The organism is Streptomyces sp. NRRL F-5650, from assembly GCF_000721365.1.
In the GTDB taxonomy this organism is placed as follows: domain Bacteria; phylum Actinomycetota; class Actinomycetes; order Streptomycetales; family Streptomycetaceae; genus Streptomyces; species Streptomyces ardesiacus.
The window spans coordinates 1-55885 of the sequence record NZ_JOGV01000043.1 but is presented as its reverse complement, the minus strand read 5'-3'; the positions used below and the strand labels follow the sequence as shown (position 1 = coordinate 55885).

The following is a 55885-nucleotide window of genomic DNA, read 5'->3' as shown; positions in this document are numbered from 1 at the left end:
CGTGCGCACCCAGCCGCCCTGGTGGGGGCCGTTGACGCCGGTGTCCTTCTGCTCCAGGACGACCCTCTCCTCGTACGGGCCGAAGAAGTCGCGGGAGCGGAAGGCGCCCTGCCAGCCGGTCTCCACGGAGCCGGCGGGGGCGAGGATCCAGTACCAGCCGTCGTGCCGGTAGAGCTTGGGGCCCTCCAGGGTGAACCAGCCGGGGAGCCGGTCGGCGTCGACGATCACCGTGCCCTCGTCGAGGAGTCCGGTGCCGTCGGGGCGCATGCGGTGGCCGGTGAGGCGGTTCTTGACGCCCGAGCGGGAGCGGGCCCAGGCGTGCACGAGGTACGCCTCGCCACTCTCCTCGTCCCACAGGGGGCAGGGGTCGATCAGGCCCCGGCCGGCCTTGACCAGGTGCGGAGCGGTCCACGGGCCCCGGATGCCGGGGGCGTTGACCTGGAAGACGCCCTGGTCCGGGTCGCCCCAGAAGATCCAGAAGCGGCCCGCGTGGTGGCGCAGGGACGGGGCCCAGACGCCGCAGTCGTGCCGGGGCCCGGCGAACTCGTGCTCCGGCTCCAGGCGGTCCAGGGCGTGTCCGACCAGGGTCCAGTCGACCAGGTTGCGGGAGTGCAGCAGGGGCAGGCCGGGGACGCGGCCGAAGCTGGAGGCGGTCAGGTAGAAGTCGTCGCCGACGCGGACGACGTCCGGGTCGGACCAGTCCGCGTTCAGGACGGGGTTGGTGTACGTCCCCGCGCTCTCCCCGGCGGTCACGGGCTCACCGCCTTGCGGACCAGGGCGGCGGCGCCGTCGGCGTCGAGGCGGCCGTCGGCGACGACGGTGACGATCCGGCGGACCAGGGTGTCGCCCGGGGCGACGGCCACCCGCTCGTCGTGGGCCAGTGAGGAACCGACCCCCGGGTACTCCTCGGTGCGCACGAACCACGGGTCGCGCCGGGTCGCCTCCGTGGCACCGGCGAACACCAGCGACCAGGTGTCCCCGGTCAGGGCGAGCCAGTCCGCCCTGCCGCCGTGCACGTCGCCCTCGCCCTCCCGGTCGGCGGTGAAGACCCTGGGCGCCGCGCTCTCCTTGCGGGCGCGCCAGAAGAAGCCGCCGTAGGCCGCGCCGGGGCGCCCGTTGGTGGCGGGGCTGCCGATCGTGAGCGGGTCCGGGGTGGTGTTGGTGAGGGAGAAGGTGAAGTCCAGCGCCCAGGCGCCGGCGGTGAGTTCGGCGGCCGCGACGGTGCGGCGCTCGCGCAGCAGCTCCCGGCCGGCGGCGACCCACCGCAGCTCCTCGACGAAGCCGTCGGGGTCGCGGAGCTGGAAGGCGGTGTGCCGCTGGGCGCCGTGGTTGTCCAGCTCGGTCGGCCCGCGGTCGCGGACGTAGGTGCGCCCGCCCCAGAAGTTGTGGCCCTCGACGTCGGGAACGGCGACACCGACGCCGAGGTGATGGAGGTGGTCGGCCGGGCTGAACTCGGTCACCGTGGTGCCGGCCAGGGTGGTGACGGGGTGCAGGCAGGGGCGCGGGGAGAGCCGGCGGGGCAGCTCGGGCCGGGTGACGTAGCGGGCCACGGGGCGGCCCGCCACGCGCAGCACCGCGGAGTCGTTGCCGGTCATCGGGTGCTCACCTCGTGCCGCGGGTGCTCGGTGCGCGGGGCCCAGGGCGCGCCGAGTTCGGAGTAGAGGGAGAGGGTGTCGGCGGCGGCGGCCACGAGCGCGCCGATGCCGGGGACCACGCGGCGGCCCTCGCCGGGGACGTGGTGCCAGGCGGCGGCGGGCAGCGGCTCGGGGTCGGGGGCCCGGCGGATCGCCTCGACGACCCGCATGAAGGCGCCCGTCTCGTCCGGCGGCACCAGCAGCGGGGCGCCGGTGGTGAGGTGGTCGACCAGGTTCTCCAGCAGGTCGGTGCGGCCGTGGTGGAGCTCCTCGGGGCCGTGGCCGCCGCGCTGGAGCAGGACGCGGTCCTGCTTGTACCAGAAGGTGACGCGGCCGCTGGAGCCGTGCACCAGGACGTACGGCTCGTCGGCCCGCTCGGCGCACAGGGTCGCGGCGACGGTGACGCGGTGCCCGCGCGCGGTGCCGATCCGCACGCAGGAGGTGTCGTCGGCCTCGATGTCGTTGGCGTGGCTCAGCTCGGTCTCGATGCCGGTGACGTCCTCGGCCCGGGCGGTGCCGCCGAGCGCGAGGGCGGTGGCGACGGCGTGCGCCAGCGGGTTGGTGAGGGCGCCGTCGATCACGTCGGCGCCGTTCAGCCGCCGCTTGCCGGACCAGGGCGCCCGGCGGAAGTATGCCTCGTCGCGCACCCAGGCGCCGGCCGCGCCGATGCCCACGACCTCGCCGATGGCACCCCGGGCGACCAGTTCCCGGATGGCGGGCACGGCGTGCGAGCCCAGTGACTGGAACCCGATCTGGCAGGCGACCCCGGCTTCCGCGACCCCGTCGGCCATCCGCCGGAACTCGGCGTACGACGGCGCCGGGGGCTTCTCCAGGAGCAGGTGCACACCCCGCCGGGCGGCGGTCAGGGCGAGGTCGGTGTGGGTGGGGATCGGTGTGCAGATCACGGCGATCCGGGCGCCGGTGGAGTCGAGCAGGGCGCCGAAGTCGGCGGACTGCTCGGGGAGTTCTCCCTGGGCCTCCTCCTCCGTCAGCGGGGTCGGTTCGCAGATGCCGGCCAGCCGGACCAGTCCGGCCCGCTCCAGGCGGCGGATGTTGGCGAGGTGCCAGCGGCCGTGGCCGCGGGCGCCGGCGAGGACGACGGGCAGCGGCGCGCTCATCCCTTCACCGCCCCCGCGCTGAAGCCGGTGATCAGCCACTTCTGGATGAAGGCGAAGACGATCACCACGGGGACGGCGGCGACGATGCCGCCGGCGGCGAGCGCGCCGAGGTCGACGCTGTCCGCGCTCATCAGGGAGTTGAGGCCGACCGGGATGGTCTGCTTGTGCTGGTTGTTGAGGAACATCAGGGCGAACAGGAAGTGGTTCCAGGAGTGCACGAAGGCGAAGGAACCCACCGCGATCAGCCCCGGCCGCAGCAGCGGCAGGACGACGATCCGGAAGGCCCGGAAGCGTCCGCAGCCGTCGACCCAGGCGGCCTCCTCCAGGGAGTACGGCACGTTCTTGATGAAGTTGCTGATCAGGATGATCGACAGCGGCAGTTGGAAGACCGTCTCGGCGATGATGACGCTGCCCAGCGAGTTGATCATCTGGAGCCCGGCGAAGATCTCGAACAGCGGCACCAGCAGCAGCGCGCCGGGCACGAACTGGGAGCAGAGCAGGGCGAGCATGAAGCCCCGCTTGATCCTGAAGTCGAACCGGGCGAGGGCGTAGCCGCCGGCCAGGGCGACGAGCGTGGTCATCACCAGGGTGGCGAGCCCGACGTACACGCTGTTCTCGAAGTAGGTGCCGAAGCCGCGGTCGGTCCACACCTTCTCGAAGTGGTCGGTGGTCATCGGCCAGGGCACGAGCGAGCTGGAGCCGGCCGGGCGCACCGCGAAGAGCAGGATCCAGTAGAACGGGATCAGGGTGAAGACCAGGTAGATCCCGAGCGGCAGGTAGATCTGCCAGCGGGGCACCTCGTCCCAGGCGGGGCGGCGCTTCTTCGCCGGCCGCGGCGGTTCGTGGTCGGTCCGCGCGGGGGCGGGGGCGACCGCGGGGGCCTCTTCGGTGATCACTTGTTCTCGCCTCCGAACTTGCTCAGCCGCAGGTAGACGATCGAGCAGAAGAGCAGGATCACGAACGCGACCGTGGTGAGGGCCGACGCGTAGCCGAAGTCGTGGGCGTCGACGCTGGTGTTGGCGATGTACAGGGGCAACGTCGTGGTCTCGCCGGCGGGTCCGCCGCCGGTCAGGGTGTAGAGCAGGTCGACGTTGTTGAACTCCCACACCGCGCGCAGCAGTGTGGACAGGATGATGGCGTCCTTCAGGTGCGGCAGCGTGATGTGCCAGAACTGCTTGAGGCGGCTGGCCCCGTCGACCTCGGCGGCCTCGTACAGGTCCTTCGAGACGGACTGGAGGTCGGCGAGGATGAGGATCGCGAAGAAGGGCACGCCGCGCCAGAGGTCGGCGACCACCGCCGCGGAGAACACGGTGGAGGTGTCGGAGAGCCAACTGGTGCCGTACGAGCCGATGCCCATGTCGGCGAGGTAGCGGGTGATGCCGGTCTGGGAGTTGTAGAGCAGCACCCAGATCGCGGAGGTGAGGACGCCGGAGACCGCCCAGGGGGAGAAGACCAGGGCCCGCCCGATGCCCCGGCCCACGAAGGTCTGGTTGACGATGAGCGCCAGCGCCAGGCCGAACAGCAGTTGCAGTCCGACCTCGACGAAGACCCACTTGGCGCTGAAGACCAGCGTGTCCCAGAAGACGGCGTCGTCGGTGAAGATCTTGACGAAGTTGTCGAAGCCCGCGAAGCCGTTCCGCCACGGCTTGGTGGGGTTGTAGTCCTGCAGGCTGTAGTAGAAGACGCTGATGACCGGGTAGGCGATGAAGCCCAGCATCAGCAGGGCGGCCGGTCCGATCAGCAGGTAGGGGAGCCTGCGCGGCGTGGCCGAGGCACGGCGCCGCCTCGGTGGCGCGGGCGGTTTCGCCACGGCTGCGGCTTGGGCCATGACAGTTCTCCGTTCTAGTACGTCTATGTCGTGCGGGGTGTGCGCGGAGCCGGTGGGAAGCGCTTTCTCCATGGGCAGGGGCCTGCCGGGTCCCGCCGTCGGCGGGCTCAGCCGGCGTAGGGGTCCCGCACGGTGCCCGGGCGGGCCAGGAACTCGAAGTCGCAGCCGGTGTCGGCCTGGGTGATCTGTTCGTTGTAGAGCGCGCCGTAGCCCCGTTCGTAGCGGGCGGGCGGCGGGGTCCATGCGGCCCGGCGGCGCTCCAGCTCCTCGTCGTCCACGTCGAGCCGCAGGGTGCGCGCCTCGACGTCGAGGGTGATGGAGTCGCCGGTGCGCACGAGGGCGAGCGGTCCGCCGACGTACGACTCGGGGGCCACGTGCAGCACGCAGGCGCCGTAACTGGTCCCGCTCATCCGGGCGTCGGAGATCCGGACCATGTCCCGCACGCCCTGCTTGAGCAGGTGGTCGGGGATGGGCAGCATGCCGTACTCCGGCATGCCCGGGCCGCCCTTGGGACCGGCGTTGCGCAGCACCAGCACGCTGTCGGCGGTGATGCCCAGCTCCGGGTCGTTGATGGTGCGCTGCATGGTCCTGTAGTCGTCGAAGACGACGGCGGGACCGGTGTGCTTGAGCAGGTGCGGCTCGGCGGCGATGTGCTTGATGACCGCGCCGTCGGGGCAGAGGTTGCCGCGCAGTACGGCGACCCCGCCCTCGCCGGCGACCGGGTTGTCGCGGGGCCTGATGACGTCGTCGTGGTGGACGAGGGCGCCGTCGAGCTGCTCCCGCAGGGTGTCGTGGGAGACGGTGGGCCGGTCCAGGTGGAGCAGGTCGGTGATGCGGGAGAGGAAGCCGGGCAGTCCGCCGGCGAAGTGGAAGTCCTCCATCAGGTACGTCCGTCCGCCGGGGCGGACGTTGGCCAGGACGGGAACGGTGCGGGCGATGCGGTCGAAGTCGTCCAGGGTGAGGGTGACCCCGGCCCGGCCCGCCATGGCGATCAGGTGGATCACGGCGTTGGTGGAGCCGCCGAGGCCGAGCACGGTGGTGACGGCGTCCTCGAAGGCGTCGGCGGTGAGGATGTCGCTCAGCTTCCGGTCCCGGTGGACCAGTTCGACGACGCGCAGTCCGGCCGCGGCGGCCATCCGGTCGTGCCCGGAGTCGACGGCCGGGATGCTGGAGGCGCCCGGGACGGTGACACCGAGGGCCTCGGCGGCGGCGGTCAGCGTGGAGGCGGTGCCCATCGTCATGCAGTGGCCCGGGGAGCGCGCCAGCCCGCTCTCCAGTTCCTGCATCTCGCAGTCCCCGATGAGGCCGGCCCGCTTGTCGTCCCAGTACTTCCACATGTCGGTGCCCGAGCCGAGGGTCTCGCCGCGCCAGTGCCCGGGGAGCATGGGCCCGGCGGGCACGAAGACGGCGGGCAGGTCGACGCTGGCGGCGCCCATGAGCAGGGCGGGCGTGGACTTGTCGCAGCCGCCCATCAGGACGGCGCCGTCGACCGGGTAGGAGCGCAGCAGTTCCTCGGTCTCCATGGCGAGGAGGTTGCGGTAGAGCATCGGGGTCGGCTTCTGGAAGGTCTCGCTGAGCGTGGAGACCGGGAACTCCAGCGGGAAGCCGCCCGCCTGCCAGACTCCCCGCTTGACCGCCTGGGCGCGGTCGCGCAGGTGGACGTGGCAGGGGTTGATGTCGGACCAGGTGTTGAGGATCGCGATGACGGGCTTGCCGAGGTGTTCCTCGGGCAGGTAGCCGAGCTGGCGGGTGCGGGCGCGGTGGCTGAAGGAGCGCAGGCCGTCGGTGCCGTACCACTGGTGGCTGCGCAGTTCCTCCGGGGACTTCCTGCCGGTCATATCGACCACCCCGCGGCGATGGCGGCCACCTCGGCACGCTCGCCCTCGGGCAGCGGCTTGCTCGGCGGACGCACCTCCCGGCGGCACAGGCCGAGGGAGGCGAGGGCCTCCTTGACCACCGTGACGTTGTTGGCGGAGCCGTTGGCGGCGCGCAGTTCCTCGAAGCGGCGGATCTGCTCCCACACCTTCATGGCGGCCGGGTAGTCCCCGGACCGAAGCGCTTCGATCATGTTCAGCGAGACGGCCGGGGCGACGTTCACCAGGCCCGAGGTGAAGCCGGTGGCGCCCGCGCTGAAGTACGAGGGCGCGTACGGCTCGGCGAGGCCCGCGACCCAGACGAAGCGGTCGAGACCGGCGTCGCGGGCGAACGCGGCGAACTTGGCGGCGTCGGGGACGGCGTACTTCACGCCGATCACGTTGGGGCAGGCGTCGGCGAGGTCGGCGAGACGGGCGCCGGTGAGCTGGGCGTTGCGGATGTAGGGCACGACGCCCAGTTCCGGCACGGCCTCGGCGATGGCGCGGTGGTAGTCGACCCAGCCGCCCTGCGAGACGTAGGGGTGGACGGGCTGGTGGACCATCACCATGGAGGCGCCGAGGTCCCGGGCGTGGCGGGCGGAGGCGACGGCGGTCGGCACGTCGTGGCCGACGCCGACCAGGATGTCGGCGCGCTCGCCGGTCTCCTCGATCGTCAGCTCGGTGACGAGGCGCCGCTCGGCCGGGGAGAGGGCGTAGAACTCGCCGGTGTTGCCGTTGGGGGTGAGGGTCGTGACGCCACCGTCGAGGAGACGACGCAGCAGGGCCCGGTAGGTGGCGGGGTCGACGGTGCCGTCCTCGGCGAACGGGGTCACCGGGATCGCCACCACGTCGGCCAGGGCCGCCCGCTGGGTCTCGAACGTCGCTGTCATGCCTGACCGTCCTCTTCCTGGGCCGCGGTCCCCGCCTCGGGGAAGGCCCGCTCGACGAACGACGCGATGTGTGCGTGGAGGGCGCGGGCCGCGCCGTCCGCGTCACCGGCGAGGGCGAGGCGCAGGATCTCCTGGTGCTCGCCGGCCTCCCGTTGCCAGGAGGGGTCCGAGGCCCAGGCGACCGCGGAGACGAGGGCCGCCTGGTCGCGGACCTCATCGAGCATCCGGCCGAGCAGCGGGTTGCCGCACGGCACGTACAGCGCGCGGTGGAACTCGCGGTTGGCCAGCGACCGTTCGGCGGTGTCCGTCGCCTGGTCGGCGCGCGTCAGCGCGTCCCGGGCGGCGTCCAGGGAGGCGCCGCGGCGCACGGCACGCCTGAGCGCCTCGGGCTCCAGCAGGAGCCGGACGTCGTAGACCTCGCGCGCCATGTCCGCATCCACCATGCGCACGGTGACGCCCTTGTACTGGCTCATCACGACCAGTCCGGTGCCGGCCAGTGTCTTGAGCGCCTCGCGCACCGGTGTCTTGGACACCCCGAACTGTGCGGCGAGGTCGGTCTCGACCAGGGCCTGGCCGGGCGTCAGCCGGCCGGTGAGGATGCGGCGTTTGATCTCCTCCAGCACGTACTGCGTGCGGGAGGGGATCGGCGTGGGCACAGAGGTCATGCGCGCCTCTCGGAATCTCGCGTCGGATGCGCGGACAGATCTCTGACATCAGATCTCGCGTATCGCGTCTCATATATGACGTACGGAGTACGACGCGTTGAAGGTAAGAGGGGCGCGCGGCGGCGTCAATGCTTCTGACAAAGGAAGTTCGGGCGGGTGCCGGCCTCGGCTACGCGGGGCGGCTCCAGCCCGGGTCGCGCCCGCTCAGCCCGACCGCACGCTCCAGCAGCGGCGCGTCGGCCGGCACGGCGACGACCGGTCCGAACATGCCCCGCTCCCCGCCGGACTCCTCGGCGGCCCCCGCGAGCAGCTCGTACGCCGTCTGCAGCGCGGCCGGGTCGGGCGCGTACTCCTGGCCGGTCGCGCGGGCCAGGTCCCAGCCGTGGACGACCAGTTCGTCGGCGACGACGGCGCCCGCGACCGCGCCGGGCAGGTCGATGCCGCCGGCCCGGGTCTCGCCGGTCCAGGCGCCGGGCTCGCGCCACGCCCGGGCGAGTTCCCCGAGCGCGGCGGCGAGTTCCTCGCGCCAGCCCGGCCCGATGTCCGGCACGGACGCCTCCGGGCTGGTGTCCGTGGTGGGCCCCAGGTCCTTGCGCGCGGCGTCGCGGAAGGCGACCGCGAGGCCGGTCAGGTGGCCGAGCAGGTTGCGCACCGCGAGGCCGGGGCACGGCGTCGGGTCGGCGAGCCGCTCGTCGCGCACCCCGTCGGCGAGGCGGGCGAGGACCTGGGTCTGCGGCCCCAGGTCGAGGGTGGTGGTTTCGTGGGTCATCGGTCGCTCCTCGGGCACGTGGCCATGGCCGTCCTGTCGGGAGGCTGACCGGTCCCGGCCGCGAAACTCATCGGTGCCCGGGCCCGCGCGTAGGGCATCTGCCCGATGCGGGCCGGGGTGCCTCAGTCCCACGATGACCTGGCATGACGACAAGAACGCCGGACACCGGTGCGACGCAGCGGACCCCCTGGCCCCTGGCCCGCGTCCTGCGCGACCGCAACGCCGGCCTGTATCTCACCGGGGTGGTGGTGTCCGGTTTCGGCAGCTCGGCGCTGGGCCTGGCGGCGGGCGTGTGGGTGAAGGACCTCACCGGCTCGGACGGCCTGGCGGCCCTGTGCCTGCTCGCGCTCTGGGCGCCGACGCTGGCCGGACCCGCGCTCGGCACGGTCGCGGACCGGGTCCGGCGCAAGCCCCTGCTGATCGCCGCGAACCTGCTGCCGGCCGGCCTCCTGCTCACCCTCTTCGCGGTCGACTCGCCGGGCGCCCTGTGGCTGCTGTTCGCGGTGCTGTTCCTGTACGGCGTCGCGGGCGTGGTCCAGGACGCGGCCGAGTCGGCACTCGTGGCCGCCGCCGTCGACCCGGGCCTGCTCGGCGACTTCAACGGGCTGCGCACGACCGCCAACGAGGGCATGAAGCTCGTGGCGCCGCTCGCCGGTGCGGGACTCTGCGCGGCGTACGGCGGCGCGAGCGTGGCGGCGCTGGACGCGGTGACGTTCGTGCTGGCCGCGGGCCTGTACGCGGCCCTGCGCGTGCGGGAGGCGCCGCCACAGCGGCCCGCGGCGAACTGGCGGCGGCAGACGGCCGAGGGCGCCCGGTACCTGTGGGGGCACCCGGGGCTGCGCCCGCTGGTCCTCGCGGGCGGGGTGACCATGCTGTGCGCGGGCGTCGGCGGCGCCACGCTGTACGCCGTCGTGGACGCCCTGGGCCGCTCCCCCGCCTACGCCGGTGTGCTGTACGCCGTCCAGGGGGCCGGTTCGGTGGCGGTCGGGGTCCTGTCCGGGCCCGCCCTGCGCCGTCTGGGCGCGCGGCGGTTCGGGGCGGCCGGGATCGCGCTGTTCGCGGTGGCGGTGGCGGTGCGCGCGGTCCCGTCCGACACGGTGGTCTGGGCGTCGAGCGTGGCGGTCGGCCTGGGCCTGCCGACGGTCCTGATCGCCGCCCTGACGTCCGTGCAGCGCGAGACGCCCGGGCCGCTGCTCGGCCGGGTCTCGGCGACGGCCGGCACCCTGGTCTTCGCGCCGAACGTCCTCGGCCTGGCCGCGGGCGCGGCCCTGGTGGAGACGGCCGACCTGTGGCTGCTGCTCCCGGCCGTGGGCGCGGTCCTCCTGGCGACGGCGCTGGCGCTGGCGTCCGCGCGGCGGCCGGGCGGACGGCGGACGCCGTCACCCGCGTAGGGCCAGCCACTCCTGGAGTTCGACGAGGTTCCCCTCGGGGTCCCGCAGGTGGGCGACGCGCATGCGGTCCGTCATGGGGGCCGGGCCGTGGACGAGCTCGGTCCCCCGCGCGGTGATCTGTTCGCAGTAACGGTCCACGTCGTCGACGCGCAGGACGACGAGGGACCGGTGGCCGGCGGGTTCGTCGGCGAGTCCGCCCAGGACCTGGGCCATCTGTGCGCGGTCCTGCAACGCGATCCCCGCGGTGCCGCCGTCGGGGGTGAACTTGGCGTAGGGACCGTCCTCCGCCTCGAACTGCGGCTTCAGTCCCAGGACGTCCCGGTAGTAGCGGTAGCAGCCGGGGAAGTCCGTCACGAGGAGGCGTACCTGGGCGAGTTCCGTGGACATGCCCGCACCCTACGCGAGGGCCGCGAGCCCCGCCCGCACCGCCTCCAGATCCCCGTCCGACGCCAACCCCGTGTGATACAGCCGCAGTTCCGTCGCCCCCAGCTCCCGCGCGCGGGCCGCGTCGGCCGCGAGGGTGCCGGGGCTGCCGCCCATGCCGGAGACCACGGTGAGGTTGGCGGCGAGGACGGTCCCGGCCCGGCCCTGCTCGGCGAAGGGCATCAGCAGGCCCGCGCCGCCCGTGCAGGGCACGACGACGCCGTCCGCGACGGAGAGGATGTGCGCGGGGTCGACGCCGGCGTTGGCGCCGCAGTGGTGGGAGACCGGGTCGGCGTGCAGCAGGACCTGGAACCCGTCGGGGGCCGCGGCGCGGACCGCGGCGACCGCCGCCTCCTGGAGGGTGCGGGCCCGGTCGTCCCGCCACGCGCGGGTGGCGTTCGCCCTCGCCCCGCCGAGGAGCTTCCCGACGCCCGCCCAGCCCCCGTCCGAGGGGGCCGCGCCCCGCCACACCGGCTCCAGCGCGGTGCGTACGGCGGCGGCCAGTTCGTCGGCGTCGAGGCCCTGGGTGCCGTATCCCGCCCGGCAGTCCGGGCAGAAGCACAGCGACATCAGGTACTGCCCGGCGTCCCCGAGGGGCACCCCGCCGGTCTTGTCGTGGGCGTGCAGGTGGGCGAGGCCGTACCAGCCGAGGGACTCCAGCTCCGTGCCGCGCGCCCCCGGTCGTACCGCCGCCTCGGCGGCCAGGCCGGTCAGGTACGCGCGCGTGGCGGGCTGCGCGATGCAGGGGGCCCAGGGGTAGCGGTCGCCGTAGGCGTTGACGACGGAGGTGTCCGGGTGCTCGGCGCCCAGGCGGGAGTTGTGGGCGAGGACGACCCAGGTGTGCACCTCCAGGCCCGCGTCCGCGAGGGCGGCGGCGGCCTCGCCGTACGCGTCGCCGGGCGCCCAGTCGCCGGAGGCGTGGGGGCGCGGCGCGCGGCCCTCCCAGCGGGCGGGGTCCGGCGGGTAGAGGACGGCGGCGTACTCGGCGGTGACGACGCGGTGGCGCGGGTGGCGCGGGGTGAGGGCGCGGGTGGAGTGGTAGGCGGCGGCGAGGGTCGCCTGCGCCACGCCGAGGTCCGCGATCCGCGCGGGGGCCTGCGGGTCGCCGTTGACGTCCCAGGGGTAGACGAACGCCGACGCCCTCACCGGCCGGCTCCTTCCGCGAGCAGGTCCTGGCCGCGCTCGATGATCCGCGCGAGCTGCTTCACGTGCTCCTCGGCCGGCTCCTGCAACGGGGTGCGCACCTCCCCCACGTCCAGGCCGCGCAGCCGTACGCCCGCCTTGACCAGGGCGACGGCGTATCCGCGGCCCTGGGCGCGCAGTTCGACGAACGGCCGGTAGAAGCCGTCCAGCAGGCGGTGCACGGTGGTGTCGTCGCCCTCGCGCAGGGCCCGGTGGAAGGCGACGGCGATCTCGGGGGCGAAGCAGAACACCGCGGAGGAGTAGAGGGGGACACCCAGCGCGCGGTAGGAGAGCTGGGTCTGTTCGGCGGTCGGGAGTCCGTTGAAGTACAGGAACTCCTCGCCGGGCAGCTCCGTGCGCACCGCGCTGACGATGCGCTGCATCAGGTCGAGGTCGCCGAGCCCGTCCTTGAGGCCGACGACGCCGTCCGTGCGGGCCAGTTCGACCACGCTCCGGGGGGTGAACACGGCGTTGTCGCGCTGGTAGACGATCACGGGCAGCCCGGTCGCGGCGGCCACCTCGCGGTAGTGCCGCACCAGCCCCTCCTGCCCGGCGTGGACCAGGTAGGGCGGCATGGCGAGCAGTCCGTCCGCCCCGGCCTCCTCGGCGAGGCGGGCGTAGCGCACCGCGAGGGCGGTGCCGTAGCCCGCGCCCGCGAGGACGGGGACCCGGCCCGCGCTCTCCTCGACGGCGGCGCGGACCGTGGCCGCGAACTCCTCGGGCGTCAGGGCGTGGAACTCGCCGGTGCCGCAGCAGGCGAACACGGCGGCGGCCCCGGCCTCGATCCCGCGGCGCACGTGGGTGCGGAAGGCGTCGAGACCGAGTCCGCCGTCGGGGGCGTACGCCGTGACGGGGAAGAACAACGGGCCGCTGGGCACGGTGAGCCGGGCGGCGAGAGGGGCTGAGGTCACGGGCGCTCCCCATTCCAGGTGCGTGGCCGAGTCACGAGCATCGTCACACTCATGACCTTCGTCTATATTTCTGAACGCGACCACGCTAAGCCGCTCTCCGAAGACCGTCAAGCAGGCGCCCTCTTGACGCGTGACCACCCGTTCCTTAGCGTGTCCACGCATATGAACGCCGGGCACACACGGGCACACGTCGGCCCTTGCGCCCGCCCGCGCCGCAGCAGACCGACCTAGGAGTCCCGAGGATGCCCGCTTCCCGCACCGTCCTGCTCACCGGCGCCGCCGGCGGTCTCGGCACCCTGATGCGGGAACTGCTCCCCCACCACGGTCACGAACTGCGCCTGCTCGACCTGCGCCCGGTCGAGGGCGAGCCGGACGCGATCGTCGCCGACCTCGCCGACCGGGACGCGCTGCGCGAGGCGGTCCGGGGCGTCGACGCGATCATCCACCTCGCGGGCATCTCCCTGGAAGCCCCCTTCGAGAAGATCCTCGCGGCCAACATCGAGGGCACCTACAACCTGTACGAGGCCGCCCGCGAGGAGGGCGTCGGCCGCATCGTCTTCGCCTCCTCCAACCACGCCGTCGGCTACACCCCGCGCCCGCAGGGCGACGACCCCCTCATCCCCACCGACACGCCGCGCCGCCCGGACACCTTCTACGGCCTGTCCAAGTGCTTCGGCGAGGACCTGGCCCAGCTCTACTGGGACAAGCACGGCATCGAGACCGTCTCCGTGCGCATCGGCTCCTGCTTCCCGGAGCCGACCAGCGTGCGCATGCTCTCGGTGTGGATGAGCCCCGCCGACGGCGCCCGCCTCTTCCACGCGGCCCTGACCGCCGAGAACGTGGGCCACACCGTCGTCCACGGCTCCTCCGCCAACACCCGCCTGTGGTGGGACCTGACCTCCGCGCAGGCGCTCGGTTACGAACCGCAGGACGACTCCGAGCCGTACGCCGAGAAGCTTCTCGCCGAGCAGGGCGACCTCGACCCGGACAACCCCGCGCACGCGTGCCTGGGCGGCCCCTTCGTGACCGACCCCCCGATCTGGCCGTACTGACCGGAAGACGACCCCGGCAGAGGCGGACGGGCACCGAGCGGGCCCGTCCGCCTCCGCATGCGGGCATCCGCACTGCCCGTTCTCACCCCGCTCCGCGCTGCGCCCCAGGTCCGAGACGGGCACCCGGCACCGCAAACGGGCACACCCGGGCAGTATCGGGTCCGCAACAGACCTGGTCAGCGCCGCATGACGCCTGTAGAACTTCCCCCAAGGGCCGCACGGGCCCGAACGGGCAACCACACGGCGACGAGGCGGTGAGGCAGGTGTTCGGCATGGGCACGAGGACGGCGGAAGAACGCCGGCACGAGATCGTGCGGGTCGCCCGCGCCACCGGCTCGGTCGACGTCACCGCGCTCGCCGCCGAACTGGGCGTCGCCAAGGAGACCGTACGACGGGACCTGCGCACCCTGGAGGACCACGGCCTGGTCCGCCGCACCCACGGCGGCGCCTACCCGGTGGAGAGCGCCGGGTTCGAGACCACGCTCGCCGTCCGCGCCACCAGTCACGTGCCCGAGAAACGCCGGATCGCGTCCGCCGCCGCCGAACTGCTCGGCGACGCGGAGACGGTCTTCATCGACGAGGGCTTCACCCCCCAGCTCATCGCCGAGGCCCTGCCCCGCGACCGGCCGCTGACCGTGGTCACCGCCTCCCTGCCGGTGGCCGGCGCGCTGGCCGAGGCGGGCGACACCTCCGTCCTGCTGCTCGGCGGCCGGGTCCGCTCGGGCACCCTGGCCACCGTCGACCACTGGACGACGAAGATGCTGGCCGGTTTCGTCGTCGACCTGGCCTACATCGGCGCCAACGGCATCTCCCGAGAGCACGGTCTCACCACCCCCGACCCGGCGGTCAGCGAGGTCAAGGCGCAGGCCGTACGGGCCGCCCGCCGCACGGTGTTCGTCGGCGCGCACACCAAGTTCGGGGCGGTCAGCTTCTGCCGGTTCGCGGAGGTCGGCGCCCTGGAGGCCGTCGTCACCAGCACGCTGCTGCCCTCGGCCGAGGCCCACCGCTACTCCCTGCTCGGGCCCCAGGTCATCCGCGTCTGAGCCCAAACCCCCACCGGTCCCCGCACAGCACACCCACACCTGTCACCACCCGTTAACTCCTCACACCTCCCCACACATCCCCATACCTCCCCATACCTCCCCATACGTTCAGGAGCGATCCATGCGAACCCAGAGCCGACGGAGGCCGCGAGCCACGCTCGCCATGGCCGCCGCAGGGACGCTGCTCGCCCCGCTGCTCTCCGGCTGCTGGGTCGGGGCGGGCGGCGCCGGATCCGGCGGCAACGCCATCAACGTCCTCATGGTGAACAACCCGCAGATGGTCGAGTTGCAGAAGCTCACCGCGGCCCACTTCACCAAGGACACCGGCATCAAGGTGAACTTCACCGTCCTGCCCGAGAACGACGTCCGCGACAAGATCAGCCAGGACTTCGCCAACCAGGCCGGCCAGTACGACGTGGCGACCCTCTCCAACTACGAGATACCGATCTACGCCCGCAACGACTGGCTGCACGAGATGGACTCCTACGTCGCCGAGGACCCGGGGTACGACGAGGACGACGTCCTCGGCCCCATGCGCGAGTCCCTGACCGGCGACGACGGCAAGCTCTACGGGCAGCCCTTCTACGGCGAGTCGTCCTTCCTGATGTACCGCAAGGACCTGTTCGCCAAGGCCGGCCTGACCATGCCCGAGCACCCCACCTGGTCCCAGGTGGCCGGCTTCGCCGAGAAGCTCGACGGGGCCGAGCCCGGCATGAAGGGCATCTGCCTGCGCGGACTGCCCGGCTGGGGCGAGCTGATGGCTCCGCTGACGACGGTCGTGAACACCTTCGGCGGCACCTGGTTCGACCAGGACTGGCAGGCCCGGCTCGACTCCCCCGAGTGGGAGAAGGCCACCAAGTTCTACGTCGACCTCGTGCGCGAGCACGGCGAGTCCGGCGCCGCCCAGTCCGGCTTCGCCGAGTGCCTGAACAACATGACCCAGGGCAAGGTCGCCATGTGGTACGACGCCACCTCCGCGGCCGGTTCCCTGGACGCCGCCGGCTCCCCGGTCAAGGGCAAGGTCGGCTACGCGCCCGCCCCCGTGGAGAAGACGGACTCCTCGGGCTGGCTCTACACCTGGGCCTGGGGCATCCAGAAGGCCTCCCGCAACTCCGACAAGGCGTGGCAGTTCGTCTCCTGGGCGTCGGGCAAGGAGTACGAGCAACTGGTCGGCGACCGGATCGGCTGGTCCAACGTCCCGGCCGGCAAGCGCGCCTCGACGTACGAGAACCCGGACTACGTCAAGGAGGCCGCCGCCTTCCAGGAGATGACCAGGAAGGCCATCGAGGGCGCGAAGCCCAAGGACCCGGGCGTGCAGCCGCGGCCCGCGCCCGGCATCCAGTTCGTCGGCATCCCCGAGTTCACCGACCTCGGCACCAAGGTCTCGCAGGAGATCAGCGCGGCCATCGCCGGACGCCAGTCCGTCGAGGAGGCCCTGAAGAAGTCCCAGCAGCTCGCCGAGCAGATCTCCGAGGAGTACGAGGGACGATGACCGCCACGACCACGGCCCCCTCGGCCGCCACCGACCACACCCGCCCCGCCGTCCGCCCGCCGTCCGGCCGGCTGCGCGCCTGGGCCACCCGCGCCCCGCTCCTGCCCGCCCTGATCTTCATGATCGTGGTCACCCAACTGCCCTTCGTGGCGACCCTGGTGATCTCCTTCTTCGACTGGAACGCCCTCTACCCCGACGCCCGCAGCTTCGCCGGCTTCGCCAACTACGGCGACGTCCTCGGCGACGCGGCCCTGCGCAAGTCGGTGTGGACGACGATCCTGCTGACCGTCGCGGTCGTCCTGGCCAGCCTGGTCCTCGGACTGGCCCTCGCCCTGCTCCTCGACCGGAGGTTCAAGGGCCGCGGCGTGGTCCGCACCCTCCTGATCGCCCCGTTCCTGGTGGTCCCGGTGGCCGCCGCCCTGCTGTGGAAGCACGTCCTCTACAACCCCGAATACGGCCTGCTCAACGGCCTGTTGCACTACGTCGGGGGACCGCAGCCGGACTGGATCTCCAACACCCCGCTGCTCGCGGTCGAGGCCGCCCTGGTGTGGCAGTGGACCCCGTTCATGATGCTCATCCTGCTGGCGGGCCTGCAGAGCCGGGACCAGCAGCAGATCGAGGCCGCCCGGGTGGACGGCGCGGGCGACTGGCAGATCTTCGTCCACCTCACCCTGCCCCACCTGCGCCGCTACCTGGAACTCGGCGCCCTGCTCGGCTCGATCTACATCGTCCAGAACTTCGACGCGGTCTTCACGCTCACGTCCGGCGGCCTGGGCACCGCCAACCTGCCCTACACCGTCTACCAGAGCTTCTACCAGGCCCACGAGAACGGCCTCGCCTCGGCCGCGGGCGTCCTGGTCGTCATCGGCTCGATCGTCATCGCCACCTTCGCGCTGCGCGTGGTGTCGTCCCTGTTCCGCGAGGAGGTCGGCCGCGCATGACCGCCACCGCCGTACGCCCCGTCGTCACCGACACCAAGCCCGCCCGCACCCGCCGCAGGTCCGGCGCCGGCCTCGGCCTGGTGGCCTGGCTGGCCGGCATCGTCTTCTTCCTGCCCATCGCCTGGATGGCGCTGACCTCCTTCCACTCGGAGTCGGACGCCGCCACCAACCCGCCGTCCTTCGCGGCCTCGCTGACGCTGGACGGCTACCGCGAGTTCTTCGGCGCGGGCGGCGGCGCCAGCCCCTGGCCCGCCCTCGCCAACTCGGCGGTGGCGTCGATCGCCTCGACCCTCTTCGTCCTGGTCCTGGCCCTGCCCGCCGCCTACGCCCTGTCCATCCGCCCGGTGAAGAAGTGGACGGACGTCCTGTTCTTCTTCCTGTCCACCAAGATGCTGCCGGTGGTGGCGGGCCTGCTGCCGATCTACCTGTTCGCCAAGAACACCGACATGCTGGACAACATCTGGCTGCTGGTCATCCTCTACACGTCGATGAACCTGCCGATCGCCGTCTGGATGATGCAGTCCTTCCTCGCCGAGGTCCCGGTCGCCATCATCGAGGCGGCCCGCGTGGACGGCGCGAAACTCCCCACCGTCCTGGTCCGGGTCGTGGCCCCCATCGCCCTCCCGGGCATCGCCGCCACGTCGCTCATCTGCTTCATCTTCAGTTGGAACGAACTGCTCTTCGCCCGGGTGCTGACGGGCGTGGTCGCCGAGACCGCCCCCGTCTTCCTGACCGGCTTCATCACCAGCCAGGGCCTGTTCCTGGCCAAGGTGTGCGCCGCGTCGCTCGTCATCTCCCTGCCGGTGCTCGCCGCGGGGTTCGCCGCCCAGGACAAACTGGTCCAGGGCCTGTCGTTGGGAGCCGTGAAATGAAGGCCGCCGTCATCGAGTCCGTGGGCCGCGCCGTCGTCACCGAGGTCCCCGACCCGACCCCGGGCCCGCGCGAGGTCGTCGTGGAGGTCGCCGCCTGCGGCCTGTGCGGCACCGACCTGCACATCCTCCAGGGCGAGTTCGCGCCCAAGCTGCCGATCGTGCCGGGCCACGAGTTCGCCGGCGAGGTGGTCGGCGTCGGCGCCCAGGTCACCGAGGTGGCCGTCGGCGACCAGGTCGCGGTCGACCCCTCCCTGTACTGCTACGAGTGCCGCTACTGCCGCACGGGCCACAACAACCTCTGCGAGCGCTGGGCGGCCATCGGCGTCACGACGGCGGGCGGCGCGGCCCAGTACGCGGTGGCGCCGGTCGCGAACTGCGTGAAGCTCCCCGAGCACGTCCGCACCCAGGACGCGGCCCTGATCGAGCCGCTCTCCTGCGCCGTCCGCGGCTACGACGTCCTCCAGTCCCGCCTCGGCGCCCACGTGCTGATCTACGGCTCCGGCACGATGGGCCTGATGATGCTGGAGCTGGCCAAGCGCACCGGCGCCGCCAGCGTCGACATGGTGGACGTCAACCCGGCCCGCCTGGAGACGGCGCGCGGCCTCGGCGTCTCGGCGTCGGCGGCGACCCCGGACGAACTGGACCGGCCCCAGGGCTGGGACCTGGTCATCGACGCCACGGGCAACGCGGCGGCGATCCAGGACGGCCTGGACCGGGTCGCCAAGGCCGGGACGTTCCTCCAGTTCGGCGTCGCCGACTACGCCACGCGCGTCCAGATCGACCCGTACCGCATCTACAACCAGGAGATCACCATCACCGGCTCGATGGCGGTCCTGCACAGCTACGAGCGCGCGGCGGAGCTGTTCGCGAACGGCGTCCTGGACCCGGACGTCTTCATCAGCGACCGGATCGAACTGGCCCGCTACCCGCAGGCCCTGGAGCAGTTCGCGGCGGGCGTGGGCCGCAAGATCGTGGTCGTGCCGTAGCGAACGGGCCCGTCCGGCGCTTGAGGACGAGGCCGTCCGGGGCCGAAGCGGTGGTCCGGGGGCGCGGCTCCCGGGGACGGGAAGGGAAGGGGCGGCGGGGGCGAAAACCTTGAGGACGCCGCCCCCAGCCGCCCCCTACCCGATTGGCCCCCGGGTAAGGGAACGGTAAAACGCCCTCGCTCGTTCACCCGGCATGACAGCTATGACCCCCGGCTCGAACATCCCCCTCTCCGCCGCCCGCGTGACGGTGGACGTCGCCGCGCCCGTGCGGCTCGACGTATCGGGCCTGCTGCTCACCGCCGACGGCAAGGTGCGCTCCGACGACGACTTCATCTTCTACAACCAGCCCACCGGCCAGGGCGTGACCTACCGCTCCGGCGGCGGCACCGCCCCGGACGCGATCACGGTCGACACCGCCGCCGTACCGCCGGGCATCGAGAAGATCGTCGTCACCGCCAGCCCGGACGCCGCCGGCCAGACGTTCCAGGGCATCGAGCCGACCGCCACCGTCCGCAACGCGGACGACGGCTCCGTCCTCGCCACCTTCACGCCCCCGCAGCTCGGCACCGAGACCGCCCTGGTGATCGTCGAGGTCTACCGGCGCAACGGCGCCTGGAAGGCCCGCGCGGTCGGCCAGGGCTACGCCAACGGCCTGGCCGGCATCGCCACCGACTTCGGCGTCACGGTGGAGGAGCCCGCGCCCGCCGCTCCCCCGGCCCAGCCGGCGGCCCCGCAGCGGTCCCGCGCGGCCACGCCCCCGCCCCCGCCCGCCGCTGCTCCCACGATGCCCGCCGCGCCGCCCGCGCCCCCCGCCGCGCCGCCGGCCCCCGCCCCGGGCAGCGGCAAGATCAACCTCGACAAGGGCCGGGTCAGCCTCCAGAAGAACCAGACGGTGTCCCTCGTCAAGGGCGGCCGGCCGATGCTCTCCCAGGTCAAGATGGGCCTCGGCTGGGAGCCCGCGTTCCGCGGCAAGGACATCGACCTGGACGCGTCCGTCATCGCCTACGGCCCGCAGCGCAACCACATCGACAGCTGCTACTTCGGCAAGCTCTCGATCCTGAACGGCGCGATCAAGCACTCCGGCGACAACCTGACCGGTGAGGGCGGCGGTGACGACGAGGTGATCGTGGTCGACCTCGGCCGGCTCCCGCAGGAGGTCTCCGGCCTGGTCTTCACGGTGAACTCGTTCTCGGGCCAGAAGTTCACCGAGGTCGCCAAGGCCTACTGCCGCCTCCTCGACGCCGCCACGGGCGAGGAGCTGGTCCGCTTCGACCTCACCAGCGCCGAGCCGCAGACCGGCGTGATGATGGCGAAGCTGATCCGCCAGTACTCCGGCGAGTGGGAGATGACCGCCGTGGGCGACTTCGTCAAGTCCCGCACGGTCCGCGGCATGGTGAAGCCGGCGGCCCAGGCGCTGTAGACGACCGAGGGGGCGTCCGGCCCCGGACGCCCCCCAGACCATGACCTAGACCCGCCCCAGGCCCTCCATGAGCAGCGACAGGTACCGCCGCACGGCCGACCCGTCCACCTCGTCCGCCGCCTCGGCCGCCGTCACCACCCCGTGCAGCAGCCGCAGGACCTCGACCGGCTCGACGTCCGGCCGCAGCGTGCCGGCCTCCTGAGCGGCCCGCACCAGCCGGGTCGCCGCACCGCGCACACAGTCGCCGCACGCGGGCCCGCCGCCGGTGACGGCCGTACCGAGCAGCGCCTTCAGCCCGCGCACCTGGAGCATCCCGACGGCCAGTTCGTCGAGCCACGCCACCAGCGCCGCGCCCGGCGCCCGCGCGGCGGCGATCACGTCGGCGCGGGCCGCGATCGCCTCCAGGCGCTCCAGGTAGGCGGCCTCCAGCAGCGCCTGCCGCGTCGGGAAGTGCCGGTACAGGGTGCCGGTCCCCACCCCGGCGCGACGGGCGATGTCGTCCAGGGAGGCGCCCTCACCGTGCTCGGCGAACGCCTCCGCCGCCACCCCCAGCAGCCGCTCACGGTTCCGACGAGCGTCCGCCCGCATGGGCCTGACCTGCGCCACAGCCCCTCCCTGCACAACCGGGCAACCTGCTGGCACCCTACCGCGCGTGCTCGGCGCGCCGCTCCCACGGCCAGTCGGCGTCCCGGCCCGCCTCCAGCAGCGGAACCATCCGGAACGCGGCGTCGGAGAGCCCGCCGAAGGTGTGCCGGTTCGCCCGGCCCGACGGACCGTGGCCCGCCCGGTACCCGGCGAGGTTCCAGGTGTAGACCGGCACGTGCGCCGGGACCTGCTCGGTCGGGTCGCCGTGCCGACTGTGCGCGTACTGCTCGTCGGTGACGATCAGCACCCGGTCGTGCCGCCGGTAGTGGCGCCGTACCGCCTCGGTGGTGTCGGTGCCGCCGAGGTCGCCGAAGCGCTCCAGGATCTTCAGCACCGACTCGCCCTTGCGGTACGTCACGGGCTTGCTGGACGTGCCGAACTCGACCAGGTCCGCGTCGGCCGCCCGCAGGGCCACCGCCGTGCCGAAGACGGCCGCCGCGTCGGCCCGGGTCAGCTCGGAGCGGTCCGACATCCGCGAGTAGAACATCGAGCCGGACCGGTCCACGAGGACCAGCGTCCGGCCGCCCAGCGCGGGCACGTTGGCCAGCGAGTGGCCGAGTGCCTGCTCCAGCGGGTACGACCAGCGCAGCGACGGGGCGTGCCGGTAGGCGGCGAGGTAGCGGAAGGGGAACTGCCGCGAGCGCGCCACCTCGGCCGGGTCGCCGATCCGCGCCGCGACCCGGGCCGCGACCTCGTCCGAGACACCGGCCTCGTCGAAGTTCCGCAGGTTGCGGACCAGCGCCATCGTCCCCATGGACGGGATCACCGCTTCCCAGGCGGCCTTGTCCATGGGGCCCTGGAGCCACCCGGCCAGCATCTCCCACGTGATGCCCGCCCCCGCGAGCCGCTCGGCACCGTCGGGCGCCGTGACCACCGCTCGCCGGTCCCGGACGGGCAGCGCCATCAGCTCGCGGTGCGCGGTCAGGACGCGGTCCGAGGCGGGCGGCACCGCGGTGCCGGGGTTGTGCCGGCGGTCGAGGGCGTACTGGAACAGCTCGCCCTGCCACGGCTTGTCGGGGTCGGGCGCCGCGTGCACCAGGTTGAGGACGTCGCCGAAGCGGTAGCCCTTGGACGCGGTGTCGTACTTCAGCAGCGACTTGCCGTGGTAGAGCCGCCGTACGGCGTCGGCGATCCCCCGCTTGACCGGCTTGGGCACGGCACGGCCGTGGGTCGCGGTCCAGTAGGCGAGCAGTTCACCGGGCTCGTCGGGGCGCCGCAGGACGGAGGCGATCACCTGCCGGTTGGACGGTCCGTCGGTGACGCCGGAGTCGAGGCGTGCCTTGACGTACTCGGCGGCGCCCACGATCGAGGCGGTGCGCAGGTTGCCCTCGCCCCGCAGCCAGCCGAGCAGGCCGGCGGTCCAGGACGGGTCGGTGACGGCGAGTTCGCGCACCAGCGTGGCGAAGCGGTCGTCGCGGGCGGCGCCGGTCTCGTAGTAGGTCTGCTGGGAGACGAAGTTGGCGACCGCGAGCAGGAACAGCTCGGAGCGCGGGTCTCGCTCGGTGCCCCGGCCGCCCTCGTAGGTGCGCAGCACGCGGCCCGTCGAGGTCACGCGCGAGGTGGGCTGCGCCTTCGCGGTCTTGGTGTTGAAGCGCGTCATGGTGAATTCCCCCGAATTCTCGAAAGCTCGAAATCTCGAACGTTTCCGGAGGGAGACACGGCAGCGGAAGGGTGCCCGAGGTCGGAATCGGCGACGGAACGTGCGGATGCTCTGCCGAATTGAGCTACACCGACCCGAAGTCGATGACGGGATTCGAACCCGTAACCGTCCGATCAAAGGAAGTATCCGCTGCCTGCGCACCGGGCACCCTTCGACTGCTGGGCCTCCCGAGATCAAGTGGGCGGCGGCATGGGATTCTTTTTGCAGAAGAAGTAGCCGCGGCCCGCGCACCGGGAGGTGCATGAAGTTGTGGGTGTCCAGAGTTCAGGTCGGCGGAACCGACAAGGTGCTCTAACCCCTGAGCTACACCGGCGCGTTGTACCGGTGACGGGACTCGAACCCGTGGCCGCCCCATTTTGAGTGGAAGTAGGTCCTGCCTTCGCACCTGGACGCTCATCACTCTAAAAGGGCGGTCGTCGCTCGGGCGAGCGAATTAATCACCGGCGCTTCTGGCGCTTCCACGGCCCCGTGATGGCGAGCATGATGCCGGGCGTCTGGATGTTGGCGTAGAGGGTGCGGCCGTCGGGCGAGAAGGTGACGCCGGTGAACTCGCTGTATTCGGGGTCGTCCTCGGTGCCCAGGTTCAGTTCGTTGCGGGCGATGGGGTAGGTGCGGCCGCTGTCGGTGGCGCCGAACAGGTGCTGGACGCCGTCGCCGTCCTCGGCGATGACGAGGCCGCCGTAGGGGGAGACGGTGATGTTGTCGGGGCCGTCGAAGGCACCGTCGGCGGACGGGTCGGGGTTGACGCCGAGCAGGACCTTCAGGGTGAGGGTGCGGCGCTTGGGGTCGTAGAACCAGACCTGGCCGTCGTGCGGGCGGCCGGGGCTCTCGTCACGGGCGTAGGAGGAGACGACGTACGCGCCGCCGTCGGCCCACCACATGCCCTCCAGCTTGCGCGCGCGGGTGACCTGACCGGCGGCGAACTGCTTGCGCACGGAGGTGGTCCTCGCGTCGCGGTCGGGGACGTCGACCCAGTCGACGCCGTAGACCGTGCCGGTCTTCGTCGCGCGGGAGAGGTCGTCGACGAACTTGCCGCCGGAGTCGAAGCACTTGAACGCCTGGAGGACCCCGGCGTCGTCGGCGAGGGTGCGCAGCCGGCCGCGGCCGTGCCGGAAGTGCTCCGGCGGGGTCCAGCGGTAGAGCAGGCCGTTGGGGCCCGAGGCGTCCTCGGTGAGGTAGGCGTGGCCGCGCTTGGGGTCGATGACGACGGCCTCGTGGGCGTAGCGGCCGAGCGCCTTGACCGGCTTGGGGTCGCGGTTGGCGCGGCGGTCCTCGGGGTCGACCTCGAAGACGTAGCCGTGGTCCTTGGTCATGCCGTTCCTGCCGGCCTTGTCCTCGGTCTCCTCGCAGGTCAGCCAGGTGCCCCACGGGGTGCTGCCGCCCGCGCAGTTGGTGGCGGTGCCGGCGATGCCGACCCACTCGGCGACGTGGCCGCCGCGGCGGACCTCGACGACGGTGCAGCCGCCGGCGGCGGCGGGGTCGTAGACGAGGCCCTCGGTGAGCGGCACGGGGTGCGGCCAGTCGTCGCGGTGGCCGCCGAGTTCGTGGTTGTTGACGAGGAGGGTGGCGCCGCGCGGGCCCTCGAAGGCGGCGGTGCCGTCGTGGTTGGACGGGGTGTACTCGCCTGACTCCAGCCTGGTCCGGCCGGAGTGGGTGACGATCTCGTACCGGAAGCCGGCGGGCAGGGCGAGGATCCCGTCCGGGTCGGGGACCAGCGGCCCGTAACCGACGCCGCCGTGATCGTGCCCGTGTTCCTCCCCCACGCTGTCGGTGTCCGTGGACGCGAGGGCGTTCGGCGCGGTGGCGAGGGCGCCGACGCTGCCCGCCAGCACGACCCCGGCTCCGGTGAGCGCGGATCGGCCGGCGAAGTCCCTGCGGCTGAGCGACATGGTGTCTCCTGTGACGGTGAGCGGGCCGTGGAGGGTGGCGCACCTCGGTGCGGCGCCACGCTTCCGCGCGCCCCTGAACGGAAGCCCCGCCGGCTCCTGAACGCAGCCTGAACGAGCGGAAACGGCTCCCGCCCACACCCGCAGCGCCCCCCGGCCCCGGCCGCCCGGCTCCCCGGACCCGGCCCCGCCCGGCTCCCCACCGTCAAACCCACCACGCGCCCCCACCCCGAACCCACACCACGTCCCCAGGTCAGCCGCTACGCCAACCCGGCCTCGAACCACCCGCTCCGGGCTCTCCTGCCACCTTGCCGGGCCGCCCGGGCCCCGCCGTCAAACCCCCCACGCACCCTCAACCGCAACCCCGGACCACCCGTCCCCCTCAGCCGCACGCCCCGGTCACCGCGCCCTGACCGGGTCGCTGCCTTCCGCCTTCCGCCTTCGCTTTCCGCTTTCCGCCTTCCGGCGCCCGGCTTCCGGCTTCCGGCTTCCGGCTTCCGGCTTCGGGAGTCCGCCACTCGCGAGCGCGGCCTGCCGCCGCCGGGCGGGCCCCGCCCCGGCCACCCGCCGTTCAGCCCTCCGCCGCCGGACGAACCGCGCAGCCGGGCGCCGCACCCCGCCCACTGGCCGACCCGGCGGGCCCGGCGGGCCCCGCCCCGTTGCGCCGTCAGCCGCCCTGTTGGGAGCGGGCCTTGAAGGCTGCCTTGCGGGCCTCCTTGGCGATCTTCTTGTCGGGGTGCAGCCGCCCCATCGCCTCCAGGACGTCCGGCGTGGCCGGGTGCTCGACCCGCCAGACCGTGTCGAAGAAGCCGCTGTGCTGCCGGGCGAGGCCCTCCACCAGGGCGCGCAGTTCCTCGGAGTTGCCCTCGGCGGCGAGTTGCGCGGCCACGGTGTCGATGGTCAGCCAGAAGACCATCTCCTGCGGCGGAACAGGCACGTCCCCCGCGCCGTGCTCGGTGAGCCACACCCGGGCAAGGCCGCCCAGTTCGGCGTCGTCGAGGACCTCCCGCAGCGCCGGCTCGGCCTCCGCGCCCACGAGGGAGAGCGCCTGCTGGCAACGGAGCCGGCGCAGCGGCGCCCCGGAGTCGGAGCCGCGGGCCGCCGCGAGCAGTTCGCGGGCGGCGTCGAGCGGACCGCGGCCGGCCAGCCACAGCTCGGTCTCGGCGTGGGCGGCGGCCGGCGGGAAGGACGCGGTGCCGTCGAGCAGCGTGTCGGCGCCCTTGTCCGCGAGGTCGCCGACGGCCGGCGCGTCGAAACCGGCGTCCAGGAGCCGGGCGCGCAGCCCGTACAGGCCGAGCGGGGTGAGCCGCACCATGCCGTAGCGGGCGACGTCGGCCTCGTCGAGGGGAGCGGCGGGCTCCTCGTCGGCGTCGGCCATGAGCGCCTCGTCGACCGGCTGGTACTCGACGAGGCCGACCGGTTCCAGGAGCCGGAACTGGTCGTCCAGGCGCATCATCGCGTCCGACACCTGCTCGAGCACCTCGTTGCTGGGCTCCCCCATGTCGCTGGGCACGATCACGGAGGCGGCCAGTGCGGGCAGCGGCACCGGGGCGTCGCCGGGGCCCTCCTCGCCGACCGTGAGCAGATAGAGGTTGCCGAGCACACCGTCGAGGAACTCGGACTCGGCGTCGGGGTCCCAGTCGAGGGAGGACAGGTCGATCTCGCCGCCCTCGGCCATGGCGTCGACCAGGTCGTCGAGGTCGGGCACGCTCGCGTCGGCGAGGACCGCCTCCAGGGCGGTGAGCCAGACGCCGAGCACGTCCTGGGGGGAGCCGGTGAGCAGGGCGAGGTCCTCGCCCGCGGCGACGGTGCCCGCCTCCTCGTCGGTGATCTCGACGAGCCCGGTGTCCACGGCGATCCGCCAGGCCTCGCTCGCGTACGCGGCGGCGTCGTCCCCGCTCAGCCCGAGCTGTTCGGCCGCCGCGGGCAGTTGTTCCTCGACGAGTCCGCCCCCGGCGTCGACCCGGGTGTCGGGACCGGCCCAGCGGGCCAGCCGCGCGGCCCGGGCGAGCACCGGCGCGGACAGCGCGTCGCGGGCCAGCTCCGCTTCGGGGCGCAGCCGTGCGGGCGGCAGGGTGGAGCTGTCTGACATCGGAAGTTTCTCCTCGCGCGCCTCTCGACCGCCGTACGGCCGCGTCCGGACCGCACCGGATCACACCGGTTCGCACCCGGACCGTGTGATGGACCGCGTACGGCTCAACGGCTCAGCCTAGACGGGTTTCCACCCATGCCGCCCGGTTCATCTCCCCGTCGGGTGGTGTACATGGCCGAAACCTTGACAACCGGCGTGACCAGGCAGGAGATTGACGCGCGTAGAAAGCGGGGGCGGGCCGGGGGAAGGGTGCTCACTCGGGCCCCCGGAAGTCCCACGCGTCCTCCCGTCTTCTCCCGCGCCCCACCCCGTCCCCGCGCCACGTCACGTCCCCGGAGGGATCCGTTGGCCAGCAAGTCCTCCACGCGCCTCGCCGCGCTCACCGTCGCCGCCGTCTGCTCGGCGGCGTCCACCGTCGTCCTCACCGCGCCCGCGCACGCCGACGCCGCCCCGGCGGACGCCGTGCGCATCCACGACATCCAGGGCAGCACCAGGATCTCCCCGTACGCGGGCCGGCAGGTCGCGGACGTGGCCGGAATCGTCACCGGCGTCCGCGGTTACGGCTCCTCCAAGGGCTTCTGGATGCAGGACCCGAATCCGGACGCCGACCCGGCCACCAGCGAGGGGGTCTTCGTCTTCACGAGCAAGGCCCCCGAGGTCGCCGCCGGCGACGCCGTCACCGTCTCCGGCACGGTCTCGGAGTACGTGCCCGGCGGCACGTCCTCGGGGAACCAGTCGGTGACCGAGATCACGCGCCCGACGGTCACCGTCGTGTCGAGCGGCAACGCGGTCCCGGCCCCGACGACCGTCTCCGCCCGCTCCGTCCCGCGCGCGTACGCCCCCCAGGGCGACGCGGGCGCGAACGGGTCGGTCAACGCCCTGCCGCTGGAGCCCTCGCGGTACGCCCTGGATTACTACGAGTCCCTGGAGGGCATGAACGTCCGGGTCGTGGACGCGCGCGTGGTCGGCGCCTCGGACCCGTACACCGAGCTGTGGGTCACGGTGAAGCCCCGGGAGAACGACAACCGCCGCGGGGGTACGGTCTACGGCTCCTACGACGACCAGAACACCGGCCGGTTGCAGATCCAGTCGCTGGGCAAGCCCGCCGACTTCCCCGCGGCCGACGTGGGCGACACGCTGACCGGCACCACCGCCGGTCCGCTGGACTACAACGAGTACGGCGGCTACACGCTGGTCGCTAGCGAGATCGGCACCCTGGAGAGCGGCGGCACCAAGCGCGAGTCGACGCGCCCGCAGAGCGCACGCGAGCTGGCGGTGGCGACGTACAACGTGGAGAACCTCGACCCGTCGGACGACACGTTCGCCGCCCACGCCGAGGCGATCGTGCACCACCTCAAGTCGCCCGACATCGTGTCCCTGGAGGAGATCCAGGACAACAACGGTGCCACGGACGACGGCACCGTCGCGGCCGACGAGACGGTCGGCAGGCTGATCGACGCGATCGTCGCGGCCGGCGGCCCGCGCTACGACTGGCGGGGCATCGACCCGGTCGACAAGGCGGACGGCGGCCAGCCCGGCGGCAACATCCGCCAGGCGTTCCTGTTCAACCCCGAGCGGGTCTCCTTCACCGACCGGGCGGGCGGCGACGCCACCACGGCGACCGGGGTGCGCAAGGAGCGCGGCAAGGCGGCGCTGACCCACTCCCCCGGGCGGGTCGACCCGGCGAACCCGGCCTGGAAGGACAGCCGCAAGCCGCTGGCGGGCGAGTTCGTCTTCCGCGGCCGCACGGTCTTCGTCATCGCCAACCACTTCAACTCCAAGGGCGGCGACCAGGGCCTGACGGCGCAGTACCAGCCGCCGTCGCGCGGCTCGGAGACCCAGCGCCACGCCCAGGCGAAGGTGGTGAACGCCTTCGTGAAGGAGATCCTGGCCGCCCAGAAGAACGCGGACGTCGTCGCCCTCGGCGACATCAACGACTTCGAGTTCTCCGAAACCGCCCGCCTCCTGGAGGACGGCGGCGCCCTGTGGTCGGCGGTGAAGTCGCTGCCGAAGAGCGAGCGTTACTCGTACGTCTACCAGGGCAACAGCCAGGTCCTGGACCAGATCCTGGTGAGCCCGTCCGTCCGCCGCGGCGGACTGTCCTACGACAGCGTGCACGTCAACGCCGAGTTCCACGACCAGATCAGCGACCACGACCCGCAGGTGCTGCGGTTCCGTCCGTAACCGGGCGGTGGTGGGGGCGGGTTCGGCGGTCCGGCGGTTCAGCGGGGTACGAGACCGAGTGCGTGGTCGTACCGGCTGACACCGCCGCCGGTCACACCCGGCCAGTTCTGCACCCGTTCCCACTGCGGCGTCGCCGAGCCCACCCCGTCGCCGGGCGCGGCGAGGGCGTCGATGTGGGCCTGGGCGCTCTCCCACTCGGCGTAGTTGAGGACGCGCGTGCCGTCGGTGCTGAGGTGGAAGTGGGCGGAGATGCCCCCGGGGTGCGGGTCCGGCTCGCTCTCCAGGGCCTCGAAGACGGCGTCCACCCAGGCGCGCTGCCGGTCGGGGTCCGGCCCGTCGAACTCGACGTCGACGATGACGACGCAGCCCGGGACCGCGGCCGGCGCCCCGTCCTCGCGGGTGGTGCTGCGGTACCGCCGGTAGCTGCGGAGCGCCAGCCGCTCGATGCCCGGCACGGCGGTGTCGATCTCGTCGACGCGCTCCTGGCGCCGGGTCTTCCTGAAGGCCTCGTAGGCCGGCTCACTCGCCCACTGGGAGTGGTGCAGCAGCGTGCTGCCGTCGTGCCCGGTGTAGACGTGATAGCCGCGCAGGTCTTCCGCGGGCCAGGGGCGGCGCTCCCAGGCGCGGGCGACGGCCTCGACGGTCCGCCGCTGCCGTTCGGGGCTGCCCACCCGCCAGGTGCTGAAGAAGGGCGCCTGGACGTCGGGGCGGGTGAGCCGTGGGTGGGCGTCGGTGCGGCGGGTCATGCCGGCCTCCGTGGTCGGTGGTCGTCGGGGTGCGCGGTGGACGCGCGGTGCATGCGCGGTGGAAGCGCCCACCGCGCATGCACACCCTCCGACCTCGACCAAGGTTGAGGTCAAGTCCGTTCCGGTACCGGCACGACGTACGCGGGCCCGCAAGCGCTCAGCAGGGCCCGTGCCGGTGGCGCCGCGCGAGGCTCGCCGCGACGGCCACGCCCGCCGCCGCCCCGGCGACCAGCACGGCGCGCGGGTGCCCGAGCCCGGCGCGCACCGCGCCCCGCGCCCGCCCGGACGCCGTTCCGGCGCGGTCCGCCCGTACGGCGCTCCCGTCGCTCCCGGCGTGCCCGGCGGAGCCGCGCAGGTGCCCGGTCATGGCGCCGGCCCGGTCCCTGAGGGCGGCGGCCCTGGCCTTGGCCCGGCCCTTCACGTCGGCCTTGCCGGCCAGTTCCTCGACGGTGTCGCCGAGTTCGCCGCGGGTCTGCTCGATCTGCCGCCGCAGCTCGTCGGGGCCCTTGGCGCCGCCGACCGGCTGCGCGGTGGAGCCGCCCCTCGTACCGTCCCGGCTCGTCGCGTCGGTCATCGATGTGCCCTTTCCCTGATCTGGTCGACGTCGGCCCGGACGCTGCCGAGGGTCTCCTCGGGCTTGGGCGGCACGGCACGGCGGAGCTGGGCGCGACCGGTCACGGCCAGGACGCCGGCGATCGCGAAGAGCGCCCCCGTCACGATGAGCGCCGCGGCCCAGACGGGCAGTACCAGCGAGAGTGCGGCGACGGCCGTGCCGGCCAGCGCGAACAGGCCCACGTAGGCGATCGCGCCCGCGGCTCCGAGCATGCCGCCGCCGCGCCCGGCCCGCTTGCCCTTCTCGGCCAGTTCCATCTTGGCGAGGGCCACTTCCTGGCGTACGAGCCGGGAGAGCTGTTCGGTGGCCTGCCCGACGAGTTCGCCCACGGAGTGCTGTTCGTCGCGCACCGGCCTGGTGTGCATGGTTCCGGTCACGGTGTTCCCGCCTCCTCTCGGTCCGGAGCACCCCGGGTACCCCGGCCCGCCCGGCGCTACCCGCACGACCACCGGCCCCCACCGCACTAAGCATCCCTTACAGATACCTCGTAGCAGATTTAAGTGGAGCTACACGGTCCGGCCGTCGACACTACTGCCATGACGACCGACGACGCCCGCCCCGCCACCCCCTTCGGCCGCACCCTGTGTGCCATGGTCACGCCCCTCACCGAGTCCGGCGCGCTCGACCCCGACGGCGCCGCGCGGCTGGCCGGGCACCTGGTCTCGCGGGGCTGCGACGGCCTGGTCCTGTCCGGCACCACGGGTGAGTCGCCGACCACCACGGACGCCGAGAAGTCGGCACTGGTGACGGCCGTACGGGAGGCCGTCGGGGACCGCGCGGCGCTCGTCGCCGGGATCGGCACCGCGGACACCCGGCACACCGTGGAACTGGCGTCGGCCGCGGAGAAGGCGGGCGCGGACGGCCTGCTGGTGGTCGCGCCGTACTACAGCCGGCCGCCGCAGGACGCCGTGGAGGCGCACTTCCGCGAGGTCGCCGACGCGAGCGGTCTGCCGGTGATGCTGTACGACATCCCGGGCCGCACCGGCACCCGCATCGAGCCGGACACGGTCGCCCGCCTCGCCGAGCACCCGCGGATCGTCGCCGTCAAGGACTGCTCGTCCGACCTCCTCGGCACCCAGAAGGTCCTGTCCCGCACGGATCTGGCGTACTACGCGGGCTGCGACGAGCAGGTGCTCGCCCTGTACGCGCTCGGCGCGACGGGCTGCGTCAGCACGGTCGCGAACGTCGTGCCGGAGCTGTTCCCGGCCGTCTTCGACGCCTTCGACCGGGGCGACACCGGGCGGGCCGCCCTGCTCCAGCGACGGGCGGTCCCGCTGGTCGAGTCCATGACGGCGGCCGGTCTGCCCGGCACGGTCACCGCCAAGGCGCTCCTCGGCGCACTGGGCCTGCCGGCGGGCCCGGTCCGCGCCCCGCTGCGGCCCGCGGACCGCCGGACCACGGCCGGTTTGCTCGCGGCCTACGAGGAACTGACCGCCGGCACCGCTCAGTTCCAGGCGTAGCCGTCGCCGAACAGCAGGGTGTGCTCCAGTACGCCCTCCGCCGGGTCGTCGATCTGCCCGACGTGCACGTTGAGGAGCCCCACGCGGGGTCCGTTGTGCGAGCCGGTCGTCGTCTCGTCGGCGTGCGCGGCACCCACCGGTCCCCAGCACACCAGCGCCGCGGCCCCCGCCCCGGCCAGCAAGCGGGCCGTGCGCCCCTTCGTCGTTCCAGGCGTCATTCCAAGTCCTCGTCTCTGCGAACCGGCGTCCGATCGGACTGTGCGTCCGTCCCCTCCCTTCATCCACCCGGACCGCCGGTAAGTCACGGGCAGTCATCCCTTCGTGCGGTCGCGCACCGTGCCCCGGCCAAGAAACCGGCCCCGGCACCTCGTCGGTGCCGGGGCCGGTTCGGACGACGGGGGGCCGCAGGTCACGGCCATGCGTGGTCAGTTGTGGCTGTGCAGGACCTCGTTCAGCCCGCCCCACACCGCGTTGTTCGGGCGGGCCTCCACCGTGCCGGTGACCGAGTTGCGGCGGAAGAGGATGTTCGAGGCGCCCGAGAGTTCGCGGGCCTTGACGACCTGGCCGTCGGGCATGGTGACGCGGGTGCCCGCGGTGACGTAGAGACCGGCCTCGACCACGCACTCGTCGCCCAGCGCGATGCCGACGCCCGCCTCGGCGCCGACCAGGCAGCGCTCGCCGATGACGATGCGGACGTTGCCGCCGCCGGAGAGGGTGCCCATGGTGGAGGCGCCGCCGCCGATGTCGGAGCCGTCGCCGACGACGACGCCCGCGGAGATACGGCCCTCGACCATCGAGGTGCCCAGCGTGCCGGCGTTGAAGTTGACGAAGCCCTCGTGCATGACCGTGGTGCCCGCGGAGAGGTGCGCGCCGAGGCGGACCCGGTCGGCGTCGGCGATGCGGACGCCCTTGGGGACGACGTAGTCCGTCATGCGGGGGAACTTGTCGATCGAGGTGACCTGGAGGTGCAGGCCCTCGGCACGGGCGTTGAGCCGCACCTTCTCGATGTCGTCGACGGCGACCGGGCCGAGCGAGGTCCAGGCCACGTTGGCGAGGAAGGCGAACTGACCCTCCAGGCTGAGGCCGTGCGGCTTGACCAGGCGGTGGGAGAGCAGGTGCAGGCGCAGGTAGACGTCGTGCGTGTCGACGGGCTTGTCGTCCAGCGAGGAGATGACCGTGCGGACCGCGACCACCTCGACGCCGCGGCGGGCGTCCGGACCGACCGCGGCGGTGGCGCCGCCGCCCAGGAGTTCGGCGGCCCGTTCGGCGGTGAGGCGCTCGGTGCCGGAGGGACCGGGCTCCGCGGCGAGTTCGGGGGCCGGGAACCAGGTGTCGAGGACGGTGCCGTCGGCGGCGATCGTGGCGAGGCCGGCGGCCACGGCGCCGGTGGTGCGGGGAGCAGTCGTGTCGGTCATGAGGGCAACCTAACCGGCCGCCGCCGGTGGAAGCGAGCCGGGACCGCGCCCGTCTCGGGTGCCGGGCGCCGGCAGCAGCCGGGCCAGCACCTCGCGCGCGTACTCCTCGTCGTACGGCGTGTCGGTGAGCAGGACCTGGAGGCAGATGCCGTCGAGGACGGCGACCAGGGCGCGGGCCGTCACCGGGTCCGTGCGGGCGGCGAGCAGGGCGCCCACGCCCTCGGCCCACTCTGCGGCCACGGGACGCAGGGCGGGGCGGCGCAGGGCGGCGAGGTACAGCTCGTACTCCAGCTCCACGCCGGTGCGGTCGCCGCCGATCCATTCGCCCAGGACGCGGGCGAGTTCGGCCGGCAGGTCGCCCTCGGGGTCGGACAGGGCGGGGTGGGCGGCGAGGACCCGGGCGAAGCCCTCGTTGGCCTGGCGCAGGGCGGCGACCATGAGGTCGTCCAGGGTGGCGAAGTGGTACGTCGTGGAGCCGAGCGGGACGTCCGCCTCGGCGGCGACGGTTCGGTGGCTGAGGCCGGCGATGCCCTTCTGACCGACGACCCGGATCGCGGCGTCGATGATGCGCTGGCGGCGCTCCGGATCGTGGCGTCGCGGCATCAGTGTGCCCCGCCCAGATTGAGGACGACGACACCCACGATGATCAGCGCGATCCCGGCGGCCTTGGTGAGCGTCATCCCCTCGCCCATGAAGGCCACGCCGATGGTGGCGATGGCGGCCGTGCCCACTCCGGCCCAGATCGCGTACGCCGTGCCGACGGCGAGGATCTTCAGGGTCTGGGCGAGGAGCGCGAAGGAGAGGACGTACGCGAGCGCCGTCAGCAGGGACGGCACCAGCCTGCTGAACCCCTCGCTGTACTTCATGGCGGTGGTGCCGGCGACCTCGGCGGCGATGGCTCCGGCCAGGAGCAGGTATCCCATGTGTACGAGCGTACATAACGACGGACGCCGGACGGGTGCGAACACGAGAAACGGCGGCACCCGGAGGTGCCGCCGTTCTCCGCAGCAGTGCTGCCGGTGTGGCTCAGACGTTGAACCCGAGCGCGCGCAACTGCTCGCGCCCGTCGTCGGTGATCTTGTCCGGGCCCCACGGCGGCATCCAGACCCAGTTGATGCGCAGCTCGTTGACGAGGCCGTCCGTGGCGGACTTGGCCTGGTCCTCGATCACGTCGGTCAGCGGACAGGCCGCCGACGTCAGGGTCATGTCGACGGTGGCGATGTTCGCGTCGTCGACGTGGATGCCGTAGATCAGGCCGAGGTTGACCACGTCGATGCCCAGCTCGGGGTCCACGACGTCCATCAGGGCCTCGCGGAGTTCCTCCTCCGAGGCCGGCTTCATTTCCACGGTCTCGCTCATGCCGTCGTCTCCTTCTCGGCGTCGGCGCCGTCCAGCGCCTTGGCCGTCGCGTCCTTCCAGGCCATCCAGCTCAGCAGGGCGCACTTGACCCGGGCCGGGTACTTCGAGACCCCGGCGAACGCGACCGCGTCCTCCAGGACCTCCTCCATGGCGTCGTCCGGCTCGACCTTGCCCTTGGACTGCATCAGCTCCAGGAAGGTCTCCTGGATCCGCTGCGCCTGGGCCAGGTCCTTGCCGACCAGCAGGTCGTTCAGCACGGAGGCGCTGGCCTGGCTGATGGAGCAGCCCTGGCCCTCGTAGCTGACGTCGCTGATCGTCGTGCCGTCGTACTTCACGCGGAGCGTGATCTCGTCCCCGCAGGTGGGGTTGACGTGGTGGACCTCGGCGTCGCCATCCCGCAAGCCCCGCCCGTGCGGGTTCTTGTAGTGGTCCAGGATGACTTCCTGGTACATGGAGTCCAGCTTCATGCTCTTCGCTCGTCCCGTCAGCCGAAGAAGTTCCGTACGTGCTCCAGGCCGTCGACCAGTGCGTCGATCTCGGCCGGCGTGGAGTACAGATAGAACGACGCTCGCGTGGTCGCAGGAATTCCGTAGCGCAGGCAGACGGGGCGGGCGCAGTGGTGGCCGACCCGGACCGCGATGCCCTGCTCGTCGAGGACCTGCCCCACGTCGTGGGGGTGGATGTCCCCCAGCGTGAAGGAGATCGCCGCGCCGCGCTCCTCGGCCGTGGTGGGGCCGATGATGCGCAGGTCCGGGACCTCCAGCAGGCGCTTGACGGCGTACTCGGTCAGCGCGTGCTCGTGGGCGAGGATCTTGTCCATGCCGATCGAGTTCAGGTAGTCGATCGCCGCCCCGAGGCCGACCGCGCCCGCGATGGGGGGCGTGCCCGCCTCGAACTTGTGCGGGGCCGGGGCGTAGGTCGAGGAGTGCATCGAGACGGTCTCGATCATCTCGCCGCCGCCGAGGAACGGCGGGAGGTCCTCCAGCAGCTCCTGGCGGCCCCACAGCACGCCGATGCCGGTCGGGCCGCACATCTTGTGGCCGGTGAAGGCCACGAAGTCGGCCTGGAGGGCCTGCACGTCCAGCGGCATGTGCGGCGCGGCCTGGGAGGCGTCGACGCACACGAGCGCGCCGACCTCCTGGGCGCGGCGCACGATCGCCTCGACCGGGTTGTGGGTGCCCAGGATGTTGGAGACCAGCACGAAGGAGACGATCTTCGTCTTCTCGGTGATGACCTCGTCGATGTTGGACAGGTCCAGGCGGCCGTCGTCGGTGAGGCCGAACCAGCGGAGCTTCGCACCGGTGCGCTGCGCGAGCAACTGCCACGGCACGATGTTGGAGTGGTGCTCCATCTCCGTGATCACGATCTCGGTGTCGTGGTCCACGCGGTAGGGGTCGTCGGCCCAGCCCAGCATGTTCGCGACGAGGTTGAGGGACTCCGAGGCGTTCTTGGTGAAGATCACCTCGTTGCGCGAGGGCGCGTTGATGAACTCCGCGACCTTGTCACGCGCGCCCTCGTACAGCGCCGTGGCCTCCTCGGCGAGGACGTGCACGCCACGGTGGACGTTGGCGTTGTGCTGCTCGTAGTACTCGTCGAGCACGTCGATGACCTGGCGCGGGGTCTGCGAGGTCGCGGCGTTGTCGAGGTAGACGAGCTTCTTGCCGTCGTGGACCTGGCGGTCCAGGATCGGGAAGTCCTTGCGGATCGCCTCGGTGTCGAGGAGGCCCGGCAGCTGTGTCACTCGGATGCGCCGCCCTTCGTGTATGCCTCGTAGCCCTCGGCCTCCAGCTTGTCGGCCAGCTCGGCGCCGCCGGACTCGGCGATGCGCCCGTTGGCGAAGACGTGCACGTGGTCGGGCTTGATGTAGCGCAGGATGCGCGTGTAGTGCGTGATCAGCAGGGTGCCGACCTCACCGGTCTCGCGGACGCGGTTGACGCCCTCGGAGACGATGCGCAGGGCGTCGACGTCCAGGCCGGAGTCGGTCTCGTCGAGGATGGCGACCTTCGGCTTGAGCAGCTCGAGCTGGAGGATCTCGTGGCGCTTCTTCTCACCGCCGGAGAAGCCCTCGTTCACGTTGCGCTCGGCGAAGGAGGGGTCCATGTTGAGGCGCTCCATGGCCTCCTTGACCTCCTTGACCCAGTGCCGCAGCTTGGGGGCCTCGCCGCGGACGGCGGTGGCGGAGGTGCGCAGGAAGTTGGAGACGGAGACGCCGGGGACCTCGACCGGGTACTGCATGGCGAGGAAGAGGCCGGCGCGGGCGCGCTCGTCGACGGACATCTCCAGGACGTCCTCGCCGTCGAGGGTGACGGTGCCGCCGGTGATCGTGTACTTGGGGTGACCCGCCAGGGAGTAGGCGAGGGTCGACTTGCCGGAGCCGTTGGGGCCCATGATGGCGTGCGTCTCGCCCTGCTTCACGGTGAGGTCGACGCCCTTGAGGATCTCCTTCGTGGCGTTGTCGGCCTCGACGGTGACGTGCAGGTCTCGGATTTCAAGCGTTGCCATGGGTGCCTCAGGACTCCTGGGTGAGGGAGACGAGCACGTCGTCCCCTTCGATCTTTACGGGGTATACGGGGACGGGGCGCGTCGCCGGAAGACTGTCGGGCTTGCCGGAGCGGAGGTCGAAGCGCGAGCCGTGCAGCCAGCACTCGATGTGGCAGTCGTCGACCTCGCCCTCGGCCAGCGAGACGTTCGCGTGCGAGCAGATGTCGTGGATCGCGAAGACCTCGCCCTCGGTCCGCACGACGGAGATCGGCGTGCCGTCGAGTTCCACCCGCTTCGGGGTGTCCTCCTCCAGCTCGTCCGCTCCACAGACGCGTACGAAGGTCATGCGACCGACGCCTCCAGCTCCTCTTCGATCTTGGCGAGGAGGCGCTCCTCGATGTCGCTGACGCCGATCTGCTGGACCAGCTCGGCGAAGAAGCCGCGGACCACCAGGCGGCGGGCGTCGATCTCGGGGATGCCGCGCGCCATCAGGTAGAAGAGCTGCTCGTCGTCGAAGCGGCCGGTGGCGGAGGCGTGGCCGGCGCCGACGATCTCGCCGGTCTCGATCTCCAGGTTCGGCACGGAGTCGACCCGGGCGCCGTCGGTGAGGACGAGGTTGCGGTTCATCTCGTAGGTGTCGGTGCCCTCGGCCGCGGCCTCGATGAGCACGTCGCCGATCCAGACCGCGTGCGCGTCGTCGCCCTGGAGCGCGCCCTTGTAGACGACGTTGGACTTGCAGTGCGGGACGTTGTGGTCGACCAGGAGGCGGTGCTCCTGGTGCTGGCCGGCGTCGGTGAAGTACAGACCGAACAGCTCGGCCTCGCCGCCGGGGCCGGCGTAGGCCACGCGCGGGTGGAGGCGGACCAGGTCGCCGCCGAAGGTGACGACGAAGGACTTGAAGGTGGCGTCGCGGCCGACCAGCGCGTTGTGCTGGCCGACGTGGACGGCCTTGTCGTCCCAGTCCTGGACGGAGACGACGGTCAGCTTGGCGCCGTCGCCCAGGACGTAGTCGACGTTGGCGGCGAGCACGGCGTCGCCGGTGTGGTCGATGACGACCACGGCCTCGGCGAAGGCGCCCAGCTCGACGACCTGGTGGGCGTAGGCGGTGCCGCCCGCGCCGTGCACGGCGATGCGGATCGGCTCGGTGAGGACCGTCTCCTTGGGGACGGTGATCACACCCGCCTTCTCGAACGCCGAGTAGGCCTGGGCGGCGACCCGGTCCACGGGGGTGCCGGCCCGGCCGATGCGCGCGTCGTCGCGGCCGACGGTCTCGACGACTACGCCCTCGGGCGCGTCGACGTCGACCTTCACGCCGTCACCGGTGGCGACGGCGGTGCCGTCGTGCAGCCCGCGCAGCCGCTCCAGCGGGGTGAACCGCCACTCCTCCTCGCGGCCGTGGGGGACCGGGAAGTCCGCCACGTCGAAGGACGCGGGTGCGCTCATGCGCGTGGCGACGGTCGACTCGGCGGCCACCGCGATCTGGCCCGCGGTGGTGGACCCCACGGGGATGTTCTGAGCCTCAGCCATGGCTGTCGGTCTGCTCTCTTCCTACGTTCCTGGATCTGGTGACTGCTGCGGGGCGGGGGTCAGCCGACCGCGCCCTCCATCTGCAGCTCGATCAGCCGGTTGAGCTCGAGGGCGTACTCCATGGGCAGCTCCTTGGCGATCGGCTCGACGAAGCCGCGCACGATCATCGCCATCGCCTCGAACTCGGTCAGACCGCGGCTCATCAGGTAGAAGAGCTGGTCCTCGGAGACCTTGGAGACCGTCGCCTCGTGGCCCATGGACACGTCGTCCTCGCGGACGTCCACGTAGGGGTACGTGTCGGAGCGGGAGATGGTGTCGACGAGCAGCGCGTCGCACAGCACGTTCGACTTGGAGCCGTGGGCGCCCTCGCCGATCTCGACGAGACCGCGGTAGGAGGTGCGGCCGCCGCCGCGCGCCACGGACTTGGAGACGATGTTGGAGGAGGTGTTCGGCGCCATGTGGACCATCTTGGAACCGGCGTCCTGGTGCTGGCCCTCGCCCGCGAAGGCGATGGACAGGGTCTCGCCCTTGGCGTGCTCGCCCATCAGGTAGACGGCCGGGTACTTCATCGTCACCTTGGAGCCGATGTTGCCGTCGATCCACTCCATGGTCGCGCCCTCGTACGCCACGGCGCGCTTGGTGACCAGGTTGTAGACGTTGTTCGACCAGTTCTGGATGGTCGTGTAGCGGCAGCGGGCGTTCTTCTTGACGATGATCTCGACGACCGCGGAGTGCAGCGAGTCCGACTTGTAGATCGGCGCGGTGCAGCCCTCGACGTAGTGCACGTAGGCGCCCTCGTCGACGATGATCAGGGTCCGCTCGAACTGGCCCATGTTCTCCGTGTTGATGCGGAAGTAGGCCTGGAGCGGGATCTCGACGTGCACGCCCGGCGGCACGTAGATGAAGGAGCCGCCGGACCACACGGCGCTGTTCAGCGAGGCGAACTTGTTGTCGCCGACGGGGATGACGGTGCCGAAGTACTCCTTGAAGAGCTCCGGGTGCTCCTTCAGGGCCGTGTCGGTGTCGAGGAAGATGACGCCCTGCTCCTCCAGGTCCTCACGGATCTGGTGGTAGACGACCTCCGACTCGTACTGGGCCGCGACACCGGCGACGAGGCGCTGCTTCTCCGCCTCCGGGATGCCGAGCTTGTCGTACGTGTTCTTGATGTCCTCGGGCAGGTCCTCCCAGGACTCCGCCTGCTTCTCCGTGGAGCGCACGAAGTACTTGATGTTGTCGAAGTCGATCCCCGACAGGTCCGAGCCCCAGTTCGGCATGGGCTTCTTCTCGAAGAGGCGCAGGCCCTTGAGGCGGAGCTTGGTCATCCACTCCGGCTCGTTCTTCTTCGCGGAGATGTCCCGGACGACGTCCTCGTCGATGCCGCGCCTGGCAGAGGCGCCGGCCGTGTCGGAGTCGGCCCAGCCGTACTCGTACTTGCCCAGGCCCTCGAGCTCAGGGTGAGCAGTCTCCGTGGGGAGAGTCATGCGGGGTTCCTCCCGGCCGTGCTTGCAGATGCGTGAGCGGTGTTCTCGGTCGCGCGCGCCGCGGGTGGCGCGTGCGAAGTCTTCGGAATGAACGTGGTGCAGACGCCGTCGCCGTGCGCGATGGTCGCGAGCCGCTGTACATGCGTACCGAGCAGCTCGGCGAAAAATTCCGTCTCCGCCTCGCACAGCTGCGGAAACTGCTCCGCGACGTGCGCGACCGGGCAGTGGTGCTGGCACAGCTGCTCGCCCTGCTGGGGGTGGGGCGCGCTCCGCGCGGTAGCAGCGTACCCGTCCTCGGTCAGGGCCTTGGCCAGCGCTTCCGTCCGCTTGTCGGCGGGAACGGACTCGACGGCCTCGCGGTACGCGCCGGACTGCGCGGCGATCCGGGCGCGGGCGAAGGCGGCGATCGCCTGCTCCCCGCCCTGCCGCTCGGCGATCCAGCGCAGGGCGTCGGCGGCCAGCTTGTCGTACGACTGGTCGAAGGCGTCCCGGCCGCAGGCGGTGAGCGCGAAGACCTTGGCGGGCCGCCCGCGCGTGCGCGCGCCGTAGACCCGCTGCTCGCGGGCCTCGACCACGTCGTCGGCGACCAGGGCGTCCAGGTGGCGCCGGACGGCGGCCTGGGTCAGGCCCAGGCGTCCGGCGAGTTCGGCGACGGTCGACGGGCCGTGGTCCAGGATGGAGCGCGCGACGCGGTTGCGGGTGGACCGCTCACCGGTCGCGAGTTCCTCCTGCGGAGCCTCACCGACGTTTTTCACAACGCCATTGTTGCGTAATTCCGTCGGGGCGGGCAAGCCGCGTCCGGATCACCGGACGGTGCCCTGCGTCACTTAGGCATACCTAACGTGACCTGCGGAAACGATCTCCGATCGATCATCCGCGGGGCAATTCACTGGCGCCCGCCCCCACCGTCCGGAACACTCCCCCGCATGTCCACACCCCCTCCGACCGGCCCACTCGTCACCCGCGGCACGCTCGCCGCCGGGCTGCGCGACCTGGGGGTGCGCACCGGCGACACGCTCCTCGCGCACTCCTCCCTCAGCTCGCTCGGCTGGGTCTGCGGCGGCCCCGTCGCGGTCGTCCAGGCGCTCCTCGACGTCCTCGGTCCGGACGGCACCCTGGTGGTCCCGACCCAGACCGGCGACCTCTCCGACCCGGCCCTGTGGACCAGTCCGCCGGTGCCCGAGGAATGGTGGGAGACCGTCCGCGCGGCGACGCCACCGTACGACCCGCTGATCACGCCCTCGCGCGGGGTGGGGGTGGTCCCGGAGACGGTGCGCACCTGGCCCGGCGCCCGGCGCAGCGCCCATCCGCAGACCTCCTTCGCCGCCCTCGGCGCCCGCGCCGACGAGGTGGTCGCCCGCCACGCGACGGACTGCCGGCTGGGCGAGCGCAGTCCGCTGGCCGTGCTGGAGCGGCTGGAGGCCCGGGTCCTGCTGCTCGGCGCCGGGTACGAGGCGTGCACCGCCTTCCACCTCGCCGAGTACCGGATCCCCGCCCCGCTGGTGGAGGTGGGGCGCCCCGGACCGGCGGGCTGGGAGCGGGTGACCGAGGTGTCGATCACCTCGGAGCGCTTCGGTGAACTGGGCCACGACTTCGAACGGGACCGGCCCGTCGCGCGCGGCAGGGTCGGCGCGGCCGACGCACGTCTGTTCCCGCTGCCGGACGCGGTCGCCTACGCCGAGCGGTGGCTGCCCGTCCACCGCCCCCGCGAGTGAGCCCCGTCCCCGGTGCGGGCGGGTTTTCCACACCCCCGCGCCCGCCCGGCCGCCCGTCTCCCTAAACTCGTGACCCATGCGAAGCGAGCCCGTCCTCCAGGTCCAGGCCCTGGTGAAGCGGTACGGCACGAAGACCGCGGTGAACGGCCTCGACCTGGTGGCCCGCACGGGCGTCACCGCGGTGCTCGGCCCCAACGGGGCGGGCAAGACCACCACCGTCGAGACCTGCGAGGGATACCGCAGACCGGACTCCGGCACGGTGCGCGTGCTCGGCCTGGACCCGGTGGGCCAGGGCGCGGAGCTGCGCCCGCGGATCGGCGTGATGCTCCAGTCCGGCGGCGTCTACTCCGGCGCCCGCGCGGAGGAGATGCTGCGCCACGTGGCGAAGCTGCACGCCCACCCGCTGGACGTCGACGCGCTGATCGAGCGGCTCGGCCTCGGCTCGTGCGGCCGCACCGCGTACCGCAGGCTCTCGGGCGGGCAGCAGCAGCGGCTCGCCCTCGCGATGGCCGTGGTGGGCCGCCCGGAGCTGGTCTTCCTCGACGAGCCGACCGCCGGCCTCGACCCGCAGGCCCGCCGCGCCACCTGGGACCTCGTCCGGGACCTGCGCGGCGACGGCGTCTCGGTGATCCTCACCACGCACCACATGGACGAGGCCGAGCAACTGGCCGACGACGTCGCCATCGTCGACGCCGGCCGGGTCGTCGCCCAGGGCTCCCCGGAGGAGCTCTGCCGCGGCGGCGCCGAGAACACCCTGCGGTTCACGGGCCGTCCGGGCCTGGACCTCGCGTCCCTGCTCAAGGCGCTGCCCCCGGCCTCCTCGGCCGCCGAGCCGACCCCGGGTTCCTACCGGGTGAACGGCAGCGTCGACCCGCAACTGCTGGCGACGGTGACCTCCTGGTGCGCCCAGCACGGGGTGATGCCCGACCGGATCTCGGTGGAGCGGCACACACTGGAGGACGTCTTTCTGGAGCTGACGGGCAAGGAGCTGCGCGGGTGACCACGACCACAGGGACGCCGGGCGACACGGGGACGCCCGGGACCACGGGCGCGTACACGCCCAGGCCCGGCGCCGCGCCGCTCGGGCGGATGATCGCGGCGCAGGCCGTGCTCGAGACCAGGATGCTGCTGCGCAACGGCGAGCAACTGCTGCTGACGGTGGTCATCCCGACGCTGCTGCTCGTGCTGTTCAGCTCCGTGGACATCATCGACACCGGGGCCGGCAAGGCGGTCGACTTCCTCGCCCCCGGCGTCCTCGCGCTCGCGGTGATGTCGACGGCGTTCACCGGGCAGGCCATCGCCACCGGCTTCGAGCGCCGGTACGGGGTGCTGAAGCGGCTGGCCGCCTCTCCCCTGCCGCGCTGGGCCCTGATGACGGCGAAGACCGCGTCGGTCCTGGTCACCGAGGTGCTGCAGATCGTGCTCCTCACCGTGATCGCCTTCGCGCTGGGCTGGTCGCCGCACGGCAACCCGGCGGCCGTGCTGCTCCTCCTGGTCCTCGGCACCGCCGCCTTCTCCGGGCTGGGCCTGCTGATGGCGGGCACGCTGAAGGCGGAGGCCACGCTCGCCGCCGCCAACCTGGTCTTCCTGCTGCTCCTGGTGGGCGGCGGGGTGATCGTGCCGCTGGACAGGTTCCCGGACGCGGCGCAGAGCGTGCTGGGGCTGCTGCCGATCTCCGCCCTGTCGGACGGGCTGCGCGACGTGCTCCAGCACGGCGCCTCGATGCCCTGGGGCGACCTGGGCATCCTCGCCGTGTGGTCGGTCGTGGGACTCGCGGCCGCCGGGAAGTTCTTCCGCTGGGAGTAGGAACACATGCGGACCCGGGCTTCAGGACGACCCTCGTGAAAGCGTGCACAAGCGGACCCCTACGATGGACGGCGTGCCAAACGTGACCCGCGCCGACGCCGCAGCCGCCGTGCGCAACCCGCTCGCCTTCATCGCCGCGCGCTGGACCCCGCACCCCAGGACGGTCCAGCGGGCGGCCTTCGCCGCGCTCGCCATGGCGGTCGTCATCGTCGTCACCGGCGGTGCCGTACGCCTCACCGGTTCGGGCCTCGGCTGCCCGACCTGGCCCAAGTGCACCGACGACTCGCTCACCACCACGAGCGAGATGGGCTTCCACGGCGTCATCGAGTTCGGCAACCGCATGCTGACCTACGTGCTGTGCGCCGCCGTCGGCTGGGCGATCATCGCCGCCCGGTCGCAGAAGCCGTACCGGCGCGGCCTGACGCTGCTGGGCTGGGCGCAGTTCTGGATCGTGATGGGCAACGCCGTCCTCGGCGGCATCGTGGTCCTGGTCGGCCTCAACCCCTACACCGTCGCGGCCCACTTCCTGCTCTCCACGGCCCTGATCGCGGTGGCGACCGTGATGTGGCAGCGCACGCGGGAGGGCGACGGGGCGCCCCGCCCCCTGGTCGGCGCCGCGGTCCAGCAGCTCACGTGGGTCCTGATCGCCGTCTCGGTCCTGCTGATCGCGGCCGGCACCGTGGTCACCGGCGCGGGACCGCACGCGGGTGACTCCAGTGACGTACCGCGCATGCCGGTGGACTGGGAGATGATCAGCAAGGCCCACGCCGTCCTGGCATGGATCGTGGTGACGCTGACCTTCGCCCTGTGGTTCGTGCTGAAGGCGGTCGACGCGCCCAAGGGCCCGCTGGCCCGCACCCGGGACCTGTTCCTGGTGCTGCTGGCGCAGGGTGCCATCGGCTACGTCCAGTACTTCACCGACCTGCCCGAGGTGCTGGTCGGCCTGCACATGTTCGGCTCGTGCGTGATGTGGATCGCGGTGCTGCGCGTGCTGCTGTCGCTGCGCGAGCGGCCCGGGGAGACGGTCTCCGGGCTGCCCGCTCAGGAGTACGACGCCACCAGCGTGTCGATGGCCGGGCCCAGGTAGCTCCGGGTCAGCTCGGCGCGGCGGGCGGTCCACTCCGCCGTGGCCTCGGGCCGCGGGCCGTTCCCGTACCGCCGGTCGGTGACGTCCTCGACGACCTCGCCGGGGGCGCCGAGTGCGGGCAGCTCGTCCAGGGCCTCCCGTTTGGTGATCAGGCGGCCCTCGCGCAGCGTGACGGTGGCGCGGGCGAAGGTGAGCAGGCCCAGGTCGACCCAGACGTCCTGCCGCCACAGGTGCGGCCTGCGCACGTGCGGCCGCCAGAAGTCCCGCTGGTCGCGGACGACGAACCCGGAGAGTTCGGCGTCCGGCACCGGCGGCAGCAGCCGGTGCGGCGGCTCGCCGTGCAGGACGCGGCCGAAGCTGTGGAGTTCACGCCGGGTGACCGGGGTGACCGTCCGCCTGAAGAACTGCCGGTGGGCCCAGGTCAGATGCCGCCGGGCCGGGGCGGCGACCGCGTCCGGGGACAGGTAGGTGCAGTGCAGCAGTCCGGCCAGGGGTTCCTCGCGCAGCCGGGCGTGCAGCAGGCCCAGCCGCCAGACCGTGCGGGCCGTCGCCGGCCGGGGCAGGACCGCGACGAGGTCGAGGTCGCTGCGGCCCTCCTGGTAGTCACCGGCGCCCAGTGAGCCGTGCGCCCACAAGGCGACGGGGCCGAGGGGCGCGAGGCCCGTGAGGAAGCGGTCGAGCAAGGCGTCGGTCGTCATGCCCCCAGTCTCGACGGCCTACTCCAGCCCGTACACCCGCCCCGCGTTCCCCGAGGCGATCATCCCCGCGACCCGCTCGGCGTCCCCCGCGGACCACGCCCCCTCGGCCACCCAGGCACCCAGCACCTGCCCGAGGGCCTCGCGGAACAGCCGGGCGGCGACGACGTGCAGCTCGGGCAGTCCCTGGGCGCCGCTGGAGAAGAGGATCTTGCCGAAGGGGGCCAGCTCCAGGATCTCGGCGAGGACGGTGGCCGCGCGGGCCCCGGTGCGCACCAGGGCCGCGCCGGAGTCGGCGTACACGTGCGGGAAGACGCCGGCCAGGTGGGCGGCGTGACGGTGGTACGGGTAGCCGTGCAGCAGGACCAGGTCGGTGCCGAGACCGGCGGTGGCCCGCACGAAGTCGGTGAGCAGGACCGGGTCGGTGCGGTCGATGCGCAGGCCCGGCTCGCCCAGGCCCGCGTGCAGTTGCAGCGGCAGGCCGGAGGCGACGGCGATCCACAGCAGGTGGCGCAGCAGCACCGGGTCGCTCAGTTCCCCGCCGACCTCCCGCCCGGTCAGCCAGCGGGCGGCGGCCCCGCGCACCTCGCCGGCGCCGGGCGGCTCGGGGGCCAGGGCGAGACCGTGCCGCACCCCGGCGACGGAGGTGAAGGCGACCGCGTCGGCGGCGGCGCCGTGCACGGCCTCGGCGAGGTTGGCGAGGAAGGACTCGACGGTGCCGGAGGTGTCGGCGACCTGCTCGGCGAGCAGTTCCAGGCGTACGACCTCGCGCGCGTCGGCGTCGGCGGCCGTGGCCATCTCGGTGGGGCCGGTGAGGTCGCCGGGCAGTCCGGCGTCGACCAGGTAGGTGGTGATGCCGCTGCCGCGCAGCAGCCGGCGGTCGGCCTCCATGACGCCCAGCTCGCGGCGCCGGGCCAGGTAGCGGGCGGGCAGTGCGGTTCCAGGCCGAGCAGGGGCGGGCACCAGCGGCGTACCGCGAAGCCGGTCTGGGTGTCGAAGAGGGTGGTCCCCGGGGCGGGCGGGCCCTCGGTACGGGCGAGCTGGGCCTCGAACGTGCCGAGGCCCAGCTCCGTTCTCAGGACGCCGTGGCAGTACTGGTCCACCAGGGACGGCGTTTCGATCATCCGGGCTCCCCGTGCTGGGACCGTGTGCCGGCGCGGCGCGTGCGCCTCTCGGCCCGCGCGCCCCGCGGCTTCCTACGCTCCTAACGGGTGAACCCGGTCTCAGGTGTTGCTCGGGCCGCCGACCTGGATGCCCGCCATGCGCGACCACTCGTAGCGGCCCGTGGTGACCTTGGCCGCGAACTCGCCGTCGAAGTCCTCGTGGACCGTGACCCCGGACTGCTCCACGGCCTTCAGGGCCCGCTCGTGGGTGCGCGCCACCAGGTCGCCCCAGGCGCCGTCCTCACCGACGAGCACGATCCGCGCGCCGCGCTCGCCGAGGTGTGCCACCTGGGCCTCGGCGCCGCCGTGGGCCTTGGCGAAGGACGCGATCCGCCCGGCCGTCCGCTTCACCTCGTACGCGTCCCACCGCTCGGCCCAGCGGCGCCCGGCGCCGGCCTGCTCCGTGTCCACCTGCTGCGTGTCTGCCATGACCAGGATGCTACCGACGGGTAGATCGAACGGCGACGGGCGGGGTGCGTGGCCTTGACCACGCGCCCCGCCCGTCGGACGGCTCCACCAGGGGGTGCTCAGCGCAGGAAGGGGTCCACCGCGATCGCCAGGAACAGCACCGAGACGTAGGTGATGGACCAGTGGAACAGCCGCATCTCCTTGAGCTTGGCGCCCGTGACCTCGGCCTTGGCGCGGTTCTGCAGCCCGTGCGCCTCCCACAGCCACATGCCGCCGGCCGCCACGGCGACGACCGTGTAGAACCAGCCGGTGTACCCGAGCGGCGTCAGCAGCAGCGACACGGCGACCATCACCCAGCTGTAGATGACGATCTGCCGGGCGACGACCTTGTTGGAGGCGATCACCGGGAGCATCGGCACACCGACGCGCGCGTAGTCCTCCTTGACCTTCATGGACAGCGGCCAGTAGTGCGGCGGCGTCCAGAAGAACATCACCGCGAAGAGGATGACCGGCGCCCAGGACATCGAGTTGGTCACGGCCGACCAGCCGATGAGCACCGGCAGACAGCCCGCGATGCCGCCCCAGACGATGTTCTGGGAGGTGCGGCGCTTGAGGATCATCGTGTAGACGACGACGTAGAAGAGGAGCGCGCCGAGCGACAGCCAGGCCGACAGCCAGTTGACGGTGAACCCGAACAGCAGCGTCGAGACGACCGCCAGGGCGATGCCGAAGACGAGGCATTCGACCGGACTGACCATGCCGGTCACCAGCGGGCGCTGCGAGGTCCGGTCCATCAACGCGTCGATGTCCCGGTCGATGTACATGTTCAGCGCATTGGCGCCGCCGGCCGACAGATAGCCGCCGACGCAGGTCAGCAGCACCAGCTTCAGATCGGGAACACCCTGCTCGGCGAGGAACATCACCGGCACGGTGGTGATCAGCAATAGCTCGATGATCCGCGGCTTGGTCAGCGCCACGAACGCCTTGACACGGGCCCCGAACGGCCGGTGACTCGGGCCCCGGCTCGTCCCGATATCTCCCGCAGGACGGGATTCAACGGCCGTCACGCACACCCCTGACAGAGACATCCCAGCAAGCCCGACCGTGTGAAATGGCGGTAAAGGCTCGCGCGTACCACGCCACTTTAGACGTTGCCCGTACCTCGGCCTTCGCGGGGGTGGGCTCGTGTTGGCACCGGTGCTCCGACGTGCGTGCGGAGAGTCGATTGAGCAGTCAGATGAGCGGCTGCGTATTCACTTGCCGAATGCGGTTTCACCCAGTCGGCAGGCGGATCGGGAAGAGTCCCGGCAGTCTGGTTTCCAGCGGAAAAGCGCACGTACTCGCAGGGGTAGGCTCGGCCATGGCCGGCCGACTCACGGACGCGCCGGCAGCCGGTGCACCCGTGTACCGGCAACCGACATGTGGAGAGGAGCCCTGACTCAGGGTGAGCACCAAGCCGACCACCACAGACCTCGAGTGGACCGAACTGGACCAGCGGGCCGTGGACACCGCCCGCGTCCTGGCCGCCGATGCCGTACAGAAGGTTGGCAACGGCCATCCGGGTACGGCGATGAGCCTGGCGCCCGCCGCCTACACCCTCTTCCAGAAGGTGATGCGGCACGACCCCGCCGACGCGAACTGGGTCGGACGGGACCGTTTCGTGCTGTCCGCCGGCCACTCGTCCCTGACCCTGTACACCCAGCTCTACCTGGCCGGCTTCGGCCTGGAGCTGGCGGACCTGGAGTCCTTCCGCACCTGGGGCTCCAAGACCCCGGGCCACCCGGAGTACGGCCACACCACCGGCGTGGAGACCACGACCGGCCCGCTGGGCCAGGGTGTCGCCAACGCGGTGGGCATGGCGATGGCGGCCCGCTACGAGCGCGGCCTGTTCGACCCGGAGGCTCCCGAGGGCGAGTCCCCGTTCGACCACTTCGTCTACTGCGTCGCCGGTGACGGCTGCCTCCAGGAGGGCATCTCCGCCGAGGCGTCCTCGACGGCCGGCCACCAGAAGCTCGGCAACCTGATCCTGCTGTGGGACGACAACCACATCTCCATCGAGGGCGACACCGAGACCGCCGTCTCCGAGGACACCTGCAAGCGGTACGAGGCCTACGGCTGGCACGTGCAGCGCGTCGCCCCGAAGGCGGACGGCGACCTGGACCCCCAGGCGATCCACGACGCGATCGCGGCGGCCAAGGAGGTCACCGACCGGCCGTCGTTCATCGCCATGCGCTCGATCATCGCCTGGCCCGCCCCGAACGCGCAGAACACCGAGGCCGCGCACGGCTCGGCGCTCGGCGACGACGAGGTCGCCGCGACCAAGCGGGTCCTCGGCTTCGACCCGGAGAAGACCTTCGAGGTCTCCGACGAGGTCCTCGCGCACACCCGCAAGGCCCTGGAGAAGGGGCAGGCGGCCCGCGCGGTGTGGGAGAAGTCCTTCCAGCAGTGGCGGGACAACAACCCGGAGCGCGCCGCCGTGTACGACCGCGTCGCCAAGGGTGAGCTGCCCCGGGGCTGGGAGGAGAAGATCCCGGTCTTCGAGGCGGGCAAGGGCCTGGCGACCCGTGCCGCGTCCGGCAAGGTGCTGCAGGCGCTCGGCGCGGTGGTCCCGGAGCTGTGGGGCGGCTCGGCCGACCTGGCCGGCTCGAACAACACGACGATCGACAAGACGTCGTCCTTCCTCCCGGTGGGCAACCCGCTGCCGGAGGCCGACCCTTACGGCCGCACCATCCACTTCGGCATCCGCGAGCACGCGATGGCCGCGGAGATGAACGGCATCGCGCTGCACGGCAGCACCCGTGTCTACGGCGGCACGTTCCTGGTCTTCTCCGACTACATGCGCAACGCGGTGCGGCTGTCCGCGCTGATGCACCTGCCGGTGACGTACGTGTGGACGCACGACTCCATCGGTCTGGGCGAGGACGGCCCGACCCACCAGCCGGTCGAGCACCTGGCCTCGCTGCGCGCCATCCCCGGCCTGAACGTGGTCCGCCCGGCCGACGCCAACGAGACGGCGATCGCCTGGCGCGAGATCATGCGCCGCTGGACGAAGGAGTTCGGCAAGGGCCGGCCGCACGGTCTGGCGCTGACCCGCCAGGGCGTGCCGACCTACGAGCCCAACGAGGACGCGGCCAGGGGCGGCTACGTGCTGTTCGAGGCCGAGGGCGGCGAGCCGCAGGTGGTCCTCATCGCCACCGGCTCCGAGGTGCACGTGGCCGCCGGGGCGCGCGAGCAGCTCCAGGCCGACGGTGTGCCGACCCGCGTGGTGTCCATGCCGTCCGTCGAGTGGTTCGAGGAGCAGGACCAGGGGTACCGGGACAGCGTCCTGCCCCCGTCCGTGAAGGCCCGGGTCGCGGTCGAGGCCGGGATCGGACTGACCTGGCACAAGTACGTGGGGGACGCCGGCCGCATCGTCTCCCTGGAGCACTTCGGTGCCTCCGCGGACGCCAAGGTGCTCTTCCAGGAATTCGGCTTCACCGCCGAGAACGTGGCTTCCGCGGCGCGGGAATCCCTGGCCGCCGCCCGGCGCTGACGCTCGTATACGACACGTAGGAGATGCATTTTCCATGACAGACGCACTCAAGCGCCTCTCCGATGAAGGCGTGGCGATCTGGCTGGACGACCTGTCGCGCAAGCGGATCACGTCCGGCAACCTCGCCGAGCTGATCGACCAGCAGCACGTCGTGGGCGTCACCACCAACCCGTCGATCTTCCAGAAGGCGATCTCGCAGGGCGACGGCTACGACACGCAGCTCACCGACCTCGCCGCCCGCGAGGTGACGGTCGAAGAGGCCATCCGCATGATCACCACGGCGGACGTCCGGGACGCCGCCGACATCCTGCGCCCGGTGTTCGACAACACCGGCGGCAAGGACGGCCGGGTCTCCATCGAGGTCGACCCGCGCCTGGCCCACAACACCCGCGCGACGGTCGCCGAGGCCAAGCAGCTCGCCTGGCTGGTGGACCGGCCCAACACGCTGATCAAGATTCCGGCGACCGAGGCCGGCATCCCGGCGATCGCCGAGACCATCGGCCTGGGCATCAGCGTCAACGTCACGCTGATCTTCTCGCTGGAGCGCTACCGCAAGGTCATGGACGCCTTCCTGACCGGCCTGGAGAAGGCCAAGGAGCGGGGCCTGGACCTCTCCCAGATCCACTCGGTGGCGTCCTTCTTCGTGTCCCGCGTGGACACCGAGATCGACAAGCGGATCGACGCGCTCGGCACCGACGAGGCCAAGGCCCTGCGCGGCAAGGCCGCCGTCGCCAACGCCCGCCTGGCCTACCAGGCGTACGAGGAGGTCTTCGGCACCGACCGCTGGGCCGCCCTGGAGAAGGCGGGCGCCAACAAGCAGCGTCCGCTGTGGGCGTCGACCGGTGTGAAGGACAAGGCGTACAGCGACACCATGTACGTCACCGACCTGGTCGCGCCGAACACGGTCAACACCATGCCGGAGGCCACGCTGCTGGCCACCGAGGACCACGGCGAGATCAAGGGCGACGCCGTCGCCGGGACCTACGAGCAGGCCCGCGCCGACCTCGACGCGGTCGAGAAGCTGGGCATCTCCTACGACGAGGTGGTCCAGCTCCTGGAGAAGGAGGGCGTCGAGAAGTTCGAGGACTCCTGGAACGACCTGCTGAAGTCCACGGAGGCGGAGCTCAAGCGCCTCGCTCCGTCGAAGGGCTGACCATTGTCGAGCAGCAATCCGCTGCGTGACCCCGCAGACCGACGGCTCCCGCGCATCGCGGGGCCGTCGGGTCTGGTCATTTTCGGCGTCACCGGCGATCTGTCCCGCAAGAAGCTCATGCCCGCCGTGTACGACCTCGCCAACCGGGGTCTGCTGCCGCCGGGCTTCTCGCTCGTCGGGTTCGCCCGCCGCGACTGGGAGCACGAGGACTTCGCCCAGGTCGTGCACGACGCCGTCAAGGAGCACTCCCGCACCCCGTTCCGCGAGGAGGTCTGGCAGCAGCTCATCCAGGGGATGCGCTTCGTCCAGGGCACCTTCGACGACGACGAGGCGTTCGAGCGGCTGCGCGGCACCATCGAGGAGCTGGACAAGGCGCAGGGCACGGGCGGCAACTTCGCCTTCTACCTCTCGGTGCCGCCGAAGTCCTTCCCGGTGGTCATCCAGCAGCTCAAGAAGCACGGATCTGGAACCGGTCCTACGTCGACCACGTGCAGATCACGATGGCCGAGGACATCGGCATCGGCGGCCGGGCCGGCTACTACGACGGCATCGGCGCGGCACGCGACGTCATCCAGAACCACCTGCTCCAACTGCTCGCGCTGACCGCCATGGAGGAGCCCGCCTCCTTCGACGCGGACGCGCTGGCAGCCGAGAAGACCAAGGTGCTCGGCGCGGTCCGGCTCCCCAAGGACCTGGGCCGGGACACCGTGCGCGGCCAGTACGCGGCCGGCTGGCAGGGCGGCGCCCAGGCCGTCGGCTACCTCGAAGAGGACGGCATCGACCCCAAGTCGAAGACCGACACCTACGCCGCGATCAAGGTCGGCATCGACAACCGCCGCTGGGCGGGCGTCCCCTTCTACCTGCGCACCGGCAAGCGCCTGGGCCGCCGGGTCACCGAGATCGCGGTGGTCTTCCAGCGGGCCCCGCACTCCCCCTTCGACACGACGGCCACCGAGGAACTCGGCTCGAACGCGATCGTCATCCGCGTCCAGCCCGACGAGGGCGTCACCGTCCGCTTCGGTTCCAAGGTGCCGGGCACGTCGATGGAGATCCGGGACGTGTCGATGGACTTCGCCTACGGCGAGTCCTTCACGGAGTCCAGCCCGGAGGCGTACGAGCGCCTCATCCTCGACGTGCTGCTCGGCGACGCCAACCTCTTCCCGCGCACGGAGGAGGTCGAGCTGTCCTGGAAGATCCTCGACCCGATCGAGGAGTACTGGGACACGCACGGCACCCCGGCCCAGTACCCGGCCGGCACCTGGGGGCCCGCGGAGGCGGACGACATGCTGGAGCGAGACGGACGGAGCTGGCGCCGGCCATGAAGACAGACCTCACGGACACCACGGCCAGCAAGATCAACAAGGCGCTGGTGCTGGGCCGCCGGGCGATCGGCACCCCGGCCGTCGGCATGGTGCTCACGCTGGTCATCGTCACCGACGAGGAGAACGCCTACGACGCGCTGCGGGCCGCGAGCGACGCCGCGCACGAGCACCCCTCGCGCACGCTCGTCGTCATCAAGCGCGTCTCGCGCTCGCCCCGGGACCGCACCAAGTCCCGGCTGGACGCCGAGGTGCGCCTCGGTGCCGACGCGGGCACCGGCGAGACGATCGTGCTGCGGCTGTACGGCGACGTCGTCGACCACGCCCAGTCGGTGGTGCTGCCGCTGCTGCTGCCGGACGCGCCGGTCGTGGTCTGGTGGCCGGTGAACGCGCCGCTGGACCCGGCGCGGGACCCGCTCGGGGCGCTCGCCCAGCGCCGGGTCACCGACACCTACGCCTGCGAGGAGCCGATACGGGAGCTGGTGGCCCGCGCGGACGCCTACGCACCCGGCGACACGGACCTGTCGTGGACCCGCATCACGCCGTGGCGCTCGATGCTGGCGGCGGCCCTTGACCAGGTCGACTGCCAGGTGCAGTCGGTCGAGGTGGAGGGCGAGGAGTTCAACCCGAGCTGCGAGCTGCTCGCGATGTGGCTCGCGGACCGCCTCGACGTGCCGGTGCGGCGCACGGTGTCGGACGGGCCGGGTCTGACCGCGGTCCGCATGGACACCGACTGCGGTCCGGTCGTCCTGGACCGGGCCGACGGTTCGCTGGCGAACCTCTCCATCCAGGGCCAGCCCGGCCGCGCGGTGGCGCTCAAGCGCCGCGAGACGGCCGAGCTGATCGCCGAGGAACTGCGGCGCCTGGACCCGGACGACACGTACGCCTCGGCGCTGCGGTACGGGGTGGACCGGCTGAACGCGCCGGCCAAAGGAGACCCGGCCGGCGAGGACGGCCTCGCGGTCGCCGCTCCCGTCGGGACGGTCGCGAAGGCGCCCGCGAAGGACGCGGCGCGGGAGAAGGCACCGGTGAGGAAGGCGGCGGCGAAATGAGCGACACCCCGCAGCTCGTCGTGCACCGCGACAAGGAGCTGATGGCCGAGGCCGCGGCGGCCCGCCTGATCACGAAGATCGTGGACGCGCAGGCCTCCCGGGGCAGCGCGTCCGTGGTCCTCACCGGCGGCCGCAACGGCAACGGCCTGCTCGCGGCGCTGGCCGCCTCCCCGGCCCGGGACGCGATCGACTGGGGCCGGCTCGACCTGTGGTGGGGCGACGAGCGCTTCCTGCCGGAGGGCGACCCGGAGCGCAACGTCACCCAGGCGCGCGCGGCCCTGCTCGACGCGGTGCCGCTGGACCCGAAGCGGGTGCACGCGATGGCGGCGTCCGACGGCCCTCATGGCTCGGACGTGGAGGCGGCGGCCACCGCCTACGCGCAGGAGCTGGCCAGGGCGTCGGTGCCCGAGAACCACGCCGCGGTGCCGTCCTTCGACGTGCTGCTGCTCGGCGTCGGCCCGGACACCCACGTGGCCTCGCTCTTCCCGGAGCACCCGGGGGTGCGGGAGACCGAGCGCACGGTCATCGGCGTCCACGGCTCCCCCAAGCCGCCGCCCGTCCGCATCTCCCTGACCCTGCCCGCGATCCGCGCCGCCCGTGAGGTGTGGCTGCTGGCGGCGGGCGAGGACAAGGCGAACGCGGTGGCGATGGCCCTGTCCGGCGCGGGCGAGATCCAGGCCCCTGCGGCGGGCGCCCGGGGCCGCGCCCGCACCCTGTGGCTCCTCGACTCGGCGGCGGCGTCCCGGTTGCCCCGGTCGCTGTATCCGCCGGCGTCGGCGTAGCTCCGGCACGGCACGAGAACGCCGGGTTCCGCGTGGGCGGGGCCCGGCGTTCGCGTTGCGCGGCCTCAGGGGGTGCGGGGACCGTGGTGGCCCGGCGCGTACGGCGGCGGGGGCGGCGTGCCGGGGCGGTGCGGTCCGGGGGCATACGGGTTGCCGCCTCCCGCGGGCGGATACACGTACCCGAAAGGGTTGCCCTGCGGCGGTACGTGCGGCAGCCCGGTCGGCGGGAGGTGGCCGGGGAGCGGCGGGCAGGTCGCCGGGTGGACCTTCAGCCGGATCCCGTAGCGCCGCTTGAGCCGCCCCGTCTCCAGCAGGGCGATCACGGTGACGGTCACGGGGGCACCCAGGATGAAGACGATGCCGAGGGTGAGGCTCAGCCCGTGGAGATCGCCCGTGACGAGGTCCGGGAGGGCCATCAGCCAGCTCGTCACCGTGGCGAGCAGCGCCGGCAGGCAGCGGTGCACGGCGGCGGTGCCGAAGAAGTTGCCGGAGACGCGGACGGCGCCCCAGACCACGAAGCCGAGCATCCACAGCATCGCCAGGCCACCGACGATGATCACCAGCGGGTTGCCCGTGGCGTTGATCGTCGTCACCAGCACCGCCAGCGCGGCGACGCAGCCGACGAACAGCAGCAGCAGCTTGAGCGCGTTCAGCAGCGGCACCCGGAGCTGGCGCACGGTGCCGGTGTGCCGCCAGAGGAAGAGCATCACGCCGACCACCAGCGGGGTGATGAACAGCAGGACGACGGAGGCCGTCAGCGCGTTCTCCACCAGCTCGGTCATGTCGAAGCCGCCCTCGAAGAGGGTGTAGACACCGATCGAGGCGACCGCGCCCCCGATGACCCTGATCCGTTTGAGCTGCTCGATCGACGGATCGAGCGACGGCGGGATCCACCTGGGGTGGAACACCGCCGTCGCGACCTGCTTCGGATTGAGCAGGGACCGGGCCGTCAGCCTGCCACCGGTCCAACTGCCGCGCGAACGCGCCACCTTGTTCCCCCGAACGACTCGCTGTGATGATCGCCGGGGGATTCTACGTCACTTCCTGCCGCGCAATTCACGGTAGGCGGCCACGAGCGCGGCCGTGGAGGGGTCGAGGCCGGGTACGTCGGTGCCCTCGGTGAGGGCCGGTTCGACGCGCTTGGCGAGTACCTT

53 protein-coding genes and 2 pseudogenes (1 of these 55 cut by a window edge) are annotated in these 55885 nt (G+C 72.3%); 19 read left to right on the top strand and 36 right to left on the bottom strand.

Going from position 1 to position 55885, the window contains the following annotated elements; all coding sequences use genetic code 11:
* The 9 genes from IG88_RS0130110 to IG88_RS0130070 form a co-directional block, all read right to left on the bottom strand.
* On the bottom strand, positions 1–753 hold the 5' end (the start) of the coding sequence (locus IG88_RS0130110) for a glycoside hydrolase 43 family protein (RefSeq protein ID WP_031048030.1). The gene continues 807 nt to the left of window position 1, outside the view; 753 of the gene's 1560 nt are visible here — the first part of the coding sequence; it begins with the start codon at positions 751–753; its stop codon lies beyond the left edge, outside the window.
* Positions 750–1595: a PmoA family protein gene (locus tag IG88_RS0130105; protein WP_031048026.1), complete on the bottom strand. Its 846-nt coding sequence runs from the start codon at positions 1593–1595 to the stop codon at positions 750–752. The genes IG88_RS0130110 and IG88_RS0130105 overlap by 4 nt, the downstream gene beginning before the upstream one ends.
* Positions 1592–2752 (bottom strand): Gfo/Idh/MocA family protein, encoded by a 1161-nt coding sequence (locus IG88_RS0130100; protein ID WP_031048023.1) that lies wholly within the window; start codon positions 2750–2752, stop codon positions 1592–1594. The genes IG88_RS0130105 and IG88_RS0130100 overlap by 4 nt, the downstream gene beginning before the upstream one ends.
* On the bottom strand, positions 2749–3648 hold the full coding sequence (locus tag IG88_RS0130095) for a carbohydrate ABC transporter permease (protein ID WP_031048020.1): 900 nt from the start codon (positions 3646–3648) through the stop codon (positions 2749–2751). The genes IG88_RS0130100 and IG88_RS0130095 overlap by 4 nt, the downstream gene beginning before the upstream one ends.
* Positions 3645–4580, bottom strand: a complete 936-nt coding sequence (locus IG88_RS0130090) for a carbohydrate ABC transporter permease (RefSeq protein ID WP_031048018.1) — start codon at positions 4578–4580, stop codon at positions 3645–3647. The genes IG88_RS0130095 and IG88_RS0130090 overlap by 4 nt, the downstream gene beginning before the upstream one ends.
* A gap of 107 nt (positions 4581–4687) precedes the next feature.
* Positions 4688–6418 carry an L-arabinonate dehydratase gene (araD, locus tag IG88_RS0130085; protein WP_031048016.1) on the bottom strand — a complete coding sequence of 577 codons (1731 nt, stop codon included), beginning with the start codon at positions 6416–6418 and terminating at the stop codon, positions 4688–4690.
* Positions 6415–7323, bottom strand: a complete 909-nt coding sequence (locus IG88_RS0130080) for a dihydrodipicolinate synthase family protein (protein ID WP_031048014.1) — start codon at positions 7321–7323, stop codon at positions 6415–6417. Before IG88_RS0130080 ends, araD begins: the two co-directional genes overlap by 4 nt.
* Positions 7320–7988: a GntR family transcriptional regulator gene (locus IG88_RS0130075; RefSeq protein ID WP_031048012.1), complete on the bottom strand. Its 669-nt coding sequence runs from the start codon at positions 7986–7988 to the stop codon at positions 7320–7322. Before IG88_RS0130075 ends, IG88_RS0130080 begins: the two co-directional genes overlap by 4 nt.
* A 169-nt stretch (positions 7989–8157) precedes the next feature.
* Positions 8158–8757: a TIGR03086 family metal-binding protein gene (locus tag IG88_RS0130070; protein WP_031048009.1), complete on the bottom strand. Its 600-nt coding sequence runs from the start codon at positions 8755–8757 to the stop codon at positions 8158–8160.
* 143 nt (positions 8758–8900) lie between these two features.
* Between IG88_RS0130070 and IG88_RS0130065 the strand changes: the two genes are divergently transcribed.
* A complete protein-coding gene (locus IG88_RS0130065) occupies positions 8901–10148 on the top strand; it encodes an MFS transporter (RefSeq protein ID WP_031048006.1) in 1248 nt (415 codons plus the stop codon).
* Here the strand turns inward: IG88_RS0130065 and IG88_RS0130060 are convergent.
* The 3 genes from IG88_RS0130060 to IG88_RS0130050 are packed head-to-tail and all read right to left on the bottom strand — an operon-like array spanning position 10137 to position 12664.
* Positions 10137–10535, bottom strand: a complete 399-nt coding sequence (locus tag IG88_RS0130060; protein ID WP_031048003.1) for a VOC family protein — start codon at positions 10533–10535, stop codon at positions 10137–10139. The two genes, IG88_RS0130065 and IG88_RS0130060, sit on opposite strands and share 12 nt — an antisense overlap.
* Before the next feature lie 9 nt (positions 10536–10544).
* Complete coding sequence (locus IG88_RS0130055; protein ID WP_031048002.1) at positions 10545–11717, bottom strand: hypothetical protein; 1173 nt, start codon at positions 11715–11717, stop codon at positions 10545–10547.
* Positions 11714–12664, bottom strand: a complete 951-nt coding sequence (locus IG88_RS0130050) for a 5-dehydro-4-deoxyglucarate dehydratase (protein ID WP_031048000.1) — start codon at positions 12662–12664, stop codon at positions 11714–11716. The genes IG88_RS0130055 and IG88_RS0130050 overlap by 4 nt, the downstream gene beginning before the upstream one ends.
* A gap of 242 nt (positions 12665–12906) precedes the next feature.
* On the opposite strand from IG88_RS0130050, the gene IG88_RS0130045 reads away from it, so the two are divergent.
* From IG88_RS0130045 to IG88_RS0130015, 7 genes are all read left to right on the top strand, one after another.
* Positions 12907–13716 carry an NAD-dependent epimerase/dehydratase family protein gene (locus tag IG88_RS0130045; RefSeq protein ID WP_031047998.1) on the top strand — a complete coding sequence of 270 codons (810 nt, stop codon included), beginning with the start codon at positions 12907–12909 and terminating at the stop codon, positions 13714–13716.
* Positions 13717–13988: 272 nt separating this feature from the next.
* A complete protein-coding gene (locus IG88_RS0130040; RefSeq protein WP_031047996.1) occupies positions 13989–14759 on the top strand; it encodes a DeoR/GlpR family DNA-binding transcription regulator in 771 nt (256 codons plus the stop codon).
* Positions 14760–14880: 121 nt separating this feature from the next.
* Positions 14881–16251: an ABC transporter substrate-binding protein gene (locus tag IG88_RS0130035; protein ID WP_031047994.1), complete on the top strand. Its 1371-nt coding sequence runs from the start codon at positions 14881–14883 to the stop codon at positions 16249–16251.
* On the top strand, positions 16248–17192 hold the full coding sequence (locus tag IG88_RS0130030; protein WP_031047992.1) for a carbohydrate ABC transporter permease: 945 nt from the start codon (positions 16248–16250) through the stop codon (positions 17190–17192). Before IG88_RS0130035 ends, IG88_RS0130030 begins: the two co-directional genes overlap by 4 nt.
* Complete coding sequence (locus IG88_RS0130025; protein WP_031047990.1) at positions 17189–18064, top strand: carbohydrate ABC transporter permease; 876 nt, start codon at positions 17189–17191, stop codon at positions 18062–18064. The genes IG88_RS0130030 and IG88_RS0130025 overlap by 4 nt, the downstream gene beginning before the upstream one ends.
* Entirely contained in the window at positions 18061–19050 is a 990-nt protein-coding gene (locus tag IG88_RS0130020; RefSeq protein WP_031047988.1) for a zinc-dependent alcohol dehydrogenase family protein, read from the top strand. Before IG88_RS0130025 ends, IG88_RS0130020 begins: the two co-directional genes overlap by 4 nt.
* 202 nt (positions 19051–19252) lie before the next feature.
* Positions 19253–20470 carry a TerD family protein gene (locus IG88_RS0130015; protein WP_031047985.1) on the top strand — a complete coding sequence of 406 codons (1218 nt, stop codon included), beginning with the start codon at positions 19253–19255 and terminating at the stop codon, positions 20468–20470.
* Positions 20471–20515: 45 nt separating this feature from the next.
* On the opposite strand, the gene IG88_RS0130010 is transcribed toward IG88_RS0130015, so the two are convergent.
* The 4 genes from IG88_RS0130010 to IG88_RS0129995 all read right to left on the bottom strand — a co-directional run bounded on the left by IG88_RS0130010 (position 20516) and on the right by IG88_RS0129995 (position 26753).
* Entirely contained in the window at positions 20516–21076 is a 561-nt protein-coding gene (locus IG88_RS0130010; RefSeq protein ID WP_031047982.1) for a TetR/AcrR family transcriptional regulator, read from the bottom strand.
* A 37-nt stretch (positions 21077–21113) separates the two neighbouring features.
* A complete protein-coding gene (locus IG88_RS0130005; RefSeq protein ID WP_031047979.1) occupies positions 21114–22715 on the bottom strand; it encodes a TROVE domain-containing protein in 1602 nt (533 codons plus the stop codon).
* A 497-nt stretch (positions 22716–23212) separates the two neighbouring features.
* On the bottom strand, positions 23213–24664 hold the full coding sequence (locus tag IG88_RS0130000) for a PhoX family protein (RefSeq protein WP_031047976.1): 1452 nt from the start codon (positions 24662–24664) through the stop codon (positions 23213–23215).
* Positions 24665–25328: 664 nt separating this feature from the next.
* A complete protein-coding gene (locus tag IG88_RS0129995; protein WP_031047973.1) occupies positions 25329–26753 on the bottom strand; it encodes a hypothetical protein in 1425 nt (474 codons plus the stop codon).
* A gap of 345 nt (positions 26754–27098) precedes the next feature.
* Between IG88_RS0129995 and IG88_RS0129990 the strand changes: the two genes are divergently transcribed.
* Complete coding sequence (locus IG88_RS0129990) at positions 27099–28937, top strand: endonuclease/exonuclease/phosphatase family protein (RefSeq protein ID WP_031047970.1); 1839 nt, start codon at positions 27099–27101, stop codon at positions 28935–28937.
* Positions 28938–28975: 38 nt separating this feature from the next.
* Here the strand turns inward: IG88_RS0129990 and IG88_RS0129985 are convergent, their stop codons facing one another.
* The 3 genes from IG88_RS0129985 to IG88_RS0129975 all read right to left on the bottom strand — a co-directional run bounded on the left by IG88_RS0129985 (position 28976) and on the right by IG88_RS0129975 (position 30673).
* Positions 28976–29683 (bottom strand): antibiotic biosynthesis monooxygenase, encoded by a 708-nt coding sequence (locus IG88_RS0129985; RefSeq protein WP_031047967.1) that lies wholly within the window; start codon positions 29681–29683, stop codon positions 28976–28978.
* 157 nt (positions 29684–29840) lie between these two features.
* A complete protein-coding gene (locus IG88_RS0129980; protein WP_031047966.1) occupies positions 29841–30257 on the bottom strand; it encodes a DUF3618 domain-containing protein in 417 nt (138 codons plus the stop codon).
* The gene (locus IG88_RS0129975; protein WP_031047963.1) at positions 30254–30673 is read right to left on the bottom strand and encodes a phage holin family protein; all 420 of its coding nucleotides are present in this window, start codon (positions 30671–30673) and stop codon (positions 30254–30256) included. Before IG88_RS0129975 ends, IG88_RS0129980 begins: the two co-directional genes overlap by 4 nt.
* A 159-nt stretch (positions 30674–30832) precedes the next feature.
* On the opposite strand from IG88_RS0129975, the gene dapA reads away from it, so the two are divergent.
* Positions 30833–31756, top strand: coding sequence for a 4-hydroxy-tetrahydrodipicolinate synthase (gene dapA / locus IG88_RS0129970; RefSeq protein WP_031047961.1), 924 nt, complete (start codon positions 30833–30835; stop codon positions 31754–31756).
* Here dapA and IG88_RS0129965 read toward each other — a convergent pair.
* The 12 genes from IG88_RS0129965 to IG88_RS0129910 form a co-directional block, all read right to left on the bottom strand.
* Positions 31741–31974: a hypothetical protein gene (locus IG88_RS0129965; RefSeq protein WP_031047959.1), complete on the bottom strand. Its 234-nt coding sequence runs from the start codon at positions 31972–31974 to the stop codon at positions 31741–31743. The genes dapA and IG88_RS0129965 overlap by 16 nt on opposite strands.
* A gap of 207 nt (positions 31975–32181) precedes the next feature.
* Complete coding sequence (gene dapD, locus IG88_RS0129960; RefSeq protein WP_031047957.1) at positions 32182–33171, bottom strand: 2,3,4,5-tetrahydropyridine-2,6-dicarboxylate N-succinyltransferase; 990 nt, start codon at positions 33169–33171, stop codon at positions 32182–32184.
* A gap of 9 nt (positions 33172–33180) precedes the next feature.
* On the bottom strand, positions 33181–33774 hold the full coding sequence (locus tag IG88_RS0129955) for a TetR/AcrR family transcriptional regulator (RefSeq protein WP_031047954.1): 594 nt from the start codon (positions 33772–33774) through the stop codon (positions 33181–33183).
* Positions 33774–34094, bottom strand: coding sequence for a DMT family transporter (locus IG88_RS0129950; protein WP_030403777.1), 321 nt, complete (start codon positions 34092–34094; stop codon positions 33774–33776). The genes IG88_RS0129955 and IG88_RS0129950 overlap by 1 nt, the downstream gene beginning before the upstream one ends.
* Before the next feature lie 103 nt (positions 34095–34197).
* The gene (locus IG88_RS0129945) at positions 34198–34530 is read right to left on the bottom strand and encodes a metal-sulfur cluster assembly factor (RefSeq protein WP_009187969.1); all 333 of its coding nucleotides are present in this window, start codon (positions 34528–34530) and stop codon (positions 34198–34200) included.
* Positions 34527–34997: a Fe-S cluster assembly sulfur transfer protein SufU gene (sufU, locus tag IG88_RS0129940; protein WP_031047949.1), complete on the bottom strand. Its 471-nt coding sequence runs from the start codon at positions 34995–34997 to the stop codon at positions 34527–34529. The genes IG88_RS0129945 and sufU overlap by 4 nt, the downstream gene beginning before the upstream one ends.
* A 17-nt stretch (positions 34998–35014) precedes the next feature.
* Positions 35015–36271: a cysteine desulfurase gene (locus IG88_RS0129935; protein ID WP_031047946.1), complete on the bottom strand. Its 1257-nt coding sequence runs from the start codon at positions 36269–36271 to the stop codon at positions 35015–35017.
* Positions 36268–37032, bottom strand: a complete 765-nt coding sequence (sufC, locus tag IG88_RS0129930; protein ID WP_030403774.1) for a Fe-S cluster assembly ATPase SufC — start codon at positions 37030–37032, stop codon at positions 36268–36270. The genes IG88_RS0129935 and sufC overlap by 4 nt, the downstream gene beginning before the upstream one ends.
* A gap of 7 nt (positions 37033–37039) precedes the next feature.
* Complete coding sequence (locus tag IG88_RS0129925; RefSeq protein WP_019329250.1) at positions 37040–37357, bottom strand: non-heme iron oxygenase ferredoxin subunit; 318 nt, start codon at positions 37355–37357, stop codon at positions 37040–37042.
* The gene (gene sufD, locus IG88_RS0129920) at positions 37354–38538 is read right to left on the bottom strand and encodes a Fe-S cluster assembly protein SufD (protein ID WP_031047940.1); all 1185 of its coding nucleotides are present in this window, start codon (positions 38536–38538) and stop codon (positions 37354–37356) included. The genes IG88_RS0129925 and sufD overlap by 4 nt, the downstream gene beginning before the upstream one ends.
* Positions 38539–38597: 59 nt before the next feature.
* The gene (sufB, locus tag IG88_RS0129915) at positions 38598–40019 is read right to left on the bottom strand and encodes a Fe-S cluster assembly protein SufB (RefSeq protein WP_030403772.1); all 1422 of its coding nucleotides are present in this window, start codon (positions 40017–40019) and stop codon (positions 38598–38600) included.
* Positions 40016–40774, bottom strand: coding sequence for a helix-turn-helix transcriptional regulator (locus IG88_RS0129910; protein WP_031047938.1), 759 nt, complete (start codon positions 40772–40774; stop codon positions 40016–40018). The genes sufB and IG88_RS0129910 overlap by 4 nt, the downstream gene beginning before the upstream one ends.
* Positions 40775–40945: 171 nt before the next feature.
* Between IG88_RS0129910 and IG88_RS0129905 the strand changes: the two genes are divergently transcribed.
* The 4 genes from IG88_RS0129905 (at position 40946) to IG88_RS0129890 (ending at position 44627) form a co-directional block, all read left to right on the top strand.
* Positions 40946–41734 (top strand): aminoglycoside N(3)-acetyltransferase, encoded by a 789-nt coding sequence (locus IG88_RS0129905; RefSeq protein WP_031047935.1) that lies wholly within the window; start codon positions 40946–40948, stop codon positions 41732–41734.
* Positions 41735–41810: 76 nt separating this feature from the next.
* Complete coding sequence (locus IG88_RS0129900; protein WP_031047933.1) at positions 41811–42734, top strand: ABC transporter ATP-binding protein; 924 nt, start codon at positions 41811–41813, stop codon at positions 42732–42734.
* Positions 42731–43540 carry an ABC transporter permease gene (locus IG88_RS0129895; RefSeq protein ID WP_031047931.1) on the top strand — a complete coding sequence of 270 codons (810 nt, stop codon included), beginning with the start codon at positions 42731–42733 and terminating at the stop codon, positions 43538–43540. The genes IG88_RS0129900 and IG88_RS0129895 overlap by 4 nt, the downstream gene beginning before the upstream one ends.
* A gap of 64 nt (positions 43541–43604) precedes the next feature.
* Entirely contained in the window at positions 43605–44627 is a 1023-nt protein-coding gene (locus IG88_RS0129890) for a COX15/CtaA family protein (RefSeq protein ID WP_051852116.1), read from the top strand.
* Here the strand turns inward: IG88_RS0129890 and IG88_RS0129885 are convergent.
* From IG88_RS0129885 to IG88_RS0129870, 4 genes and pseudogenes are all read right to left on the bottom strand, one after another.
* Positions 44582–45325, bottom strand: a complete 744-nt coding sequence (locus tag IG88_RS0129885) for a nucleotidyltransferase domain-containing protein (protein WP_031047926.1) — start codon at positions 45323–45325, stop codon at positions 44582–44584. The genes IG88_RS0129890 and IG88_RS0129885 overlap by 46 nt on opposite strands.
* Before the next feature lie 18 nt (positions 45326–45343).
* Positions 45344–46446 (bottom strand): annotated as a pseudogene (locus IG88_RS39215) (amidohydrolase family protein).
* 99 nt (positions 46447–46545) lie between these two features.
* Positions 46546–46914 (bottom strand): hypothetical protein, encoded by a 369-nt coding sequence (locus tag IG88_RS0129875; protein WP_031047923.1) that lies wholly within the window; start codon positions 46912–46914, stop codon positions 46546–46548.
* A gap of 98 nt (positions 46915–47012) precedes the next feature.
* The gene (locus IG88_RS0129870; RefSeq protein WP_078861655.1) at positions 47013–47966 is read right to left on the bottom strand and encodes a heme o synthase; all 954 of its coding nucleotides are present in this window, start codon (positions 47964–47966) and stop codon (positions 47013–47015) included.
* A 371-nt stretch (positions 47967–48337) separates the two neighbouring features.
* On the opposite strand from IG88_RS0129870, the gene tkt reads away from it, so the two are divergent.
* From tkt to pgl, 5 genes and pseudogenes are all read left to right on the top strand, one after another.
* Complete coding sequence (tkt, locus tag IG88_RS0129865) at positions 48338–50425, top strand: transketolase (protein ID WP_031047918.1); 2088 nt, start codon at positions 48338–48340, stop codon at positions 50423–50425.
* A 34-nt stretch (positions 50426–50459) separates the two neighbouring features.
* Positions 50460–51578 carry a transaldolase gene (gene tal / locus IG88_RS0129860; protein WP_031047916.1) on the top strand — a complete coding sequence of 373 codons (1119 nt, stop codon included), beginning with the start codon at positions 50460–50462 and terminating at the stop codon, positions 51576–51578.
* A gap of 3 nt (positions 51579–51581) precedes the next feature.
* Positions 51582–52900 (top strand): annotated as a pseudogene (locus IG88_RS39210) (glucose-6-phosphate dehydrogenase).
* The gene (opcA, locus tag IG88_RS0129850; protein ID WP_031047914.1) at positions 52897–53949 is read left to right on the top strand and encodes a glucose-6-phosphate dehydrogenase assembly protein OpcA; all 1053 of its coding nucleotides are present in this window, start codon (positions 52897–52899) and stop codon (positions 53947–53949) included. The pseudogene IG88_RS39210 and the gene opcA overlap by 4 nt, the downstream one beginning before the upstream one ends.
* A complete protein-coding gene (gene pgl, locus IG88_RS0129845; protein ID WP_031047911.1) occupies positions 53946–54731 on the top strand; it encodes a 6-phosphogluconolactonase in 786 nt (261 codons plus the stop codon). The genes opcA and pgl overlap by 4 nt, the downstream gene beginning before the upstream one ends.
* A 65-nt stretch (positions 54732–54796) precedes the next feature.
* Here pgl and IG88_RS0129840 read toward each other — a convergent pair whose 3' ends face one another.
* Entirely contained in the window at positions 54797–55720 is a 924-nt protein-coding gene (locus IG88_RS0129840) for a hypothetical protein (RefSeq protein WP_031047910.1), read from the bottom strand.
* Positions 55721–55885: the final 165 nt, after the last annotated feature.

Coding starts and splice junctions, on each gene's coding strand:
- IG88_RS0130060 (WP_031048003.1), bottom strand. CDS start 10,535: ATGTCCACGGAACTCGCCCAGGTACGCCTCCTCGTGACGGACTTCCCC.
- IG88_RS0130090 (WP_031048018.1), bottom strand. CDS start 4,580: ATGGCCCAAGCCGCAGCCGTGGCGAAACCGCCCGCGCCACCGAGGCGG.
- IG88_RS0130040 (WP_031047996.1), top strand. CDS start 13,989: ATGGGCACGAGGACGGCGGAAGAACGCCGGCACGAGATCGTGCGGGTC.
- araD (WP_031048016.1), bottom strand. CDS start 6,418: ATGACCGGCAGGAAGTCCCCGGAGGAACTGCGCAGCCACCAGTGGTAC.
- IG88_RS0130030 (WP_031047992.1), top strand. CDS start 16,248: ATGACCGCCACGACCACGGCCCCCTCGGCCGCCACCGACCACACCCGC.
- IG88_RS0130045 (WP_031047998.1), top strand. CDS start 12,907: ATGCCCGCTTCCCGCACCGTCCTGCTCACCGGCGCCGCCGGCGGTCTC.
- tal (WP_031047916.1), top strand. CDS start 50,460: ATGACAGACGCACTCAAGCGCCTCTCCGATGAAGGCGTGGCGATCTGG.
- IG88_RS0130070 (WP_031048009.1), bottom strand. CDS start 8,757: ATGACCCACGAAACCACCACCCTCGACCTGGGGCCGCAGACCCAGGTC.
- IG88_RS0130080 (WP_031048014.1), bottom strand. CDS start 7,323: ATGACAGCGACGTTCGAGACCCAGCGGGCGGCCCTGGCCGACGTGGTG.
- IG88_RS0130035 (WP_031047994.1), top strand. CDS start 14,881: ATGCGAACCCAGAGCCGACGGAGGCCGCGAGCCACGCTCGCCATGGCC.
- IG88_RS0130000 (WP_031047976.1), bottom strand. CDS start 24,664: ATGTCGCTCAGCCGCAGGGACTTCGCCGGCCGATCCGCGCTCACCGGA.
- IG88_RS0130075 (WP_031048012.1), bottom strand. CDS start 7,988: ATGACCTCTGTGCCCACGCCGATCCCCTCCCGCACGCAGTACGTGCTG.
- IG88_RS0130015 (WP_031047985.1), top strand. CDS start 19,253: ATGACCCCCGGCTCGAACATCCCCCTCTCCGCCGCCCGCGTGACGGTG.
- IG88_RS0129875 (WP_031047923.1), bottom strand. CDS start 46,914: ATGGCAGACACGCAGCAGGTGGACACGGAGCAGGCCGGCGCCGGGCGC.
- sufB (WP_030403772.1), bottom strand. CDS start 40,019: ATGACTCTCCCCACGGAGACTGCTCACCCTGAGCTCGAGGGCCTGGGC.
- IG88_RS0130025 (WP_031047990.1), top strand. CDS start 17,189: ATGACCGCCACCGCCGTACGCCCCGTCGTCACCGACACCAAGCCCGCC.
- IG88_RS0130105 (WP_031048026.1), bottom strand. CDS start 1,595: ATGACCGGCAACGACTCCGCGGTGCTGCGCGTGGCGGGCCGCCCCGTG.
- IG88_RS0130020 (WP_031047988.1), top strand. CDS start 18,061: ATGAAGGCCGCCGTCATCGAGTCCGTGGGCCGCGCCGTCGTCACCGAG.
- opcA (WP_031047914.1), top strand. CDS start 52,897: ATGAAGACAGACCTCACGGACACCACGGCCAGCAAGATCAACAAGGCG.
- pgl (WP_031047911.1), top strand. CDS start 53,946: ATGAGCGACACCCCGCAGCTCGTCGTGCACCGCGACAAGGAGCTGATG.
- dapA (WP_031047961.1), top strand. CDS start 30,833: ATGACGACCGACGACGCCCGCCCCGCCACCCCCTTCGGCCGCACCCTG.
- IG88_RS0129995 (WP_031047973.1), bottom strand. CDS start 26,753: ATGTCAGACAGCTCCACCCTGCCGCCCGCACGGCTGCGCCCCGAAGCG.
- dapD (WP_031047957.1), bottom strand. CDS start 33,171: ATGACCGACACGACTGCTCCCCGCACCACCGGCGCCGTGGCCGCCGGC.
- IG88_RS0129980 (WP_031047966.1), bottom strand. CDS start 30,257: ATGACCGACGCGACGAGCCGGGACGGTACGAGGGGCGGCTCCACCGCG.
- sufD (WP_031047940.1), bottom strand. CDS start 38,538: ATGGCTGAGGCTCAGAACATCCCCGTGGGGTCCACCACCGCGGGCCAG.
- IG88_RS0129950 (WP_030403777.1), bottom strand. CDS start 34,094: ATGGGATACCTGCTCCTGGCCGGAGCCATCGCCGCCGAGGTCGCCGGC.
- IG88_RS0129900 (WP_031047933.1), top strand. CDS start 41,811: ATGCGAAGCGAGCCCGTCCTCCAGGTCCAGGCCCTGGTGAAGCGGTAC.
- IG88_RS0130005 (WP_031047979.1), bottom strand. CDS start 22,715: ATGACGCGCTTCAACACCAAGACCGCGAAGGCGCAGCCCACCTCGCGC.
- IG88_RS0130100 (WP_031048023.1), bottom strand. CDS start 2,752: ATGAGCGCGCCGCTGCCCGTCGTCCTCGCCGGCGCCCGCGGCCACGGC.
- IG88_RS0129985 (WP_031047967.1), bottom strand. CDS start 29,683: ATGACCCGCCGCACCGACGCCCACCCACGGCTCACCCGCCCCGACGTC.
- IG88_RS0129945 (WP_009187969.1), bottom strand. CDS start 34,530: ATGAGCGAGACCGTGGAAATGAAGCCGGCCTCGGAGGAGGAACTCCGC.
- IG88_RS0129925 (WP_019329250.1), bottom strand. CDS start 37,357: ATGACCTTCGTACGCGTCTGTGGAGCGGACGAGCTGGAGGAGGACACC.
- sufU (WP_031047949.1), bottom strand. CDS start 34,997: ATGAAGCTGGACTCCATGTACCAGGAAGTCATCCTGGACCACTACAAG.
- IG88_RS0129885 (WP_031047926.1), bottom strand. CDS start 45,325: ATGACGACCGACGCCTTGCTCGACCGCTTCCTCACGGGCCTCGCGCCC.
- IG88_RS0129905 (WP_031047935.1), top strand. CDS start 40,946: ATGTCCACACCCCCTCCGACCGGCCCACTCGTCACCCGCGGCACGCTC.
- IG88_RS0129965 (WP_031047959.1), bottom strand. CDS start 31,974: ATGACGCCTGGAACGACGAAGGGGCGCACGGCCCGCTTGCTGGCCGGG.
- IG88_RS0130065 (WP_031048006.1), top strand. CDS start 8,901: ATGACGACAAGAACGCCGGACACCGGTGCGACGCAGCGGACCCCCTGG.
- IG88_RS0129890 (WP_051852116.1), top strand. CDS start 43,605: ATGGACGGCGTGCCAAACGTGACCCGCGCCGACGCCGCAGCCGCCGTG.
- sufC (WP_030403774.1), bottom strand. CDS start 37,032: ATGGCAACGCTTGAAATCCGAGACCTGCACGTCACCGTCGAGGCCGAC.
- IG88_RS0129955 (WP_031047954.1), bottom strand. CDS start 33,774: ATGCCGCGACGCCACGATCCGGAGCGCCGCCAGCGCATCATCGACGCC.